Consider the following 57,671-nt stretch of genomic DNA (forward strand, 5'->3'; position numbering starts at 1 on the left):
ATAGCTAATCATCGGAATGTGTGAAAACTTTATTGGTGGCATTTAACCACTTAGCCACCTTGGCTTTACTGTTCAGCTGTGGGTAAAGAGTGAGCCAATCATCCGATTGAAAAATACTCAACGCCCCTTGTGGTTTTTTAAACCAGGCTTCGAGATATCCTTGTACTGTTTTTAGCTCGGTGTTGTGAGCATCATGCAGAAAAATTCGCGTAAAATCGTGCAGACAATACAACCGGAGAAATTTCTCAGCAGGTATATCTGGGATTAGCAACACGGGGATCTTCTGTGCCTGTGGTAGCGAGCTTGTCAGGAGACGCTGAAAGGTCATCACGCCACCGAATACCTCAAACTTTGGTTGGTCTGAGGTTGACGATTTAGCCGGGTGACAGAGCAGGGGGCTTTGCAGCGTTAACACTGAGGTCGCAGACTCCGATAGTTCTGACGGGTTTGATCTGGTTTTGTACAGTGAAACAAGATTAGCCGCCTGGATTAGGGTATTGGCAACCGCTGCTAATTGCAGATTTTGTAGTTCGACCGACACCAGGGTTACATCTGTTGTCAGGTATGATATAAAATCAGCATAGGTTTTTATTCTTATTTTTTTCTGTGTTGTCAAATTTCACCTATGCCTGTCGCCTATCATGAGTCTTATCATGGAGCCTATTGCGATTGTAGCAGTATAATGGTTATTTTGGACACTTCTATATTCCTGCTTTATTGTGACCAATTAAATGCTGAAAGTATTAATAAACACTCTTAAATGCCGATTGATTGTATTGCAAAAATGCCTGAAATTCTTGATTTATATGGGTTTGATGGTGCTTTTGGGTGTTTTATGGTTGTGTGGAAAGGTAATTTATATGTCTTGACATGGTAGGGGTCGGTGGTTCGAGTCCACTAGGACGCACCAAATTCTAAAACACAAACGCTACCTTTTCAGGTGGCGTTTTTGTTTTTACCAACATAAGCCCATGTTTTTCAATTTGAAGGCCCACTTTTTAGAGGGCTTCCTGCCAGTTGCTGCTATTCACTCTGGACTTTCCATCCTGATAGCGGGCGGTTCCTTAGCATGCCGGTAAAGCAGTTGCAAGCTTATCTCGCTTTAAAAGGCCAAATCGCGTACAATGCCCTTCAATGATTAATACCTGTTGTATTAATCAGGCGTCAATTCTGGAGAAACTGATGACAAAACCACTGTGGACTGTGGGTCTTGATGTAATAGTTATTGACTCAACCAGCGAATGTTATGGTCAGGTTGGGCATATAGTCCGGATATCTTCACCGGGTAACAGCTGCCGTCTGTCGGTAGACTTTGATGGAAGTGTTTTTGGCTTTGACCAAGACGACATTGAAGTTGCGTTAATTTAGCTTTTATTCATTTGAAAACAACAGTTTAAAAAGCCACATACTCAGTTACTATGGCCACTCTTTTTATATGGCGTGGCCTTTATTTTTTGTACTCATGTCATTTGTCTGCCGCTACTATTCAGGTTTTGCGGCTGACAGTTCTTCAAATGTCGATGCCGGAAAATGCTTCGTTACCCATATCTCCTGGGTAACGAAGCAATGTGCTCATACCCCTAATGTTATTGCTGGAATTTAGAGACTATCTCGGCAACATGTTTACCCTGAAATTTAGCCAGAGAGAGCTCAAGTGCAGAAGGTGCACGAGATCCATCAGGTCCTGCAATACAGGCCGCTCCCAGCGGAGAACCACCATGAACTTCAGCTATGTTTGTAAGCTCAGGACAGGAATAAGGTAGGCCAACCACTATCATACCGTGGTGAAATAAGGTGGTATGGAAAGACTGGATAGTCGTCTCGTTACCCCCTCCGGTTCCGGTTGATGTAAACACACTGCCCACTTTTCCAATCAGTTTTCCCTGGGCCCACAAGCCTCCTGTTTGGTCCAAAAAGTTACGCATCTGTGCGGGCATATTTCCAAATCGGGTCGGCGCACCGAAGATGATGGCATCATAATTGGCTAATATGGCAGGGTCTGCGATTTCGGCGGCTTGATCCAATTTAAAATGAGCTTTTTCAGCGATTTCTTTAGGGACAATTTCGGCAACACGTTTAAGGTCCACCTGAACACCCGGGATCTGAAGTGCCCCTTCGACCACTGCCTTTGCCATTGTTTCGATATGACCATAGCTCGAATAATAAACAACTAACACCTTTTTCATACAATGCCTCTCCAAATATCTCAATTACTTAAAGAAGGCCAACATATCTAACTGCAGCTGAATCAATTCAAGCTTAGTTACGGCAGCACGGGTTACAGAACTTTGGTTTCTTTGTGTTTTCAAGTCAGGATTTAGTATAGGTTCGGCCAGATTATTAACAGTAGCAGAATAACAAAAAATAATTTTTTAAAAAGGAGGTGATAGTCTAAGTTAACAATGTATAGGAGAAATCGTCATTACAATCGATATAGCTATCAATGGTTTAGTCGTTATTTTTGAACGGGAATGATGTTGAAATCAGTATGTCGGCTCAACGACTGTACCTATAAGGTGGTCGCGTTGCGTTTTCGAAATTGCGTTACTTTATGTTTATTGCCACAGGTAGCCATACTGCACCACCGGCGCTTATGCGCTTTAGTTTTATCTTCAAACCATAAAATACAGTCTTCGTGCTCACACTGGCGAAACAAATGAATATCTATTCTGGTCATCAGCTGAGCTGTTGCCAACACAACCGGATAGAAAAGGGACTTTAGCTCTTTAGCGATGTATTGTTCGACCAGATGTATCTCGCCCTCTGCTGATACTTCAAGGTAGTGGAACAGGGGATACTCACTCAGCAGCTGATTGATGTGCTTCACATCCGGCTTTTGTCCGTTTTTTAGCGTATCAAGTTGTTCACTGATAAATGTTCTGAGCTTTTTTAAGTAGTGCAGCAGGCCTGATTCAGCGCCCAAGGCTGGGGTTAATGAATAATCTGCTGGGATCAGTTTTGCTAATCTCATCCACTGAATAGCATCTATGTCGCTTTGAAGAAAATCAAAACGCTCGCCATTCGTGTAAACGACTGTATTTACTAAATCTAATGCCAGATTGTCTGCAAAAAAAGGGGGTTCTTTATTCAGCAACTTATTCATAACCATGATGCCCCAAAATGCCATTGTAACCCTTAAATTCAACCTACAATGGTTATGTAACTGATTGAATTATTATTGTATAAGGAATTATAGAATTAGAGAATTAACAAAACAGGAATAATGTTCGACAGCGAGGTAATTGGGGCCTCTGTAGTTGTTATTCTGTTGTTTAGTTCACTAAAAAAGTAATGAAAATGGTCTTATTACTCCATATTCAGAAAAAATAAATTGCCCAATACAGATATTCCTAACAGAAAAAATATCCACCAGAATCAAGGTATTCGCACAAGCAGTCGATTGCGATATGTCAAAGAACTCCGTTGATGATTTGTGAGGATGTTATGAGCAGAATAAATTCCGTATCTTTAGAGACCGCAAACCCAGAGCAAAAAGAGCTGCTGGAGGCCATCCAGACTAAATTAGGTATGGTGCCTAACTTCTTAAAAATATTTGCTAATTCCCCTTCAGCGTTAAGAGCATTTCTTGGTTTGCATAGCATTTCAGGTGAAGGAAGCCTGGATTTGAAAACTCGCGAGAGAATTGCTGTTGCGTTGGCGCAAGAAAACTCTTGTGAATATTGCTTGTCTGCGCACTCTGCAATAGGTAAAAAAGCCGGCCTTTCCGCAGCTGAGCTGGATGCCAATCGCGCCGGTACATCTCATGAGGCGAAGGCTGCTGCTGCGATTAAACTGGCAAAAGCTTTACTTGAACATCAGGGCGAAATAACCACAGCTGATTTGATTGAAGCTCGGGATGCTGGGTATACAGATGCCGATATCGTCGAAATAATCACCCATGTTGGGATGAATGTACTGACGCATATGATAGGTAAAGCAAGCCGGGTGGAAATCGATTTTCCAAAGGTCGCGCTTGAATAAAAGTAGTGTCTTTGAATGGTTTGAAAGCGCCGCCTTGTTAGTTCATGGCGGCATTTTTATTGGCTTTGATCTCTATAAATTAATATCAAAATTTTGCCGCCTCTGTGTCTGGAGTTATGGCAGTGGCTCGCGCAACTGTTTTACCATCAAATCAATAAAGGCTCTGATTTTAGTAGAGGCAAGACGTCCTTCCCGATGCACAATATGCACAGGCAAGGGGGCATGTTCAAATTCACTCAGCACAATTTTAAGCTTTCCTGAGACCAGCTCTGGCGCAATTTGGTAAGAAAGCAGTCGGGTAATACCTAATCCTGCTACAGCCGCCTCAATAGCCGCATCGTTGCTAGTGACCGTCAGGCGAGGTTTAACCCGCACCGCTATTTCTTGCCTGTCTGAGTCCATAAATCGCCATTCAATCTTGGGCCCAAGATTAGTGGCCACAATAATTTGATGATGCGCCAGTTGATAAGGCGATTGCGGTATCTTGTACTTTGCAAGATACTCTGGCGATGCACACAGTACTTTACGGACACACCCCACTTTCAACGCCTTGTAGGTTGAATCACATAATTCACCAATTCTTACCGCTACGTCTACCCCTTCTTCCAGCATGTTCAGCACCCTGTCAATAAAGAGTGCAGATACATCGACCTCAGGGTATTTTTGTAAATACTCGACTATCACCGGCATTACATACATACGGCCAAACAGTACCGATGCAGTGACCACCAATTGCCCCCGAGGTGAACCATTGGTGCCTATAGCGGCTTCATCTGCTTCAGCTACTGAAGCCATAATTCGTCGGACATCGTCTAAATAACGTTGTCCGGCTTCGGTCACTCTGACATAGCGGGTTGTTCTATTTAACAATTTTACGCCAAGCCTGGCTTCTAATTCGGCGATTGCTCTTGTTGCAACAGGTGGAGAGATATTAAGCTTTCGTGCACCAGCAGCAAAACCTTCAGCTTCAGCTACCGCGATGAAAATACGCATTTCGGTAAATCGTTCCATTGATTGTTCTCGATTCCAAAATAATCAATTAGGTTCGATAAGTATTCTTCATGATCAAACACTTTGGCAAGATGAAGTATTAATTAGATCGATCTTTGTGTTGATATTCATCGACCGTGATGCACCCGAAGCTCAACACTCGAATGCAACACCAACTGGTTATGGAGGAAAAGCAATGGCTAACGCATTTGCCGATATTACATTTACCCCAAGTGTTAAAGCTGCTCAGAGTTTGTATGGGAGTCGGGAAGCGAATCAAGGGTTTGAACTGTCGGATGATCCGAAAAACGAAATTAGAGAGTCCGAAGCTGGATTTATTGAGCAAAGAGACAGTTTTTATATGGCGAGCATTTCAGAAAATGGCTGGCCCTATGTACAGCACAGAGGAGGTCCAACTGGATTTCTGAAAGTGATCGATAGCCGGACCCTCGGTTTTGCCGACTTTAAAGGCAATAGGCAGTATCTTTCTGTGGGTAATATCAATGCGCTATCCCGTGTTAGTCTGATTTTGATGGACTATCCAAACCGGATACGATTGAAAATCTGGGGAACTGCAAAAGTTGTTCATGAGAGAGACAATCCTGCTTTGATTGAGGCCTTGGAAAATCCGCGTTATAGGGCCCGTATTGAACGAGCCATAGTGATCACAGTCGAAGCTGTTGAGTGGAACTGTCCGCAGCACATCATTCCAAGGTATACAGAAGCAGAGATCCAGAGGCTTGTAGAGCCTTTGCTTGAAGAGAATAAGGCTCTGAAAGCACTTAAAAGCTCAAGCAATATCGTGTCACTTGGTAGTGGAGAGTTGCCACTTGTCGTGTCGGGTATTCATCAGATCACAGCTTCTATCCGTATATTTCGGCTGGAAGCCGCGGACAACGCCGTTACTTCCTTACCTGTGGTGTCAGCTGGAGCTCACCTGAAAGTGCCTTATCTGGATGGCAATAACGAAACAAAATATCGGCATTATTCGATTTGTAATTCAGATGACGCCAGTTTTTATGAAATAGCGGTGTTAAAGCAACCTGATGGTTTAGGTGGTTCAGTCGCTATTCACCAGCAGTACCAGGTTGGAACCCAAATTAAATGCAGTCTGCCCAAAAACAATTTTGCGCTTAGCCAGTTAACAGGCCCTGTGATCCTCATTGCAGGGGGCATAGGCATTACGCCTATCCGGTCTTTTGTTACTAGTTTAGATCTACAAAATAAAGACTTTGAACTGCATTACACAGGTAAATCTATAGAACGAATGGCATTTGCCTCTGAGTTAAAACGCAAGTGCCCCGCCAAAGTGACTCTGTACTCGTCATCTTTAGGAGAACGCTTGTCAGTGGACTCTATTGTCTCCAAGGCTGCAAAAAATGCCGTGTTTTACGTCTGCGGTCCTCAGTCCCTTATTGATGAAGTCCATGACTGCGCGACAAAAAAAGGCTTTTCAAAAGAACAGGTAAATAGCGAGCGCTTTGGCTACAGTCCTCAATTGTCTGGCGTGGCAAACCCAATCAGCGTCATTTTGCAAAAATCAGGCTTGACGTTAGAAGTTCCGCCTGATCAAAGCATACTCGACGCAGTCACTGCAGCGGGTGTGGCCGCCGATTCAGATTGCAGGGTCGGAGACTGTGGTATGTGCAGGGTAAAAGTTTTAGGCGGCGAGGTGCTGCATCGTGATCACGTGTTGACCGATGCGGACAAGAAAAAAGGTCTGATGTGTATTTGTGTCTCTCGTGCCAGTTCAGATGCTCTGATCATTGATTTATAAGAGGGGTCTTATATGCAGTTTATTGGAGAGTTGGTATGACATTCAGTTCTAAAGCCCCGGCAGCACCAAAGCTCAAAGATTCGTTATGGGCTTTGGTGGGGGCGACTATTGCTATCAGTGGCACACTTTTTTTAACGGATATTTCAGGCATGCCCTGGTTAATGGCGCCCTTTGGAGCGACTTGCGTACTTATTTTTGGTTTACCTGACTCGCCACTGGCTCAGCCCCGAAGCGTGGTAGGTGGTCATTTGGTCGCTGCTTTCATAGGCATGCTATTGCTGATACTTCTGGGCAATGAATGGTGGTCACAGGCGTTGGCCGTCGGGCTTTCTATTTTTGGTATGCAACAGACCAGAACTGTTCATGCCCCGGCAGGTGCTACGCCTCTGGTGATCATTGCCAGTGAACCGTCCTGGAGTTTTATCCTGTTTCCTGTCGTATCTGGAGCACTGTTTATGGTACTTGTCGCTGTTTTGTATCACAAAGTAAGGCAAAAAGATGCCTATCCTAAATACTGGTATTAAAACGGATCTGAAGTCTATTTGCTGACTGGCGAATAGTGATAAGTGTTTTATAGAACCAAACTGGTAAGGAGATGCAGCATGTTAGAAGACGGCTATTGCAGGCGTTTTAGTTACCTGCGCTTGTCGATTACAGATGTCTGCAACTTTCGTTGTGTTTATTGCCTGCCGGATGGCTATCAGTGTGAAACCGACAGAGAGTTTTTAACGCTCAAAGAAATTGCCAATACCATTAGTGCGTTTGCCGGGCTTGGCACCACAAAAGTGCGTTTAACCGGAGGGGAGCCTTCGCTTCGTCGCGATCTGCCGGACATTATTGCTTTGGCCGCTACTACCTCTGGAATTAGTCAGGTTGCCATCACAACCAATGGGTTTAAGTTACCGCAGTTGGTTGATCAGTGGTCTGCTGCAGGACTTACGTCATTAAACGTCAGTATCGACAGCCTTGATCCACGACAGTTTCACGCCATCACAGGCCAGGACAAGCTGCACACTATTTTAGATGGTGTGTACAAAGCGCTGGGATTGGGGCTGAAAACCAAAGTCAATGCGGTGCTGCTGAAACCTTGTGGTGAAGGACAGCTCAAAAATTTTCTGCATTGGTTAAAAGATACTCCTGTGACCTTGCGACTGATAGAGCTGATGCAAACCGGTGATAATCTGAGCTTTTTTAAACTAAACCATGTCTCGGCTCTGCCAATAAAAATGCAACTACTGCAACAAGGCTGGGTTCAGGTACTCAGAGACAAAACCTCGGGCCCGGCAGAAGAGTTTTCCCACCCGGATTACGCCGGCAGGATAGGCCTTATCATGCCTTATCATTCTGGTTTTTGTGACAGCTGCAACAGGTTGCGTGTCTCTGCTGTTGGAAAATTGCATTTGTGCTTATTTGCGGAGCAAGGGATGGATCTGAGGCCCGTACTTAGTACCGGCAGCATCGCAGATATTCAGCAGCATTTGATAGGTTTAATGCCACAAAAGAAAATAAGTCATCAATTGGAAAGTGGCCTGACTGGGGCTACTCAGCATTTTTCTATGCTTGGAGGCTAGCGCTGCTTTTGAGTCGGGCCTGTCGAACCGGTTCAACACGCTTTTGGGCCATCAGAATGAAATGCAGTGAGCAGGTATGGTAGACAAAGAACTTAGTTACGATCAAATGCTGCGCTACAGCAGGTACAACGATTATCAAAGACCAGTTAGATTCACGCTATACCCCATGTAACTAAGTGACTTTATAAAAGCACTTTGAATAAACAATAAAGGCGCGATGAATGAATAAGGTCTTCAACATCCAGGACACAACGATGGGATTCACACATATTGACCAATATGGGCAGGCCACCATGGCGGATGTCACAGGCAAAGCCGTCTCAGTACGCGAAGCTAAAGCAGAGGGCATGATCCGCATGTCTGAATCGGCTTATTTGATGCTGGTTGATCAAAAATGTAAAAAAGGAGATGTGTTAGCCACAGCCCGTATTGCCGGTATTCAAGGGGCTAAAAAGTGCGCCGAGCTGATCCCTTTGTGTCATCCGCTGGCACTGACTAAAGTCGCTGTGGATTTTGAATTGTTATCACAGAGCAATCAGGTGCGTGTGACCAGCCTGTGTAAATTACAAGGCCAGACTGGCGTTGAAATGGAAGCACTGACGGCTGTGACTATTGCTCTGCTAACCTTGTTTGATATGTGTAAAGCAGAAGACCCGCTGATGGAAATTCACAGCATCAGAGTGCTGACAAAATCGGGTGGAAAAAGTGGTCAGTGGGAGCGAGGATGATGAAAACAAAAATCCTGTTTTTTTTGCCCCCTCAAAGAGTTTGATAGAAGCCGGTGGTAAAGTGGCGTTTTGCGTAGACTTTTTCTGTAGTGTTGGTCTTATGGTGACCGTTCATAGTTGAATAGAATGGATGTAAAGGGAGCAGGGTATGAAAGTTCTGAGCCTCAGGCTGTTTGCAAATCAGTAGACCATCTCAGTGGTAACCACTCTTCCAGTTCTGCCAGAATCTAAGCTGTTTTGTCCCGGACACGTTTAACTGTATCGCTACCCAGAGGCAACCTGATTGGAGGTTTAGTCGCGAGTGACAGCTGATAAACTGCCTCGGCCAGTTTGACTGGAACACCAGGCTGTCCCCAGCTTTCGCCCTAGTGTCAGGTATTCCTTTAATGAGTGTTTAACCGTCCATTATTCAGGTTCTCGGCTAGATAGTTGTAAGCTCTGGCATATTGCTCGCGATGAATAAGATGCATAAGACCTAATTATTGATTTGTATCCAATGTAAAATACCCTGTAACTTCAAAAATCTCCCCTATAAAGTCAGTTAGTAGTGATAATTGAATTCTAGTTCGGCATATTTTCGGTTCTTATGAAATCAATGAAAGCTCGTAATTTTCCGGGCATCTGTCGCCTGTTAGGAAAGTAAATATGAAACATGCTCCTTGGTCGAGAGAATTTTTCTAATATAGTGATTAACTCGCCTGCTGATATTTCTTTTTCTACAAACTGACGGAAGACATAAGCAACACCAATTCCTTTTACCGCTGCGTTGGCTGCGAGACGCATCTCGTCTACTATTAATGAGCCGTCAACGTTTACCGTAATTAACTTATCTTCAATATTAAAAGCCCACTCAATGACTTTCTTTTGGTTAGAGAAACGCTGACGAATACAGCTATGATGTAGAAGATCGTTAGGATATGCAGGTACTCCTTGTTCATCCAGGTAGCTTGGAGAGGCTACTGCGACAAAGTCCTGCATTGCACCCAGAGGCGCGATAACCATGTCTTTCTCAACGGCATGTCCGAGGCGAATGCCTGCATCAAAACCACCTTCAATGATATCTACTAATGTACTGTCTATAGATATATCCAATATGATTGAAGGAAATTTTCTCAGAAAGTTAGCTAAATGGGGTTCGATTAAGTTCGCGTATGCGACGTACGACGAACTGATACGCAGCAGACCAGCTGGGCGTTCGCTATCATGGGTAATAGTATCTAATGAGTATTTTATTTGCTCAATGGCTGGTTTTAAATTCGTTAACAGTTTCTGTCCCGCCTCAGTTAACGCTGTACTGCGGGTATTTCTGTTAAATAACCTTACTCCCATCTGTAGTTCTAAGTTTTTTATCGACTTGGATATGGCTGTCGGTGTGACCAATAGTTCTTCTGCGGCTCGGGCAAAATTGAGATGCCTTGCCACACATTGAAAAATGATTAGGCTAGGTAACTGTGCCTGTAATTCTCTTAATCCAATATCACTGTGTGAATTTCTATTAGCCATATTCGCTGTCCTTAAATAACTTCATTATCAATATTAAGTTCATAAAGTAAAGATTTTATGTAGGTACACTTAGCAAAGCGTGCGACTTAATATGCTTAGGTCGGGTGCAGTTGGGCACCTTTGAAGCGAGAAAATATTATGTCGGTAGTTACCTTTCCTCAAAAAAACTTAACTAGTCCGTTAGCCTCTATGAGCGCTAACCATGTCGCAGTACGTGTACCTGATTTTGATGAAGCGGTGAAGTGGTATGTTGAAAAGCTGGATTTTCGCATCGTGCATGAATGGCCTTATGCCGATCAAAAGTTAGCGTATTTAGCTCCTGCTTCAGATGATAATTTCACCGTCGAGATTCTGGCAGGTGGTATTCCTAAACCCATTCCAAAGCCTGTTTATTCTGACCTCGGTGATAGTTTGCGTCTTGCCGGTTACCACCATTTTTGTCTTACAGTGGTGAACATGGAAACCATTCTCGAAGAGTTACGCAGCCGAGGCGTCAACATTGTGACCGAGCAATTTTATCTTGCAGATATCAATCGTAAGCTCGCATTTATCAGTGATCCGTTTGGGAATCTGATTGAACTTGCCGAACCTGTCGAATAAAGAGTGGAGAAATAAGATGAAAACTTACTTATGTATTGGAGCGGGTGAGGGGATTAGCCTTGCGACTGCAAAACGATTTGCCGACGAAGGTTATCAAATTGTTCTGGCTTCACGTAGTGCAGCAGAACGTATCCGTCTAGGAGGAGAGCTGTCAGCTTATGGAACTCATGTCAAATACGAATTTGTTGATGCGGCTGATGCTAAACAACTATCTCATTTAGTGGAGAAATACATTAAGGAAGAACTTGACGTTGTGCACTATAACGCTGGAGTTCTTCATTATGATCCTGCTGGAAACCTGGTGATGGCCAGTGTCGACAAGCAAGCGCCACAAGACATCGAGAAGGATATATCAATTAATATAACAGGGGCGCTTTTATTGTTATCCAAAGTCATACCTGTGATGACTCAAAGAGGGAGTGGCACCATTTTGTTAACAGGTGGTGGCTTAGCTGTAGATCCTTATGCAGATTTGCTTACGTTGAGTGTTGGTAAAGCGGGTATTCGAGTCATGACTCAAGCTTTATTTGAACCTTTAAAAGCGCAAGGCGTGCATATCGCGAGCGTTAGAGTGTCTACATTGGTCTCTGCAGACCCTTCGCATCCAGCCAATATCGCAGACGCGTTTTGGGAGTTGCATACACAGGAAAAACAGGCATGGACATGGGAAACCATTTATCCGGCGCAGGCTTAATTTTATAGCTGAGATGCAGAAAATTTTTAGTATCCGTGCATACCAAGTTAAATATTTTTAATAAGAGAACTTATTATGAAAAAGAATTGGTTTATAACCGGAACCTCCAGAGGTTTCGGAAAAATATTAGCGTTGGAACTATTAAAGCAAGGTTGCCGTGTTATGGGGACAACCCGTGATGGAATGACTGATATAGTTGATAAGAACTTTTCAGTTTTTAAACTTGATGTTACAAACGAAATACAGGTCAAATTCGCTCTGCAGGCTGCAAAAGAGTGGCTTGGAACTATTGACGTGATTGTTAATAACGCAGGTTTTGGTATTGTCGGAGCGTTAGAAGAAGTAAGTGATGACGAAGCTAGGCATGTGTTTGATACCAACGTATTCGGTACGCTCAATGTGTTGCGTGGGGCATTACCCATTTTACGTGCTCAGAAATCCGGTCATATTGTGAATTTTTCGTCTGTGGGTGGCTTTGCGGGTAGTGCTGGTTTCGGAATTTACAATGCCACAAAATTTGCTGTAGAGGGCCTGTCTGAAGCATTGTTTCAAGAGGTTAAACCATTTAACGTCGGTGTAACGATAGTAGAGCCAGGCGGGTTTAGAACGGACTTTCTGACAAATCACTCGCTTGTACGGGCTGAGAGTATTATTGATGATTACACTGAAACAAGTGGAAAAATGCGTCAATATGCTGATGAACGTAATGGCTTACAACCGAGTGATCCGGTAGCTGGGATGAAACTACTAATTAAGGCCATTAATGAGGAGAACCCTACACTTCGATTACCCCTGGGTCAAGACTGTATCAATCGTATGTCCATTAAGTTGCAAAGTGTTACTGAAGAGGTCAGCAGGTGGTCTTTCTACACGAAGGATGTTGAGTTTCGCTCAGATTGAGCTTGATACCAAACCCTCGATGATATTGCAGGTTCTGCCACCTGCTGTGCAAACGCATCAGGTGGCAGCTACTTCATCCAGATATGCGAGATCTTTATTGTTGCCATGTAAACTCCACAGCTTAACTTCATACCTCGCTTATTCCGCCCTTCTGTGTCAACACTGGTTCAGGTACTCAACACAGTTCTATCACATGAATACTTCACAAAGTCGTTTTTGATTGGTTTGCCAGAATCAGTCGACAAACCACAGGATTTTGAGCAGAAAAATTATTCTTCTGCATTGCCATTATAAACATTAAGTTCATAGCCTAATGAGTTATCTGTATATATTTATTATTGTTGATTAGATTTAGTCTGATGAAGACTTCTAGCCTAAGCTATTAACTATATTGTGCTATACCAATTATGTTGCAGTGACAGCTAATTGAAGGATTGGTGAAGCGCGGCTATCAATACAACTTTAGTGAGTGATAATCCTGGAGGATACAATGAATGTTGAACTTGATGTGAATGGAGTGATGCATAAAGTAGATGTAGAGCCAGATACACCTTTGTTATGGGTTATCCGCGATGTACTCGGAATGGTTGGCACAAAGTTTGGCTGTGGTATGGCGCTTTGTGGAGCTTGCACTGTTCATCTGAATGGCAATGCTATTCGCTCTTGTGTAACCCCTGTCAGTGCAGCTCAAAATGCAAAAGTAACTACGATAGAAGCGGTAGCGACAGATAAAGTTGGTTCAGCTGTGCAAAGCGCCTGGGTTGCTAAAGAAGTGCCTCAGTGTGGTTATTGCCAGTCAGGTCAAATCATGTCGGCAACCGCTTTGCTGGCGAAAAACCCTAATCCTTCTGATGCTGATATAGACAGTGCAATGTCCGGCAATATCTGCCGGTGTGGGACTTATGTCAGGATCCGCGATGCCATTAAACTTGCGTCCAATCAAATTAAATAATCAGGAGGTGTCTATGCGGTCACATGATACACAGAGTCCCCTTGGTAATGTGAAGTTGAGCAGAAGGCAATTTTTAGTTTCTTCTGCCGCCATAGGTGCTTCTTTAGTTATAGGTTTTTCTTTACCTGGGCAGTTGATCAATAAGGTGAATGCGAGCGGGCAAAATCATTTCTCTCCAAATGCCTATTTGAGCATTGGGAAAGACGGGAGCATAGCCATTGTGGTCGCTCTTGTTGAAATGGGCCAGGGCACTTATACCTCTATTCCGATGATGATTGCGGAAGAACTTGAAGTCGATATGTCTCAAATCAGCGTGGAGCATGCTCCGGCCGACGAGATTAATTTTGGACACCCACTTTTTGGAAAACAAGTGACAGGGGGCTCTGCGTCTATCATGGGCGCTTGGGCTAAGTTACGCCAAGTGGGTGCTACGGCCAGAGAAATGTTAAAGACTGCAGCGGCAAAAGAGTGGGGGGTAGATGTTGGGCTTGTTGTTGCCGAAAAGGGCAGTGTTCGCAATACACAAAACGGAAAAGTATTGAAATATGCCGAACTTGTTGATGCCGCAAATACTATTCCAGTGCCAACTGAGGTGAAGCTTAAAGTTCCTTCTGAGTTTAAACTGATAGGGACCAGTGCAGCCAGGGTTGATACTCCATCCAAAACCAATGGCAGCGCAACATTTGGGATTGATGTCAAACTACCGGGCATGAAAGTGGCCGCCGTGGCTCTTTGTCCCGTGATTGGAGGAACGTTACAATCTGTTGACTCTGTCGCCGCTATGAAAATAGCTGGGGTGCGTCAGGTGCTGCAAACAGATGAAGGCATAGCTGTGGTAGCCGATCATTATGGTGCTGCAAAAAAAGGGTTAGCAGCCGTAAAGGTCACCTGGCAGGAAGGGGCAAATGCAACCTTTTCGAACGACGTGTGGTTAAATCAACTTAAAAAAGCTATTCAGCAAAAAGGCCAGGTGGGCACTAATCAGGGGGACTTTGCTTCGAGTTGGGCCCAGGCCGGCACTAAGCATCAGGCCAGTTATGAAACTCCTCCTATGGCCCACGCAACCATGGAACCTCTGAACGCAACTTTGCATGTCCGTAAAGATGGCTGTGATGTATGGCTGGGGACTCAGGCTCAGGCCAGAGTTCAATCTTTTGTTGCAAAAGAGTTAGGTTTGCCTCCTGAATCAGTAGTGGTTCATAACCATTTGCTCGGCGGAGGATTTGGCAGAAAACTGGATGTAGACTACGTTGTGTCTGCCGCTAAATTTGCCAAACAAGTCAACTATCCGTTGAAGGTGGTATGGAGTCGTGAGGAAGATATACAACATGACGCCTACAGACCTTACTTTCTGAATGAAGTCTCTGCAGTGATAGATAGCAAAGGTTACCCTACAGCATTTGGTCATAAAATAGCGGGTTCAGCTGTGATCACCCGCTATGAACCTGCATGGCTCTCTGGCATAGATTTTGACGCAGTTGGAGAAGCTGAATCTCCCTATGATATTGCAACTAAGCATGTTGAATATGTGCGGGATGAACCACCAGCAGGTTTATTGACAGGAAACTGGCGAGGAGTAGGGACCACCCATAATTCGTATGTGACCGAGTGCTTTTTCGATGAGTTAGCACACAAAGCTGGTATCGATCCTGTGCAGTACAGGGCTCAACTATTGAAGACTAATCCAAGACTATTAGCCACTCTTCATTTAGCAGCAGAAAAATTTGGCTGGGATAAAACAGCTATGCCAAAAGGAACAGGAGCTGGCGTTAGTGTGATTCGTTCCTGGGGTAGTTTTGCAACCCTGATTTCCGAAGTCACAGTGTCAGGTTCAGTGGTCAAAGTAAACCGAATGGTCTGTGCAGTGGATTGCGGTGTCGCAGTTAACCCTGATGGTGTTATTGCTCAAGTCCAGGGCGGACTGATTTTTGGTCTCTCTGCTGCACTTCACGGCACAATCACTTTTCAGAACGGCAGGGTCACTCAGAGCAATTTTCATGACTACCAGATGGTACGGATGAACGAGGCGCCGAAAATTGAGGTTTTTATCATCCCAAGTACCGAGAATCCTGGGGGCATGGGTGAGGTAAGTACTGCGGCTGTAGCTCCTTCTGTGCTGAATGCTGTTTTTGCTGCAACAGGCAAAAGGTTAAGAAGCTATCCTGTGACCGCTGCACTTTTGGTCTGAATCGTAGAGCAAAAGGTACTGCCTTTTGCTCTACATTTACGTCAGTGCCTTTAGCCATACCAAAGGACTTCTCTTGGAGTATGGCTTTTGGTTGTTCTGACAGGCAGTCCCTTGTTTGGTGATGATTATGTCTAATCAACTGATGAACCTGCTATACAGCTGGCAAAAACAAAAAGATGAAATGCAATGGGTGCTTGCGACCATTTTTGAAACGGCTGGCTCGTCCTACCGAAAGTCTGGCGCCATGATGCTGATTAATAGCATGGGGCAATATAAAGGGCTGTTGTCAGGTGGCTGTTTAGAAGCCGATATTATGCGCCGTGCCCGCCAATGTTGGGATTCAGGTAAGAATCGTATTATTCAATATGACATGAGAGAAGAGGATGATTTGTCCTGGACTCTGGGTCTGGGGTGCGGAGGAATGGTAAAAATTTTACTGCAACCCATAGTGGCGCAGCATGGATATTTAGGTCTACCTGAATTGATGATGAAACTCGAAGCTCAGCAACGTTGTGGTTATGTGCAGCAGCTCAATGAAGACATTCCTTCTAATTATCTGGTTCCGGTTGAGGAAGCTGAGCGCAGTTTAGCAGAGGGGGAAAAGGCTGGACAGTTCGAAAAAGATGGTAGTGTATTTTTGCTGCACTGCCTGAAGCCTCCTCCTTTTGTTGCTGTTTTTGGTGGCGGATTGGATGCAAAGCCTTTGGTGTCTATGGCAATTGAATTGGGCTGGCGCGTTAAACTCATTGACCCCCGACCTGCCAATGCCAGAGAAGCATATTTCCGTGGTGCAGAACTATTTAAGAAAGAGATTTTGTCTCTTGAATCTGAACCTTGGTTGCATAATTTAGACGCTGCAATAGTGATGTCACACAATATTGAGCTGGATGCTCAGGCTTTGACTGTGCTGAAAGAGCAAAAACTTAAGTATTTAGGCGTCCTTGGTCCTGAGCATAGGACTGCGCGGGTACTTAAACTGGCAGGGTTATCTGCCGCTGATTTGCCGGTGCGACTGGCGAATCCTATGGGGCTAAGGTTAGGTGGCGATCTTCCTGAGTCTATCGCTTTGTCTGTGCTTGCAGAAGTGCATGCAGTTCTTGAAAACCAAAATGCAGAGTCTATCAGCGGACTTTTCAGCGCTGTTCATCAGAAGGTGAAGGTGGCTAAGTTTAGCTAAAATGAAGTTTATTTCTTTAGAATCAAAGATGTATTAGCTGAGAGGTTAATGCTCTTTCATGAAGGCTTTATTGTATGAACCATACCTACCCTGACAGTCCGGTCAGTTTGGCTTTAACGAATGCGAGGATATTTCGATGATTATAAAACCTACCTTTGTTGGTCTTATTGTTTTAGCTGTGATGGGGGCAAATGCCTTTGCAGCCGGTGATGCTGAAGCCGGTAAAGTAAAATCGGCCGTCTGCTCGGCATGTCACGGTGCTGATGGCAATAGCCTTATGGCCATGTATCCTCATTTGGCGGGTCAACAGGCTCAATATTTGGAAAGCGCTATGAAAGCTTACAGGGACGGCCAAAGAACGGGAGGTACAGCGGCGATGATGGCTCCAATGGCTGCAAGTTTAAGCGATCAGGACATAGCAGACCTGAGCGCCTATTTTAGTCAGCAAAAATTGAAGCAGAACTAAAATTGCCGGACTGTGTTAATCAGTGTGATGCGATAAGCTCAGTCTACTCTGCTCTATAAACCCGGTCACCATCTGGTGATCGTTGTAAGGAGAAACACGATGTTAGAAGACGGCTATGGCAGGCGTTTTAGTTATCTGCGTTTGTCGATTACTGATGTCTGCAACTTTCGTTGTAGTTATTGCCTGCCTGATGGCTATCAGTGCGACTCTGACAGAGAGTTTTTGAGCCTCAAAGAAATTGCGAACACCATCAGTGCCTTTGCCGGACTTGGAACTAAAAAAATTCGCCTGACGGGAGGAGAGCCTTCGTTGCGCCGCGACTTGCCAGATATTATTGCATTGGCGGCAGCTACAGCTGGAATTACTCAGGTTGCCATTACAACCAATGGCTTTAAATTGCCTCATTTTGTGGAAGATTGGTTCAGCGCAGGTCTTACGTCGCTGAATGTCAGCATCGACAGTCTGGACGCCAGATTGTTTCACTCTATTACAGGGCAGGATAAATTACACACCATACTTGATGGTGTACATAAAGCGCTTGCCCTGGGTCTGAAAACAAAAGTGAATGCAGTACTGCTGAAACCATGTGGTGATACTCAGTTAAGTAGCTTTCTTGAATGGCTGAAGGATGTGCCTGTGACACTAAGATTGATTGAGTTGATGCAAACAGGCAGTAATCTGGAGTTTTTTAAACAAAATCATGTATCCGCTCTTCCGGTCAAAACCCAGTTATTACAGCAAGGCTGGGTTCAGGTGCTCAAAGAGGAGACATCTGGGCCAGCAGAAGAGTTTTCCCATCCAGATTACGCAGGCCGAATAGGTCTTATTATGCCTTACAACCCCGGGTTCTGCACCAGTTGCAACAGGCTGAGGATTTCTGCTCTTGGCAAGTTGCATTTGTGCTTATTTGCAGAGCAGGGAATAGATCTTCGGCCCGTGCTCAGCTCAGGTACTATTGAAGAGATCCAGCAACAACTAGTCGATTTAATCACTCAGAAAAAAATAAGCCATCAGCTGGTTAGCGGTTTGACCGGGGCGACCCAGCAATTTTCGATGCTGGGGGGGTAGATTAGCTGTTAGAGGTGGCCGATTGTACATTTTTGGCATACTCTTCTATAAGGTGTTGAATTAAAAGAAATTATAATTTATGACAGATAAAGAACTCAGCTACGGGCAAATGCTGCGATACAGCAGGCATATTATGCTTCCTTCCATAGAACTTGAAGGACAAACCAAGATCCATAACGCGCACGTCCTGATCCTGGGGTTGGGTGGGCTGGGCTGTGCTGCCGCGCAATATCTGGCGGCTTCAGGTATTGGCAAACTGACATTAGTGGATGACGACAGGGTAGAAAAAACCAACCTGCAACGACAGGTTCTGCATTTTGAGTCAGCACTAGGTTGTGCAAAAGTGATCAGCGCAAAAAATACGCTCAGTCAGATCAATTCAGAGGTTCAAATTGATACCTTGGATCGTAGGTTAGCTCAGTCTGAACTGGCAGAGCTGCTGAAACAGGTTGATGTGGTCGCAGACTGCACAGATAACCTGAGCAGCAGGCAGCAAATCAATCAGCTTTGTTTTGAGCAAAAGGTGCCTTTAGTGTCAGGCGCTGCGATACGATTTGAAGGCCAGGTGGCCAGTTTAAGTATGCAAAGCGGAGACCCCTGTTATCTGTGCTTCAGCCGCTTTTTTACTGAGCAACCACAAAGCTGTTCAGAGACTGGTGTTTTTTCACCCACCGTAGGTATTATCGGATCAATACAGGCGGCAGAAGTGTTGAAGTTAATTTGCAAAACGGGTGAACCTCTTACTGGGCGCTTGTTGTGTGTAGATGTTCAACACATGGTTTTTAACAGTTTCAGGATAGTGGCGGACCCGGATTGTCCGGTCTGCGGTTGTCCGGTGACGTGATAAGGCAGGCAGAAAGTTGATTTGTTTACGAATATAAAAAAGAAAAAAAGCCTGTACTTCGCGTTGCGCTTTACTCTGGTTATTTAAATGTGTTTCTTCCTCTGTTTTAATAAAAGGTAAATTGGGTATGACGACTTCTGCTACCGCTCAACTAGTTCCGCTGAATATCGCAATTCTCACCGTTTCTGACACCAGAGATGAGCTGACTGACAGCTCTGGTGCTTACCTGAAAACACAAGTGTTAGCTGAAGGGCATCATTTGGTTGAGAAAAAAATCCTTAAAGATGAGCTTTATCAAATCCGTGCTTTGGTTGCCCACTGGATTGCGTCAGAGGAAATTGAAGTGGTATTGATCACCGGTGGAACTGGTTTTGCTGCCAGAGATTCGACCCCTGAAGCTGTACGGCCGTTATTTGATAAAACGATCGAGGGCTTTGGCGAGGTGTTCAGACAAGTGTCCTATCAGGAGATAGGTAATTCTACTATTCAATCCCGCGCTGTAGCAGGCCTAGCAAACGGAACTCTTATTTTTTGTATGCCTGGATCCAGTGGAGCCTGCAAGACAGCATGGACTCATATTATCAAAGATCAGTTAGATTCAAGGCATAAACCTTGTAACTATGCGGCGCTGTTAAAGGCTCTCTGATCCACAATCTTTTTAATAACTCAGGGTATGGCATGGGATTGACACATATTGACCAACATGGCCGAGCCTCTATGGTGGATGTCACAGGCAAACAACTCTCTGTCAGGGAGGCCAAAGCCGAGGGCTTTATACAGATGTCTGAATCAGCTTTTAGGATGCTGCTTGAACAGAAACATAAGAAAGGCGATGTGTTAGCTACGGCCCGTATTGCTGGCATTCAGGGGGCAAAAAAGTGTGCAGATCTGATCCCTTTGTGCCATCCGTTAGCCTTGACTAAAGTTGCTGTCGATTTTGAGCTGATACCACAAAGTCATCAGGTGCGTGTATACAGTTTGTGCAAACTGCAAGGTCAGACCGGCGTTGAAATGGAAGCACTGACAGCTGTCTCTGTTGCACTGCTGACCTTATTTGATATGTGTAAAGCTGAAGACCCTATGATGGAAATCTATGGCGTCAGGGTTTTGGCTAAATCAGGTGGAAAAAGTGGTGACTGGGAGCGTACTGAATGAGGACAAAAATCTTGTTTTTCGCTCAACTGAGAGAGTTATTAGGTTGTGATCAGATTGAGCTAGACCTGTGCGAATCTTTGGACATCAGAGCCTTAATCAATTTTATCATCCAAACCCACCCCTCATGGCAGGAACATTTACAGTCCTCCCAGCTAATGTGTGCTGTCAATCAACAACTGGTTGGGTCGGATACGCTGGTCAAAGCAGGGGATGAAGTTGCATTTTTCCCGCCTGTCACCGGAGGTTAATGTGGATTATGTTGCCATTCAAACGGCGGATTTTAATCTGACAGTTGAGTACCAGCACATGCTCGATGGAGCAACCTCGTCCGGAGCTGTAGTACTTTTTACTGGTTTAGTCAGAGATTTTAATCAGGGCGATCAGGTGATGGAGCTGGAGTTAGAACATTATCCGGGTATGGCAGAAAAGGCGCTACTGGCTATCATCGAAAAAGCCCGTCGACATTGGTCACTTGACCGGATCAGAGTGATCCACAGAGTTGGAAAACTTTTGGTTTCTCAACAGATTGTGATGGTTGCAGTCAGCAGTGCACATCGCTCAGATGCTTTTTCTGCAGCTGTGTTCATTATGGACTTTCTGAAAACTGAGGTGCCAATTTGGAAAAAAGAAGCCACAGACAAGGGCGGTCGATGGGTTGAATTTAATCAGAAAGAACTGGAGGCGAAAGCGCTCTGGCAGGCTAAAGGTTTATAACCAACTTGAGAAAGGGGAGTCAGTGCATGGACACTAAAACAGTCAGTCAGACTATGCTTTCTGTTGCACAAGCAAAGCAGTTGGTCTGGCAGGGGATTGAGCCAGTTCAAAGTATTGAGCTGGTTGACCTGGACCATGCCCTTGACAGAGTGCTGGCAGAGGCAGTGGTTTCTCCGATAAATGTTCCTCTGCAGAATAATTCAGCTATGGATGGATACGCTCTTGTGACTGAAGAAAGCAGCCTGGGTGCAGTTATCCAACAATCAAAATTTCATTTGGTGGGCACTTCTTACGCTGGAATACCATTTTACGGTCAGCTGAAACCAGGCGATTGTATCCGTATCACCACAGGTGCTGTAGTGCCAAAGGACGCCACTTCTATACTGATCCAGGAAAATGCGCGGATTGAGGAGGAGTTTGTTTACATCAGGCCGGGCGAACTTTGCCGGGTTGGAGAATTTATCAGGCTTGCGGGTGAGGACTTACAAAAAGATAAGCAGGTGTTTGCCGCTGGGAGACGCCTCAATAGCGTAGATTTAGGATTGCTCTCTTCTATAGGCATTACACAAGTCAAAGTTTTTGCTAAACCTCGGGTCGCCGTATTATCAACTGGCGATGAGCTAAAACAGGCTGGCGCAGAGCTTAGCGATGGCGAAATTTATGAAAGTAACAGAATAGTCTTGCTGTCCATGCTGAAAAAAGCACATTGTGATGTGATTGATTTAGGCATTATTCCTGATGATAAACTTAAAATCAGAGACGCATTCTTACAGGGCGATCAACTGGCCGATCTGGTGATTTGCTCTGGAGGTGTATCTGTTGGCGATGCTGATTTTACCCGGGAAGTAGTACAGCAGGTCGGACAGATTGGCTTTTGGAAAGTTGCAGCTAAACCCGGAAAACCTTTTGCTTTTGGAACCTTACCCAACAGCTACTTTTTTGGTTTACCAGGCAATCCTGTTTCCACAGCTGTGACTTTTGATCTGTTGGTGCGGATTGGGCTTAATAAGCTGGCTGGTCAGTCAGAGCATAGCCCTGCTGTGGTTTTTTATGCAGAACTCGAATCACCTATAAAGAAGCAGCCCGGCAGAGCGGAGTTTCAGCGTGCTATTGCTTATAGTGATGAGCAGGGCCTGCTTAAAGTGCGGCCTCTAGGAAACCAAAGTTCAGGTGTTTTATCTTCAATGAGCCAGGCAAACTGTTATCTTTGTTTGAGTGCAGAGCAGGGAGATATGCAGGTTTCTGAGCGGGTAGAAATTCAGTTTTTTAACCAGCGTTTTTAACCAGGCTCTGAAGGTGGTGCTGAATGACCAGATTGGTAACTATTATTTTGGCTGCCGGAAACTCGTCACGTTTTGGCGGTTGTAAATTATTGGCCGACGCTGCTGGGACACCTGTTTTAGGCAGAGTATTGCAACAAGCCATGGTTTGCTTTGATGGGCCTTTGTATCTGATCTCTGGTTATTGGCATCAGGATATCCTGGGGGCTAGAGCCAGAGGAGAAATTGCCGATATTCCGGTGCTTTATCATTCGCATTGGAACCTGGGTATGGGACAAAGCATCAGCTTTGCTGTAAATCAGCTTGCGGATCAATATGATGGTGTTGTTATTGTGTTGGCTGACCAAATCAATATACAGGCAGAGGACTTCCTCCGGCTTAGGGATGCGTTTAAAGACGCAGATGCAGCTTGTGCTCTGTACGATGGAAGAAGAGGGGCACCGGCAATTTTTGCCCCTTCTTTGTTTTCTGAGTTAAAGCAACTTTCCGGTGAGCAAGGCGCTAAAGCCTTGTTGTATAACCCCAGTTATCGTATTACAGAGGTTGCAATGGAGAATGCGAACTGTGACATAGACACCAGGGAAGCGCTGCAGCAGTGGTTAATTGCTTACCAGGATCAGGGAACATCAGCTGTTTCCTCAGATCAGACTCATCAAAGTATCAGGGGGAGTGAATAGCTATGAGAGCGTCTTTGTTGGCTTTGCTTTTACTCTGTTTCTCTTCTTTACTCAGTGCAGAGAGAATCACTATAGCTGCAGCTTCTGATTTACGTTTTGCCTTAGATGAGGTGATAGTTGAGTACAAGCGGTTGCATACAGAGGCTCAGATCGAGGTGATTTATGGGTCTTCAGGCAAAATGACAACTCAGATCATTCATGGTGCGCCTTATGATCTGTTTTTTTCTGCTGATATTGCTTTTACACAACGACTGAAAGCAGCAGGCCTTGCGGCGTCAGAACCTGAAGTTTACGCTCTTGGTCGTATTGTGCTTTGGAGTGCCTCTACTGATGCCAGTCGTCTGACCCTCGCTGATTTGACCAATCAAAAATTCAAACGTATTGCTATAGCACAACCTACTCATGCTCCTTATGGCATGAGAGCCAAAGAAGCAATGCTGGCGGCTGGGGTTTGGCAGCAAGTGCAGTCAAAGTTAGTCTTTGCAGAGAATATAGCGCAGGCGGCTCAAATGGCTCAATCCGGAGCTGCGGATATAGCTGTGATTGCGTTGTCGCTGGTGAAGTTTCCTGACTTTAAAAGTCAGGGTTACTCTCTGATCCCTGCCGAGTTGCATAAACCGCTGACTCAGGGGTATGTAGTGACCCAGAGAGGCAAAGACAAAAAGGAAGTACTCGACTTTGCCCGCTTTATGGCAACGGACAGTGCTCATCTCATCATGAAAAAGTACGGCTTCACGGTGCCGGACTCACAATAACTCAGACAAGGCCCTATGGAATTATCCAGCGCGGACTGGCAAGCTATCTTTGTTACCATACGGTTGTGCACGTATAGCACAATGATTTTACTTCTTATTGCGACGCCTCTGGCCTGGTGGCTGAGTCGTGGCCATGATGTTTTTCGTACCTGTATCCAGACTCTGGTCGCACTGCCTTTGGTTTTACCGCCGACCGTATTGGGTTTTTACTTGCTGCTATTACTGGGGCCGCAGGGCGCTATTGGCCACTATCTGGATAGTGTCGGAATAGGCCATCTGGCGTTTCGTTTTGAAGGTATATTAATAGCGTCGGTGCTTTATTCTTTGCCTTTTGCTGTACAGCCTTTGTATCAGGCTTTTGTTCGCTTGGGGCATACACCGCTTGAGGTAGCGGCAAGCCTGGGAGCTGGTCCTGTCGACCGGTTTTTCAGTGTGATTTTGCCGCTTTGCCGTGGAGGTTTTATTGTCGCTGCGACCTTAAGTTTTGCCCACACTATGGGCGAGTTTGGTGTAATTTTGATGCTCGGTGGCAGTATCCCAGGAGAAACCCGGGTGTTATCTGTACTTATTTACGACCACACCGAAGCCATGAACTATCAGGCGGCACATCAATTATCTTTGCTGCTGCTTGGCTTTTCATTTTTGGTACTGTTTTTGGTCTATGGCATTCAAAAAAGTGTTGAGACCAAATCATGAAGGGCTTAAAAGTACAAGCCAATTGGCGCAGAACCGATTTCAGCTTAACAGTGGATACAGTGTTGCCGGCGCAAGGGATCACCGCGCTGTTTGGCCGCTCTGGCAGCGGAAAAACCAGTCTGCTTCGGCTTATAGCAGGTCTTGATCGAGTTGCTGGTGCTCATGTTCTGTTTAACGGCGAATGCTGGCAGGATGAGCAGCATTTTTTGTCTGTGCCCAAGCGCCGTATTGGTTTGGTATTGCAGGACAGCAGTCTGTTACCACATTTATCTGTTATGGATAATTTACTCTACGGTTACCTTCGTACGCCAAAGGCCATAAGAGCCATAGATCTACCTGCGGTGCTTGAATTACTTGAGTTGCAGCCACTACTGAGTCGTGACGTCAACAAGCTCTCCGGCGGACAAAAACAACGAGTCGCGTTAGGAAGGGCCTTATTGCGCAGCCCGCAAATCTTGCTGCTGGATGAGCCTTTCACCGCGCTGGATCGCCAGAGCAAAGCTGAGATTATTCCTTTTATCAGACGTTTAGTCCGCGAAACGGCTCTGCCCGCCCTTTTGATCAGCCACGATCCGACCGAAGTCGAGCAACTTGCCGACCATGTTGCATTTATGCAGGGTGGTAAGGTGACGTCAATACAAAAACTTACCGAAGTGTTGGCGGATCCTTGCACGCCTTTATTTGAATACTCAGATCCGACTGTGGTAATAGAAGGTGAGTTCATCTCAACTGCCAACTCTGGGTATTTTTGTGCTGCACAGACCCGATTTTTTGTTGCGGCGTCTGCACAATTAAAACAGAAAAAAAGCACTCGCTTAAGAGTGAAAGCCAGCGACGTTGCGTTATCGCTGAGTGCTTTGGAGGATGTTAGTTTTCAGAATCAGCTCCAGGCTAAAGTCATAGCGATAGAGCCTTACAAAAATAACGTGATAGTGACACTGCAACTTGTTGATCAACAAATCCTGCTGTCAATGATAAGTCCGCAAGCCATAACCCGCTTACAGCTGAGTGTTGGTTGCTTTGTGGTGGCGTTAATTAAAGCGACAGCAATTGACGAGTAAATAAGCAACAAGCACTAGGCATAGGAGCAAAGCCGTTTTTGCCGCTTAGGGGACGTTTTGCTAAAGCACTTCCAATGCCAGAGCTTCTTGTTCTGACAAATAACGCGTAAAAATCCGCTGCAAAGTGCCATCTTGTTTCATCTGCTGCATTAAAGCACGCCATTGCTCCATCTGTTGTTCAGTGAAGCTGGATTTTGCTAAGACTAAACCATGCTGAAGGCCTTCTTCTTGCAGCGCCCAATCCAGAATTCGTATCTTCGGGCTGAGTTGCAACTCAGGGATAAAATGACGGTAGGCTGGCACCTGAGCAAAAATGGCGTGAACCCGTTCCTGCTTCAAGGCTTTAAACAAGGTTCTGCTGTCCGGGTAGTATTGCAGTCTGCCCAAGGTTGCCAGCTGTTGTAACAGCTCATCGTTGAGTTGACCATGTTGAAAAGATCGCACTGCACCAAAAATTAAATTTGAGCGCTTTAGAAAATCAGCCGCTTGCACAACGGATAATGGCACTGAAGGGGCTAACACCACCATACTTTTCATTTGCATGTATGGAATAAACCAGGCAAAGCGGCGACGTTTAGTTGAAGCCATACCAGACACACTGATATCAAGCGTTCCCTGTTCCAAATCGTGCCAGATCCTGGCTCTGGGTATCAGACTGCTATAGAGCTTACAGCCTGTACGCTTACGAATTTCATCGACAATATCTTTGTCTATCCCGCTGCGACCATGAAAAAATAACAAGCCATGCTCGTATAGTCCGACCGACCAGGCTTTCGCCGGACAGTCTAATACGTCTACGGCTTTTGCTGAGCTTGAGCTGAGCAGCGCTACGAACCACAAAAGCGCCGCACAGCTGTATTTGAACCTGAGCAATACGGTAGTCATCAGAGTAGGCTGGCTTTTGCAATCAGAGCTGCAACAGCTTCAGATTGAGAGATATAAATTGCATGGCTGCCAGATACTTCGCAAACCAGAGCGCCAGCTCGATTGGCCATCTGCTGCTGAGCCAAAGCAGGGATCATCTTGTCGTCTTTCGCTAGCAGATACCAGCTAGGCTTCGCCTTCCAGGACGGAACTGTTACTGTGCCAGTCAGCGCCGCCAGACCCCATGGGATCTGCGATGCCGCGATAAAATCCGCCAGCGGTGATGGAATATCATCCGCGAATGAGGCCGCAAACTTTTGTTTATCGAGGCGAACGAAGCCATCTTGTGCCGGAATGATAGGGGCATGGGGCGCGTCTGATGGGAAGCTGTCCACTAAAGTTTTGACCGACTCGCCCGCATCCGGCACAAAAGCAGCAATATAAACCAGCCCTTTGACCTTGGGATCATTACCTGCTTCTGTGATCACAGCGCCACCATAAGAATGACCAACCAAAAGGACAGGTCCTTGCATTGCAGCTATCGCATCTTTGGTACGAGCAACATCATCTGCCAGTGACGAGGTAGGATTTTGCATCACAGCAACCTGATACCCTTGCTGTTGCAGCAATTGATACACACTTTGCCAGCCAGAGCCTCCAACAAAGGCACCATGAACTAACAAGATGTTTTTGACGCGACTTGGTGCGTTCAAACCCGACATAGAGCTTTCCTTATGAAGACATAAAGGTCTTAGCCTGCTGGCCTTCAGCACTCATTGCTGAGTGGGGACTTCTGACGAAGCAGGGTATAAAAAGTAGCGAGCCGAATCCGTTTCTTTGGTTGGGCCCGCCGCTATCGTTTAAGGTTTGGTAGTCGCGTTTAAAAACTTCAGCATCTCTGCTGCTATTTCTCTGCCATGAGTTTCTATAGCAAAGTGGCCAGTGTTTAAAAACTTAATTTGCGCTTTTGGATTGTCGCGTTTGAAAGCTTTAGCACCAGCAGGCAAGAAAAATGGGTCCTTTTCACCCCAGATAGCCAGCAGCGGCGGTTGGTGGCTTCGGAAAAATTTATGCAGTTCTTCGTACTGTTTAATATTCTGACCATAGTCAAGTAACAAGTCTATCTGTACCTCAACACCGATACGCTCTATTGCCGCATAAGCCAATTGGTAACTTTCTGGTGCCAGCAGAGTGGTGTCCTGGACGCCTTCAGTGTATTGCCACTTGATCATGTCTAGCGAATTGAACTGGCGCAGAGTTTCGCGGTTTGCAGGAGTAGGTGCAGCCCAGGCTTTGCGAATATCAGTCCAACCTGCGCTTAACCCTTCTTCATAACCATTGCCATTCTGACTGACGATAGCAGTAATTTTTTCAGGATTTTTTACAGCCAGGCGCCAGCCGACCGGAGCGCCGTAATCGAATACATAGATGGCATAACGTTGCAGTCCTTTCGCCACAGTAAAGGCGTCGATGACGGACGCCAGATTGTCGAAGCTATACTTAAATTGAACACCTGGTTTCACAGTAGTTTGTCCAAAACCTGGTAAATCTGGTGCTATCACATGATATTTTTCAGCCAGTTTAGGAATTAACTCGCGGAACATATGTGACGAAGCACCAAAACCGTGTAACAGCAGCACTGCAGGCGCAGCTGCTGACCCAGCCTCGCGGTAGAATACATCGACACCCTGAATATCTATGCTTTGGTGATGAACCTGTACAGAACTGCTCTCAGCCTTTGCTATGAAAGCCGCGAACAGAGTTACGACGGCAAACAGAATGGTTTTGATATTCATGATGTCTCCGTGAAGTTATGGGTTACCTGATTAGTCTTGTAACCTTATTGGTCGCATTACAGGGGTTACTCTAGGCTAGGGTGAGCTGCTATAAGTAACCTGTCAATATTTATATTAGAGGTTAATTGGTGACTGGTGAAAAAATTTAAACGGATTTCGCCCGGAGTAACATGGAATACTGGGCGATTATCTGATGGCGGAGCTTAAAGAAGGTTGCTCTTCCTGCAACAGCGTTTGATTATTAGCGTGATTACGTACACCCTCATCAGAGCTATCAGAGCCACAAGCGAACTGATAAAAAGGATTCAAATAAGCTAAAAAACGCAAATAAGATAGTAAACAACAGTGCCATCAAGCTGCAGTTCAACGTCAGTTTCAGCGCCTTGTAAAGTTGACGCCGTTCAGAGCGAAGTTTCAGGGTGCTTTGACGTAAAGGGGCGATGGCTGCAAATAGGGTGCTGAACAGACCTGTTTTATCTTCAGCAGTATTGGGCACCAAGGTGCCTTTGATCAAAAAGCGATACAGCAAGTTAAACACCCGCCCAAAGCTATTCATCGGTCGTTCTACATCACACATTAAGATCAGCCTCGATGCTTCAGTATTGTTTTTTGCATAGTGAGGGTAGGTCTCATCAAAGACAAAATCCTCGCCGTTCTGCCAGCTACAATGCACCCCATCTACATTGAGATAGCAGTCTTCGGAGTTTGGAGTATCAAGGCCCAGATGGTAGCGCAATGAGCTGGCCATAGGGTCTGCATGCAGGCTGAGTTCTGAACCAGGTGGTAGAATAGAAAACATCGCACCTTGTATGCCAGGCACTTGTTTCAGCAAAGCTACTGTCTGTGGGCACAAGCGCATCGCAGAGTTATGAGTGGTGCCGTACCACATCAGATAAAACTTGCTCCAGCCTCTTTTATAAAAAGTGCGGAACCCCACGTCGTAATAACCGACAGAGCCAGGCGTTTTGATGGCCTCAAAGGCACCGGTTGCCTGCAGGGCTAAGGCTTCTTCTTTGATGATCTTCCAGTTGGCCCTCAGCACAGAAATATTCTTCAGGTAGGCCGCATCTAACACGCTCTTACGTGCTTCGGCTTTTGTTGTCATGTACAGCAGGCAATTCAGTGGCGCAAACACAGGCCAGCTTTTTCGCAGGTATTGGGTCAGAGACTGATAGCGCGCTTGTCCACGCCAGCGATAAACATAAATCACGGAGACGATGGAGTAGAGCGCGACTATGGCGATAATAAAAATGCTGAGACTCATATTAAAATCCTGAACTTATAGTGGTTTTGGATAGCGGGGTTAAAAGGGCTATCCGGATAGTTTTCATAGGGATTGGTTACGCGTAGCTGGTGTTGGAGTGATCTGGTTACGCGAAACTAAACGTTTCAGCCGCTGCACGCCGTCATCGACATAGCTGTACAGCACGGGGATCACTAGTACACTCAGAAAAGTAGAGCTAATAAGGCCACCAATCACCACTATGGCCATAGGAGCGCGAAAGCTCGGGTCACCTCCCATGCCAAGGGCTATAGGCAGCATGCCAGCACCCATGGCAAGGGTGGTCATCACTATAGGACGGACACGCTTGCGGCAGGCATCCACTATGGCGTCTCTTTGGCTGAGCTGATATTCGCTCCGGGCAATAATGATGTAGTCAATCAGCAGAATAGAGTTTTTAGTGGCTATGCCCATCAGCATAATCAAGCCAATCATGGCGGGCAGTGACAAGGTGGAACCTGTGATAAAAAGCGCCAGAAAGGCACCGGGTACAGACAACACCAAAGCAGTTAAAATGGTAAGTGGCTGAAACACATCTTTGAGCAACAATACCAGCACCATATAAATACAAAGCACACCGGTCAGCATCGCAATGGCAAAACCAGTGGCTAATTCGCCCATCATTTCGGCGTCACCCAAGGCATTTTGCGATAGTCCAGTTGGCATGTTCTTTATGCTGGGTAAAGCCAGTATGGCTTGCTCAACATCACCTAAAGGTTGGTTGTTTAGCTCCACTTCGAAGCTGATATTACGCATACGATTGAATCTGGAAATTTGCGAAGGGCCACTGCTGAGCTCCAGCGTCGCCACATTTTCAAGAGCAACAGGTCCGCGTGCACCCGGAACAGGCAGGCGTTTGAGAGTTTCAAAATCGGCGCGGGCTTCATCATTGAGCCGAACTACAATAGGAACCTGACGTTTACTCAGATTCAGTTTGGCCAAATCCTGATCATAATCGCCAGAAGTTGCAATCCGCAGCGTATCGGCAATATCAAAAGAGGTCACTCCCAGATCGGCCGCTTTAGTAAAGTCAGGTCTGATAATGAGTTCTGGCCGCACTAAGCTGGCGCTGGAAATGACAGCACCAATGCCTGGAATAGAGCGAAGGTCACGCTCAACCAGCAATGCATGTTGTTCAAGCTGATGACTATCTTCACTGGCAAGCACCAGCGAATAATTTTCACCAGCACCCAAACCCACTTTAACGCGCGCTCCTGGTACTACTGCCAGCATCTGCCGTAACTCTTGTTCTATCTGCTGTTTGTGCATTCCTGAGCGTTCGCTGCGGTGGGTCAGAGTTAAAGTTAATACCGCTGTGCCTACGCCAGAGGCTGAACTGCCACCTTCATCCTCTTCACCCGAGCTACCGCCGCCTATGGCGGTGTATACCTGTTTCACCTGCTGATGCTTTGCAACAATGCTGCGGGCTTGTTCGGCGAGAGTGATGGTTTCCTGCAGTTTAGTGCCAGGTTGAAGTGTCAAAGTGACCTGAGTTTGTTGGTTATCGTCTGCTGGCATAAAGTCGCCCGGCAGTTGAGTCGCCAAAAATAAACCACCACAAAAAAAGATTAATGTGGCAGTGGCTGTGATGCGTCTATGGGCTAAACACCAGTACATCAGTTGCAGGTAATAGCGGATCCAGCCTGGTTCTGGTTTTACCTGTTGTTGCGGTGCTTTTAACAAATAGGCCGCCATCATTGGCGTCAGCAAGCGGGCGACCAGCAACGAAAACAGCACTGCAACTGCAGCTGTCCAGCCAAACTGCACAAAAAACTTACCAATCACGCCACTCATAAAAGCGGTCGGCAGAAAGACGGCAATGAGCGTAAAGGTGGTGGCAATCACAGCCAGGCCTATTTCATCCGCTGCTTCCATCGCAGCCTGAAAAGGCCGTTTCCCCATCAACAAATGCCGTTCTATATTCTCAATTTCAACAATGGCATCATCCACTAATACCCCAATCACCAAAGACAAAGACAGCAGAGTGACGGTATTGAGGCTAAAGCCCATCAGATGCATCACAGCAAAGGTGGGGATCACAGAAAGTGGTAAGGCTGTAGCTGCAATAAAGGTAGCCCGCCAGTCGCGCAGAAACAGAAAAACAACGATAACAGCCAGCAAAGCCCCTTCGTACAGCAGTTGCATCGACCCATCGTAGTTTTCAGTGACAGGGTCAATCAGGTTAAAAACTTCTGTGATCTGAATATCTGGTCTTTGTTGCTTGAGTTGCTGTAAAGCCGCACGAACACCCTCTGCCACTTCAAGTTCGCCGTAACCCAATGCCCGCACAATTTCAAAACCTACCACGGTTTCGCCATTTAAAAATGCGGCAGAACGTTGTTCAGATACGGTGTCAGAAATGCGGGCGATTTGATCCAGGCGGATACGACGGCCATCGCTTAAGCTGATATCTAAAGAGGCAATTTCTTTTGCTGAGCCGACAGTAGCAATAGTTCGCACCGATTGCTCCATACCACCAAAGTCGGTGCGACCTCCGGATCCTTCTTGCTGGATTTGGCGTAACTGGCGCGAAATATCAGCGGCTGTGGTATTAAAAGCCAACAAGAGGTTCGGGTCGAGATCAACCCGCACTTCGCGGCTTACACCGCCCACTCTGCTGACAGAACCAATACCTCTGACCGCCAGTAGTGTTTTGCTGATGTCATTATCGACAAACCATGACAGAGCTTCTGCATCCAGCTGTGGCGATGTAATGCTATAGGTCAGAATAGGGGAGCCGGAGAGTTCCTCTTTTTTTATCACCGGGTCACGTAAATCAGCAGGCAAGTCGGCTCTTACTCTGGCTACTGCATCACGTACATCATCCAAAGCTTGCTGAATGGGCCGCTCTAGCCTGAATTCAATAGTCAGACGGGCTTCACCTTCCGTCAGGTTGCTGTAGATATGCCTGACTCCTTGCACCGTCGCTAAAGCGTTTTCCAGTTTTCGCGCTACATCGGTTTCCAGTTGTGAAGGAGAGGCGCCTGGTAAAGAGGCCGTGACTGTCACTGTCGGCAGTTCAAGATCGGGCAAATCCTGAACTTTCATCGACTGAAAACCTAACAAACCTACGAAAGTTAATAAAATAAACAATAAAATAGCTGGAGTAGGGTTCCGTATGGCCCAGCTTGATATATTCAAATTCATGCGATAGTCCTGTTACATCATTGGGCCGGAGTCGGCCCCGGGATAAGTGACAGCTGTTTTTTCAGCGGACTTTTGTTCTGCAATCACTCTGACCACATCGCCATCACCGAGGAAGGCGCTTCCTGTTGTGACCACTTTGTCTGAAAGCTTCAGACCTCCGCTGATCTCTATCCGATCTGCAGTGCGACGGCCTGTGTTTACTTTGGTTTGAATGACTTTGCTCTGAATAGCCTTGTTCTGAATTGCAGGGGCGTCCGCATCTATACGCATCACATAACTAAAACCATCCCGTAGCTGCACAGCACTCAATGGCAAGGTCATGACTTCCGTGGCGCCAAGCTCAAACTGGCCGCGGGCGAACATGCCGGAGCGCGCTGTGCCTATGTTTGTGAGGTCGACATAGACCAGTGCATTGCGGCTTTGGGTATCGACAATAGGGGAAAGCATCCGTAAAGAACCCTGAATACTGCTGCCATCCGATAGCGTGATCTGGGCTGTTTGGCCGGGGTGGAGTTTTGAAAGGTCGTCCGAAGACACTTCTGCACGCCATTCCAGCCGGCCCCCTCTAATGAGCCGGAATAATTCTTGACCTGATGGCAATACGGCTCCAACTGTGGCGGTTCGGGCTGAGATAATGCCTTGATCCGGTGCCAGTACCAGGCTTTGAGCCAGACGTAACTCTTGTGTTTTTACTCTGGCTTTGGCGGCTTCCAGCCGCGCTTTGGCAGATTGTGCTGCTGTGGCATAACGCTGAATTTGCTGACTGGATAAAGCGCCGCTGGATTTCAGTTCTGTTGTGCGTTTCAGGTCGGCTTGGGCTTCAGCATACAAAGCTTCTGCTTCGGCTTTATCTGCACGACTTAAGTCCAGTTCAGCCTGTAAGGTGGCGGAGGAAAAAACGGCCAGCACCTGACCTTTATTCACCTGATCGCCTACATTCACTTTCACTTCCGTCAGTCGCAGGCCGTCGGCTTCTGTGCCAATGCTGGCTTCCTGCCAGGCAACAATATTGCCGTGAGCAGAAACCTTTGAACTGACCATCGACATTTGTGGCTGGGTAGCTGTCACTGCAAGCACAGGTTTTGCGTAGGTGTTTTGTCGGTTTTCTTCTGCACTGTCGTTGTGCTGTGTAGTTGCTGATGGGCTTCGGCTAAAAATCAAAGCACCACAAAGCAGCACAGCCAGACAGAGCAAAATAAACAAGGTGCGTGATTTTTTAACAACAAACTGACGAAAAGGCATCTGGTAATCTCATCCAAAATGTGGGGATACAGCACTATCGGATGCAATAGCTTTCAGGAAACTTACGGGGGTCTTTGAACATAAAAATAAAATTTAACTGTTGTTGTAAGTCTTGTGTAAGTCAGAAGGCTGATGATGAAGTGGTTTTATTGACCATTATTCAAAAGGAAGCTTTTTATGTCATCACCCTTGTATAACGCCGAACTCAGCTATGTTAAACGCACCTATATTAAACGTAGCCTGGCTGCAGCTATTGCTTTGCTTTGTTTACCTCTTGCCGCGCAATCGTCTGACGCCGAGCAAGAATCATCCTGGGGGCTTGGCTTAGGTGTGATGTCCAGCCAAAAGGCTTATACCGATATAGACAGCGAAACCAGAGTCATTCCTTTTATTTCTTATGAGAATGAGTATATTGAGGTTCTGGGCCCTAACCTGAAGTACAAATTGCCAAGCTTCGAGCTGAATGACTCCAACAAATTCAACTTCAATCTGCTCGGAGAATACGACTTTTCCGACAATGATCCGGATGAAACCCCTATCCTCAATGGTATGGAAGAGCGTGACGGCGGTTTTTGGGTTGGTGCGCAAGTTGAGTGGCAAAATGAATTTGTGAACGTCAGCCTTGAATTATTAACAGAAGCGGCTGGAGATAGTGATGGCTCCATATTCAATCTTGGATTTGAGAGAACATGGCATATAGCTGAGCGTTATATGTTGACGCCTCGTGTGGTGTTAAGCCGCGTCGATAAAAACTATGTGGATTATTACTATGGTGTTCGCGCTGATGAAGTCAGAATCGACAGAGCTTTTTATCAGGGTGAAGCTGGGCTGAATACTGAAGTTGGGGTACGTGGTATCTATATGATTGATCAAAAACAGATGATTATGCTGGATGTCGCAGTCACCAGCCTCGCGACCGAAATCAAGGACAGCCCGCTGGTCGATAGTTCGACAGAGAGCCGGGTGATGCTTGGTTATATTTATCGTTTCTGAAGCATCCGTTTTTTATGAACCGCATCCTTCTGCTTGAAGATCATAAACGTTTGGCCCTGCTGATCAGCAAGGGCCTGGCGCCTACTGGCATAGTGGTCGATAGCTTCGAACGTATTGATCATGCCTGGCAGGCATTGCAGCACCTACCTTACCAAGCCATGGTGCTGGACAGAGGCGTACCTGATGGTGATGGCCTGAACTTACTGCAACGGCTTCGTGATGCGGGCAACAATATCCCTTGTCTGGTGCTGACGGCGCGTAATGCGCTGCACGACAGAGTCAATGGTTTAGAAGCTGGCGCTGACGACTATCTGTCCAAACCTTTTGCGATGGAGGAAATGGTAGCGAGGGTAAAAGCCTTGCTCAGGCGACCTGTCGAACGCCAGTCTCTGGAGCCGGTTTGTGGTGATTTAGTGCTGCAACCTGCGTCAAACCAGATTTGCTGTGCGGATAAAAGCCAGCTGCTGTCTCAGGCTGAACTGCAGGTACTCTTTGTTTTGATGCGAAAATCCGGTGAAACGGTACGGCACAATCTGTTGGAGGCCGCAGCCTGGGGCTTCAGCGAAGCTGTTACCCCCAACGCCTTAGATGTGGTGCTACACCGTATCCGCAAAAAGCTGGCTGCCATTGGTTCGCACTGCCAGATCGTCAATGTCAGAGGAGTAGGTTATGCGCTTATTGATCCCAAAATGCTTAAGTAACTTCGACATCAGAGGTTGGCTATGATGCGTTTAATAAGACGGCTTCACCGCAATAGTATCAGTGTCAAAATGCAGCTGGCTTATGTGGCCGGCATGTTTTTGAGTGTCAGTCTGATTGCTTTGGTGGTGTTCGCCGCTCTTAGCGTCCAGAACAATATTTTGTCAGAAAACGATATCAACGATTTTTCCGGCGAATTGGCCGAAAATCTGCGATTTAATGCACAAGGTGTTCCTGTTCATGTGGCTGACGAAGAGTACCTTTGGTTATTTGAGAGCCTGTACAACGAAATAGCGTTCAGAGTACTGGATCAAAACGGGCAGGTGGCGCTGGCATCCAAAGCTGCCCCTGATTTTTGGTCTGCTGTGGAGCTGTTGCCATTAAAAGCTGGCCCTTTTGAATTTCAACAAAATGGCATCATGATGGACGCCGCCACTGGCGTCAGAGTGCATGATGGCAAAACCTGGTTTTTTCAGGTCGCCGTCAGCAGACGATTTATGTTTTTTGCTCATGATACCTTTGCCTTACGTTTTATCGAAGATGGCCTGATTTTATTATCTTTAGTGTTGTTTTTTGTTTTTGGTGCCTGTGTACATTTTGCCCTGGGTTATACCTTGAGGCCTTTGCATAAGTTGTCGCAAGCTGCAGCTTTGATCTCACCCCGTTCTTTACAGGAACGTTTGCAGGAAGACCATGTGCCAACCGAAATTGCCCCTTTGGTCCGAAGTTTTAATACAGCTTTGGACCGGCTGGAGCGGGGGTATCGTTTGCAGCAGGAGTTTTTGGCGACAGCTGCGCATGAACTCAAAACACCACTGGCCTTGATCCGAGCCCAGCTTGAATTAATGCCGGAAAATGAAGAACGCGACTGGTTATTAAGTGACGTCAAGTACATGTCACGTCAGGTGCAACAGCTGTTGTTATTAACCGAAGTCAGCGAAGAACAAAACTATAAATTCTGTACTGTAGATCTATCACAGATTGCAGTTGAGGCTTTATCTTACCTGCAGCGTATGGCCGACGCTGCCGCTGTAAATCTGACTCTAAAAGATCAGAGCGACGGGGCAGAGTGGAAAGCGGATAAAGGCGCTTTGTTTACTCTGCTGAAAAACTTAATAGAAAATGCCATTCAGCATGCACCTGCAGGCACAGAAGTGGTGCTGACTTTATCTCCCGAGAGCCTCACAGTCCGGGATTTTGGACCAGGTGTAGCAGAGGATGAATTACCCCAACTGTTTAACCGCTTCTGGCGGGGAGAACATAGACGCGACATTGGTGCAGGCCTGGGCTTAGCTATTTGTCAGGAAATCGCCGTGACACATCACTGGACCTTGGTCGCGCACAGATCAGAGCCAGGGCTGTTATTTATCTTATCCATTGATTCTTAAATGCCCCATTGCTGGATTGTCAACTCGATGATCCAGTATACACCTTGTAAATCATTAGCTTAACTCAAATCCCTTAGGTCTTTTTGAGCCTGTATTGTGCTTATCTTGTTCTGCATTCTGACTATGGATTAACAATTGACACCGGTGTCAATGCTTGGTATATCTTGGTGCAACTACTGTTTTTGTTGCTATTTTGTGCCGGCCACAGTAGCAAAAAAAGAGAAAATCTATGAAATCAAAGTTGCTGTTACATAGTCTGCTGATGGTCGTCAGCGCAGGGTTACTGATGTCCTGCCAGCACCTACCAACCGAGCAGGCTACAGAGCAGAATACAGCACTGACTACAGATCAGGGCAAAAGCTGGCTGGCCGGTGATCACCATGTGCACACCCATTACAGTGTGAAATGGGATAACTCGGTTTTTCCGCCAGCGCCTATTTTAGGTGGCGATGCTAAATATTCGATTCCGCTGAATGCACAAATGGCCTCGCATTATGGTTTAAGCTGGATGGTCATTACCGACCACGGTGGGCCAAATCGCGCCAAACTGGCGTTGGAGCAGGCTTACCCTGAACTTCTGGCTTCACGTAAAGCTTTACCGCAAATTCTGCAATTTTACGGTATGGAGTTTGATGTGCCGGGCAATAGTCCTGGCGGTCGCCATGCCAGTTTTATTATGCCGCACAGGCCAACAGAAGCAGAGCAGTTGTATCAGATAGAAAGCCGCTACAACGGACGTCAGGGTGTACCTCCTGGGCCGGAAAAGGCTGAAGATGGCTTTATGCTGCACGCCTTAAAAGCCATGAATGAATTACCGGATAAACCTTTGCTGCTCGTGAATCATCCGGCGCGTTTAGCCACAGGCTTTCGGCAGTACAACAAAGTGACTCCTGCGCAATTACGCGACTGGCAGGATACAGCACCTGATGTAGTCATTGGTATGACAGGAGCTGAAGGCCATCAGGCTGCGACTTTAAATCCGGATGGCAGCACAGACCCGACCGCCATTCGCGGCGAATACCCTGATTATCCGACTATGGGTGGCTATGACCAGATGACAGCCCGTTTAGGTGGCGTTTGGGATAGTTTACTCAGCGAAGGCCGACACTGGTGGGTCACAGGAGTCTCCGACAGTCATGGTCATTACACTGATGGCTGGGCCGACTTCTGGCCTGGTCAATATGCCAAAACTTATGTCTATGCCGATAAAAACTACGACAGTATTTTTGCTGCACTCAAAGCAGGCCAGGTTTTTGTCACGACCGGCGATTTGATAGATGCTTTGTTTGTTGAAGTGGCAGTAAAAAACTCAGATAACACCGCCACAGCGGGCCAGACCTTGACTATAAAACCTGATGATGAACTGGTGCTGCGAGTGCGTTTTCGTGACCCCACTAGCAACAACGGCGGCGGTTTTAATCCACAAGTACAAAGAGTGGATGTGATTCAGGGGTTGATCAAAGGCCCGGCTTCACAGCGAAATAGCGACGAAGCACCAGATACCAAAGTCGCCAAACGTTTTTATCCAGCAGATTGGAGTATAAAAGACGGCTACAGCCAGTTTGAGCTGCCACTGGGTAAAGTAAGCAAAAGCCAGTATTTACGTTTACGCGGCACTAATAATAAAAACGAGCTGGAACCTGAAGCTGATGCCAAAGGCGAAAACCCATGGTTTGATTTATGGTTTTACAGCAATCCGGTGTTTATTAAGGTGTCCTTATGATTGGGCGCGGCTTACTGCTGGTTGTATTGGCAGCGGCGATGCTGCTGTGCTCATGCACAACAAAAACCGCAACGCATCATATCCATCTGATGTATCCAGCCGGTTCCCACAAAGCGATAGAACTTGCAGCCCAGGACTTACAGGCTGAGCTGGCGATGCTGCCTGGTGCAACCATTACCAAAGGCCCACTTGCCAATGCAAAGGCCAACCTGACTATTCTGATTGGTGTCGCAGGGCAGTTAAAAGGGCATCAACTGCTAAATGCTGAAAGTCTGGCCTTGCTGGCAGAGATAAAAGAACCCCGTTCAGGCCTGATGCATCAGCAAAAAGCTGCCAAAGCTTTGATCCTGCTGGCCGGGGCTGATGTGCAGGGCACCCAATACAGTGTCTACGATTTTAGTCAGCAGTATCTGAATACCGATCCTCTGCGTTACTGGACTGGCAGTAAGCCTGAAGCTGTGTCGATGCAACAGCTGTTACAATTGCAGACCCAGCGGATTGACGCTCCGGTGGTGCCATTGCTGGTGTATTTTGAAAATGATGTGGATGAGCTGGCGAACTTTCGTGGCACTAAGCTGGAGTACGACTGGGAAAGCTTTACTGCATTGATCGATAGTCTGGTGCGGATGCGTTACAACGCTATTGAGCTGTTTGATATGCTCGGGCGTGTTGAGTTTTATCAGCGTCCTGAGTACCAAAGCCGTTATCCGGATTACCAGCTCGACAAAGCTTATCTGGAACGGATGATTGACTATATCCACGACAAAGGCATGCTGCTGCAAGTGGATATGATGATGGGGCGCCAATTGGGCTCGTTGCCTGAAACAGAGTCCAACTGTTGGTCAGAGCATCAGCAGAGCTGGAAAGACCTGTGGTTGTATTACTTAAAAGAAACTCCTATAGGCCGCGCCGATATATTTAGCTTAAGGCCACGGCACCAGGTCTGGGACTGGCCTTATCAAAGCTCATGCAACGAAGATAAAACGCTGGTGTTTAATCAGGTCTATGCCGCTTTAGGCCAGTTGCTGGATCAGCATAAGCCAGGCGCTATTAAAGTATGCACCTGTTACCACGATGGTATGGAGCTGTTTAATGCCGGTTTTAACCCGCCAAAAGACTTTATTGTGGCCTGGTCTGATAACGGCTGGGGTGAATTCGATTATTTACCAGAGTCCGACAAGGGCCATGCCATGGGCACTTATGTGCATGCTGGATTTTGGCTGAATCATGATGTAGCCGACCCTTACCCGGATCGGATTGAGCAGGTAATGGGCTTTATGTATCAGCAGCATAAAGCCGATCAGTACATGATGGTAAATGGCCAGACCTTCCGGCCTTTTTTACTGAATCTGGCCGCTTATGCTGAATCGGCGCGGCTTGGTAGGGCCTTTAATAGCGAAACTTTTACGAACGACTGGTTTAACCGCTACTTTGGCGCAGCAGCCACACCAGCTGCTATCGGGGCTATGCAGCAGTTGCATCAGGCTCATAGCGAAGAGGTGGGTTATGTCGAAATTTTATGGCAGGTGAAAGTGTTACAAGGCTTTTTAGCCGACACTCCGGTGCGACAACCTGGTAAACATGAGTTTAGCGTGACAGCAGAACGGATCCAGCCCTGGTTCAATGCCACAGCTCCCCGTATCGCGGCTTTAGAAAGCGGTTTGCAGCAGGCGAATGCCGGGCTGAATGCTGCAAAAAATCCGGTCTTTTATCATGATTTTGTGATTTTACCTCTGCAACTTTATCTGGATTTACTGAACTACAACCAACTTCTGTTGCAGATGGCGCAGATGAAACTTGATGCAGGTTCGGACTGGTCGGGCGAGCAGGGGGCAGTCTTGCTACAACAGGCAAAAACTCAGTTGCAGTTGCTGCACCAGCGCCGTTTAACGGGGGATCAGAACCCTCGTTGGGCCAATTGGTATCAGCCTGAGAACAGAAGGCCCAACAATGGCTTCCCTGTTTTGGCTGATTTGGAGGCCATAACGCAGGCAAGGTAAGTAGTTCAGGCGAGGTAAGGCTTTAATCCAGATCCTTCTGTCCAATGGGTTTCCAACGGGTGTTAGTGACACAAAGGGAACAAGGCTCAGCGGATCTTTAAAAATATTTTAAAAACAGCTGTCAGGAAATGACGGGTAGCTGCTCTTTAAAATGAGAACTCTGAGTCGATGTCCTGCGTTGTGCTGCATAAAGCGGCTGCCGCCGAGGACCAGTTTTCTGTGCACGACATCACCATAACCCACAAAAATACGGAGAAGGATATGCATTTGAAATCAGTACTGATTGGTCTTGGCATCAGTTTTTGTGTGGCAGCACCTGCTACAGCTCAGCAAACCGGCAGCTTTGATACCTTAAGTTACAATGTGGCCGGTTTACTGGAGTTATTTTCCAGCGCCGAAAGCGACAGGCAAGCTGCTACAGAGCAGATCAGCTGTTATGTGAACGACTTTGATATCGTTAATGTGCAGGAAGATTTTAACTACCACGCCGCTTTATACGACACCTGCAATACCCATACTTACAGGTCCGCCACTACAGGTGGCATGGGCATTGGCAGCGGTTTAAACAGTATGAGCCATTTACCATTCAGTAGTCTCAAAAGAGTGAAATGGAACCACTGCAATGGCGTTGATTGCCTGACGCCTAAAGGTTTTACACTGATGCAGGTGCGGCTGGCTGAAGGGGTTTATGTCGATATTTACAATATGCATACTCAGGCTCAGGTTGAAACTGCTGATTTAACCGCCCGTCGTAATAATATTCTGCAGTTAAAACAATACATCAGCACTCAGTCTGTCGGGAATGCGGTGATAGTGATGGGGGATACCAATACCCGTTATACCCGCACAGGCGACAATATCCGCGAGTTATTGAGTTTAGGTTTTACCGATACCTGGGTGGAATTGTATCGCTCTGGCGATATTCCGGCTTTGGGTGCTGAAGCTTTAGTCTGTGAGCCAAAAATCAGCGCAGCCAACTGTGAAATTGTCGATAAAGTACTGTATCGCGACAATGGCTATCTGAACCTGCAACTGCTGGATTACCAGGTGCGTCAGGACGATGAAACCCCGGAAGGATTGAAGTTGTCGGATCATCCGCCCGTGTCGGCAAACTGGAGTTACAGCACGCCGGCCAACAGGAAGATGAGCGATCAGTTTGGTGGCGATGGTGGTGTGTCCTTTAATGCAGTCAGCCAGTTACCTGCTACACCAAAAGTCAGTCAAATCAGCTTGCGCAGTGGCACCCGGATGGATCAGGTTGGGCTGCAACTGACTAATGGCCAGAGCTTTAGTCATGGGGGCAACGGTGGCACATTTAACAGCTTAACCCTGAATTCGGGTGAATACCTGAAGTCTATGACTTTGTGCCAGGGCAATCGTAATGGCGCTATGCGGATTTTTTACACCAGCTTGCAAACCAGTGCGGGTCGCAGTTTAACCGGCGGCAGTCAAACCTCGAATTGCACCAGCTATCAGGCTCCTGCTGGCTGGCAAATCAGTGGTTTTCATGGCCGTGCTGAAACTGAACTCGATAAGCTCGGCGTAATTTATAGCCCTGTAGCTTTATAATTCCAGATCTTTATTAAAATCGTTAGTAAAGAAAAAGCCCGCTTTATGCTCTTGATAAGCGCAAAGCGGGCTTTTTGTTGTCGGTAAAACCTGGCCTTACTTCATCGTCGGCATAGAAAACTGATTACCCTGGGCCTGACCATTAGGCCAGCGGGCTGTGATGGTTTTCATTCGGGTGTAAAAACGTACACCGTCCGGACCATGCATATTCAGTGGCCCAAACACGCTGCGTTTCCAGCCACCAAAGCTGTGAAAGGCCATAGGCACAGGAATAGGCACGTTGACTCCGACCATACCGACTTGCACCTGGGCAGTAAATTCACGGGCTGCTTCACCGCTGCCGGTAAAAATAGCAGTGCCGTTACCAAACTCGTGCTGGTTAATCAGCGCCAGTCCGTCTGCAAAAGAAGGCACACGAACTACAGCCAGCACAGGGCCGAAAATTTCCTCACGGTAAATGCTCATATCAGGGGAAACTTTATCAAATAGCGTAGGGCCAACAAAATAACCTTGCTGATGCTGACTGACGACAAAATTGCGGCCATCCGCCACCAGAGTTGCGCCTTCAGCTACACCGGCATTGATGTAACTTAATACTTTGTCGGCATGCTGACGGCTGATCAAAGGGCCCATATGAGGTTCTGGGCTGACACCTGTGCCAGGTCCTACTTTTAATGTGCTGATTTCCTGTTGCAGCTGAGCTATTAACGCATCGGCCACTTCATCACCGACACAAAGCGCGACCGATATCGCCATACAACGTTCACCGGCTGAACCATAAGCAGCGCCCATTAAAGCGCTGGTCACTTGCTCCAGATCAGCATCTGGCATCACCAGCATATGGTTTTTCGCACCGCCCAAAGCCTGTACTCTTTTGCCATGCGCGCTGCCTGTGGCATAAACATATTCAGCTATTGGCGTTGAACCGACAAAACTAACAGCCTGTACGCGGGAGTCGGTCAGCAGCACGTCCACAGCTTCTTTATCGCCATTGACCACATTAAACACACCTGCAGGTAAACCCGCTTCGGTTAATAATTCCGCCAGTTTCAAAGGCACAGACGGGTCTTTTTCTGAAGGTTTCATCACAAAACTGTTGCCGCAGGCCAGCGCAATAGGAAACATCCACAAAGGCACCATAGCTGGGAAGTTAAAAGGCGAAATACCGGCACACACACCCAGAGGTTGCATCAGGCTGTAGCTGTCGACACCACGGCCGACGTTCATTGAATGTTCGCCTTTGAGTAAATGCGGAATACCACAGGCAAATTCGACCACTTCAATACCCCGGGTCAATTCACCCTGAGCATCGGAAAATACTTTGCCATGCTCTTTGGTGATCAAAAGCGCCAGCTCATCTCTGTGCTGTTCCAGTAAGGCTTTAAATTTAAACATCACACGGGAGCGGTTTAGCGGAGTCACCTGACTCCAGCTTTGAAAGGCAGTTGCAGCTGCGGCAATAGCATCGCGGGTTTCGTCTGCACTAGCCAGACTAACCTGTGCCTGAGCTTCGCCTGTAGCAGGGTTAAATATGCTCTGGCTGCGGCCGCTTTGGCTGGCTGTGTGCTGGCCGTTAATATAATTACCTAAAATATGGTTACCTAAAGTGTGCATACAAAAAATTCCTGCTCAGTACTTTGCTATTAATAAGGTTGATGCTGTTGTTGCTGCTGATAGTCAGATAAGGCCTGCAGTACGCTGCTTTGGCTGGACACCTGAGGAATAGCCACATCCCACCAGCTGCCGTTGTCTGTACTGATTTGTGGATCAGTTTTAATTTCAATCAGATAACTTTTACTGGCAGCACGGGCCCGGCCTATGGCTTGCTCCAGTTCGCTGATGTTGCCGACAGTTTCACTCAGAGCGCCCAAAGCGCGGGCATGACCGGCAAAATCAATAGCAGGCGCCTGACCTTCGCAGTCTTGCAACAAGTTGTTAAAGGCGGCATTGCCTGTGCCTTTTTGCAGCCTGTTGATGCAGCCATAACCACTGTTATCCAGCAGCACCACAATAATTTTGCGGCCGAGCATCACTGACGTAGCGAGTTCAGAGTTCATCATCAGATAAGAGCCATCACCAACCACCACAAAAACCTCGCGGGCTGGACTGGCGATTTTGACGCCCAAAGCACCTGCTATTTCGTAGCCCATACAGGAAAAACCATATTCCACGTGATAAGTACCAGGGCCTTCAGCGCGCCATAATTTATGCAGCTCGCCCGGTAAACCACCGGCGGCGCAGACCACCACATCGGTTTTTTCTGACTGGCGTTTCACAGCACCTAATACCTGAGCGTCACTGGGCAAAACTCCAGTACCAGGATCAGCAGTTACTGTGTCGTAAAATTGTTGCCATTGCTGATTCAGTTGCTGCGCCTTTTTCAGCCAGCCATCTTCACTTTTCCAGCAGGGCATGGCGTCATGTAACAGCTTCAGCAGCAGTGCTGCATCACCAATCAGCGGTTTAGCGCGGTGTTTTAACGCATCAAAAGGTGCGACGTTGATTTGCAGCAGAGTTTTACCGGCAAAAGCGGTGCGGGACTGAGTGGTAAAATCCTGCAATCGACTGCCAACGGCGATAATCAAATCGGCTTCAGCCGCCAGTTGATTGGCCGCTGCCGTACCCGTTACGCCAATACCTCCTACAGCGCAGGAATGTTGCCATGGCAAAACCCCTTTGCCCGCCTGAGTTTCTGCCACCGGAATACGATGCGCCACGGCAAAATCAGCCAGTTGCTGACAAGCGCCGCTGTAATGCACACCACCACCTGCGATGATCAGTGGCTTACGGGCTGCCAGTATTAATTCCAGCGCATCGGCCAGTTCCTGTTCATCCGGGCCCTGACGACGAATACGGTGAATACGTTGTTCAAATAAATAAGCAGGGTAATCAAAAGCTTCTGCCTGCACATCCTGAGGCAAAGCCAGAGTCACAGGGCCACAGTTGATCGGATCAAGTAAGGTTTCCATCGCTACAGGCAAGGAATGGATCAGTTGCTCTGGTCTAGTAATGCGATCAAAATAACGGCTGACCGGTATAAAACAGTCAGTTGCAGCTGTCATCGGATTCTGGAAGTTTTCGACCTGCTGCAATACAGGGTCGGGTTTGCGGTTGGCAAACTGATCGCCTGGCAGCAGTAACAAAGGTAAGCGATTGACATGCGCCAGCGCCGCTGCTGTCACCATATTGGTTGAACCCGGCCCTATGGATGTGGTGCAAGCCATAATACGGCGGCGGTTATTGGCTTTGGCAAAGGCGATAGCGGCATGGGCCATAGCTTGTTCATTGTGGGCTCGGTAGGTGGGTAAGCTGTTTTTCACCTGATACAAAGCTTCACCTAAAGCCGCCACATTGCCATGACCAAAAATGGCGAATACACCAGCAAAAAGGGGAGACGCTTGCCCATCTTCTTCGATGTACTGGCAGCTTAAAAACTTAACCAGGGCTTGTGCTGCGGTTAAACGTACTGTGCTGTTCATGCCTGCACCTCCTGCTGCTGTTTATTTGCTGTTTTACGATTCAGCCATGCGTTGACCAAAGCACGGTAGTTGTCGCGAATTTGTTGCTGCAACAGGGCATCGGTCAATTCACCAGCCAGCCAGGCCTGACTGGGTTTGGCAAAAATAGTGCGCCCTATAGCAAAACCTTTACACAGCGGGAAAGCGGCGCTGTCGGTAAAAGCCTGCATCAGCTCTGCTGCCGGAGCATCTAAACCCAGCAGGATCACACCACGGCAATGCGGCGCTTCACGCTTCACCAGCTCTGAAATTGCAGCCCATGAGCTTTTGCTTTGCGGTGGCAGTTTCCACCAGTCGGGCCGGATGCCACGCTGATAAATCAGCTCTAGTGCCCGCACTATGGTCTGATCGTCCTGCAGAGAACCGGCTGGTGGTATCACTTCGATCAGCAATTCGTGGCCTGACACACAACAGGCGCGGTACAGCTCTTCCAGCTGTCTGGCCTGTTGCTGCCACAGCTCGGCCTCATCATCCGGGTGCATAAACACCAGACATTTGACGATATGCTGCTTTGGCCAACTGATAAGACGGGAACCAATAGAACGACCGCCTTCCAGTTCCAGCGGTCGTGAGGCTGGTACTTCGACAGGGCGACCTATCCACCAGCCAGTTCCTGTAACATCGTTCAACGCATCCTGACCATAAGTATCATCAATCAATACACCAGCCTGTACTGGCCAGTTGGCTTCTGCCACTTCCTGCTGACAGGCGGCCAGTATCAGTTGTTTAAGTTTAGAGATCCGGCTTAAAGGCGCGCCCACAGCAGTGGCCATATCCACACATTGTTTACGGTGATCAAAAGCCAGAATACAGAGCTCGTTCCAGCTTTGTGGGTTGCGGGTAGTCACTCTGTGCAGGTAATTCAGTTCCGGGTCTAAATCCGGTCTTGGGATCGTGTGCTGATTAGCAAGATAATAATCCAGCTCTTCTGGTGTCGGCACCGCAGGAGCGCAGCCGTGGCGCGACACTACTAAAGCACCGCTGGCATTGGCGTAAGCGCAGCAGCGCTCGTAGCTTTCACCTTTCAGCCAGCCGCGTAAAAAGCCAGACATAAAGGCATCACCGGCGCCTAATACGTTCAGTACTTCTACTCTTACGCCCTGACTGAAAAAGGCTGAATCCAGATCATCCGGAATTTGGGCTTCAAAAATGCTGCAGCCATCTGCACCGCGTTTCAGTACTATCACTGCATCTGTGAGCTTTCGCAATGTGCGCAGACATTCAATGGTGTCCGTGCTGCCGCCTGCAATATGAATTTCTTCTTCAGTGCCAACAATCAAATCACATAAAGGCACAATGGATTGCAAATGGGCGGTGACACTTTGGTTGGAAACAAAACGATTGTCGCCTTCGCCTAAAGCCGTTAAGCCCCAAAGCACAGGTCTGTAGTCGATATCCAAAATCACTTTGGTTTGATTTTTTCGGGCAAAGCTAATGGCATGACGGGCCACTTTATCGACATGAGCGGTAGAGAAGTGGGTGCCTGTGATCAGTAAAGCTTTGCTGGAGGCTATGTAGGCTTCATCAAAATCGCTGCAATCAATCGCCATATCGGCGCAGTCAGTGCGGTAAAACAGCAGTGGGAACTGATCCTTGGTTTTAATAGATAAAATGGCCAGAGCCGTCAGGCGCTTAGGATCGGTCACCACATGGCTGGTATCACAACCGGCTTTTTGCAGCTCCTCACGAATAAACTGACCAAATTGCTCATCACCCACCCTGGTCAGCATGGAGGCTTTCAGGCCCAAACGGGCTGCACCAAAGGCGATATTACAGGACGAGCCGCCCAAAGATTTAGCAAAAGAGCCAACATCCTGCAGCCGGTCGCCAATCTGCTGGCCGTATAAATCGACTGAAGCCCGGCCTAAACAAATCAGATCTAAAGTTTTAGTGAGGGTTTGCATTGCTGCCTTCGCTCCTTTGTTGTACTTGTACGGCGGAGGATGCCGGACTGTTGCAGGCTGGATCCTGTGCGCTGGAAATACGGTTCGATCAGTAAATGACCAGTGCAGAATAGAATGTATTTTCTATTTATACAATAGTTGGAATATTTGTTTTATTCGGATACACTGATTGAGAGCTAAAGCTTAAAGGAATTAAAAGCGCATGACATGCAGCACACAACAGCAGCTGGAACAACTGATTGAGCAGCGTTTTGTCACACTGAGCAACAGGTTGCAGCAGGTTGCCCGCTATTTGCTGGACCATCCGGATACAGTAGCTTTTGGTACCACAGCCACTATTGCCACCGGGGCTGGTGTGCATGCTTCGGCTTTGGTGCGTTTTGCCAATGCCTTTGGCTTTAGTGGTTTTTCCCAGATGCAGCAGTTGTTTAAAGACCGCCTGGTGCAAACTGGCCCTGACTACCAAAGCCGTATAGCTGCAGTAAAACAGGATGATTCAGTGCCGACTGATCAGGCAGGGTTGATGTATCTGCAACAAATCAGCGCGGCCAATGAAAGAGCTATGCAGCAACTGACTGAAGAGCTGGATCCGCAGTTATTAACCCAAGCCTGCGAGCTGTTGGCTCAGGCCCGCATTATCCATTTGCAGGGCGCACGCCGCGCTTATCCTGTGGCAAGTTATGCCAGTTATCTGCTGAGTAATACCGGCCTTGCTGTGCAGTTATTGGATGGTGTGGGTTATATGCAACAGGCGGCCTTGAATTTAGTCACATCAGAGGATGTGATTTTGGCCATTAGTTTTGCACCTTACGCGCCGGAAACTCAGCTGGCGATTAACAGAGCCAATGCCGCAGGTGCCAAAGTGATAGTGATCACCGACAGCAGGTTAAGCCCTTTGGCTGCAGAGGCTGATGTCACTTTGCTGGTGCGTGAAGCCGAAGTGCATTCATTTCGCTCATTAAATGCCAGTATGAATTTAATTCAGGCGCTGGTGCTGGCACTTATTCACGATACTGAAGCTGTAACAGCAATATAGGGAGAGACAGATGTCCTATTTACACCGTAAACCTCAGCTTGCTGACAGCCTGGGCCGTATTCAGCATATAACGCCGGAAAATGCCAACTGGCAGTATGTAGGTTTTGAAGTGGTGGTGTTGGCACCGGGTGAATCACACTGTTATCAGACAGGGCAACAGGAGCTTTGCGCTGTGATTTTATCCGGCCAGGCAGATTTAGTCTCCTCAACCTTAAGTTTGAAAAATATCGGTGACCGGACTTCAGTGTTCGAACAAAAAGCCCCTTATGCTTTGTATTTACCGCCTGGTGACTGGCTGGAAATGACCGCTTTAACCAATCTGGAAGTGGCCTTGTGTAAAGCTCCGGCTAAAGGTGAGTTACAGGCCCGGTTAATTAAGCCATCAGACTGCGTCAGTGAAACCAGAGGGCAGGGCACTAATGAGCGGCAAATTTGCAATATTCTGTTTGGTAACTTACCTGCAGAACGTTTGCTTATTACTGAAGTGATTACGCCAGCCGGCCATTGGTCCAGTTATCCGCCGCATAAACACGACACAGACGCTTTACCCAGCGAAAGTGCGCTGGAAGAAACCTATTACCATAAGCTGAACCCACAACAGGGTTTTGCTTTTCAGCGGGTTTACACAGACGACAGACGTATTGATGAAACTATTTGTGTAGAGCACAACAGCGTGGTGCTGGTGCCTGAAGGATATCACCCGGTAGGTGCGCCTCATGGCTATCAGCTGTATTACTTAAATGTGATGGCAGGACCAAAGCGGCAGTGGGTGTTTCATAACGACCCACAACACGAATGGATTATTAAAAAATGATCTGGCACAGAGCCAGAAATGTAGGGGCGGGGTTTATCCCCGCCCTTTTGTTGCAGCGTCAGCTACGCAGGTTAGATGGTGCGCTGGTGGAATCGCGCACTACTAATTCGCAATCATAAATATTGCTTTGATCTTCGGGTGTCAGCGCCTCCGGCATAGGTTTACCTTTGAGCTTATTAATCAGCATCAAAGCTGCGCGGTAGCCAATGGTGGCTATAGGTTGGCGCATAGTGGTCAGATTTGGCCAGACTTTAGTGGTCAATGAAATGTCATCAATGCCACAAATCGACAACTCGTCCGGCACCTTAATGCCTCTGCTGTGCGCTTCATACAATACACCTGCTGCCATTTCATCATTGGCCGCCAGAATAGCAGTAGGACGTGGATTTTTGCTGAGTAAGGTCGCTGCTGCATCTATACCGGACTGATAAGTGTAATAACCTTGCACTATCAGCGCTTCATTGACTGGTAAACCCTGATCGGCAAAAGCTTTACGAAAACCTGTTTCAACACGGCGGCTGGATTCCTGATCCGGATGGCCTAATACAAAAGCTATGTCTTTATGGCGCAGGCGCAGCAGGTAATTGGTCATTTCGCAGGCGGCTTTTACGCCGTTAAAACCTACACTGTCGCCACAACCCTGATTTTTTGGACCTATACGCATATAACAGACCTTTTTACGGTCCAGCATATCCAGCAAATCCTGCTTATCGCTCAGAGGAGGCACTAAAATCAGGCCGTCAGCCAGGGTGTTATCAATAAACTCTTCAATTTCATTGACCAAGCCAGGTGCACGGTAGCGGCAATCGTATAAAAACAAGCCCATATGCTCTTCGCTGCAGCACTGCAAAATGCCTTTTTGCAGTTTCTGCAAATAGCCAGGACTAGGATTGTCTGCCAGCAGGGCGATAAACAAAGAGCGGTTTTTAGCCAGCGCCATGCCCAGCGGATTGCGCTTAAAACCTAACTGATTAATAACAGCCATCACTTTGTCGCGGGTTTCGACCGAGACATTGATCTCGTTATTGATCACCCTGGACACAGTTTTTTTCGAGACGCCAGCAAAGCGGGCTACATCGTTGATGGTGACTGAAGACATTATTCTGGGATACCCCTTAACAGGAAAATCAACAAGGTTCACAAAAAATCATACTAGCGGACGGCAGTATATCTGAACAGTGTTGCATTTGTTTTCTGGCTTATTGTTTTTGTTACTGAATTTATACCTATAATGCAAATTGACACCGGTGTCAATTTGCATTATAAATTCTGCCAACAGTCGCAGTACTTCATTTTCAGAGCCATGAATGGGGTACTGTTGATTTCCTTTTATTTGTCCAAGCTCAGGGGCCTGCGGATTTATGCCTGCCAAACTTCATTTGCATCCGGATCGTTTGTTTTCGAGTCACAGTGTTGAACGTGATATAGCCAGGCGTTTGTATCAGCAGGTAGCGGATTTGCCTATTGTCAGCCCGCACGGTCACACAGATCCGGCCTGGTTTGCATTAAATCAGCCCTTTGAGAATCCAACCGAACTGCTCATTAAGCCGGACCATTATGTATTTCGCATGCTGTACAGTCAGGGCATCAGCCTGGAACAATTGGGCTTACGTCGTCGTGATGGCTTACCAGTAGAGCAGGACCCGGAAAAAATCTGGCAGATTTTTGCGGAGTATTTCCCGTTATTTCATGGCACACCGTCCAGCTTGTGGCTGAATCACACTTTTGTGAATACTTTTGGGATTGACGTCAAATTAAACAAACAAACGGCCAGCCATTATTATCAGGTGATTAACGATGCACTGCATACAGCGGACTTTTTACCACGCCGCTTATTTGAGCGTTACAACATTGAAGTGATAGCCACTACTGAATGCGCCACAGACGATTTGGCGTATCACCAACAAATCAAAGCATCAGGCTGGCAGGGCAAAGTGATCACTGCCTTCAGGCCAGATGGTGTGATCGACCCTGAACACGAACAGTTTCAAAGCCGGCTGACGAAACTGAGTCAAATCACAGACTTGGATTGCCGTAATTACGATCAGTATATTGCTGCTTTACGTCAGCGCCGCGCGTTCTTTAAAGAGATGGGCGCAACCTCGACAGACCACGGCCACCCAACAGCTCAGACAGCTGATTTAACTGACGCAGAAGCCCGTAGCTTATTCGACCGCATCATTAAAGCTGATGTCAGCGCTGCAGATGCCGAACTATTCCGTGCTCATATGCTGGTGAAAATGGCGGAGATGTCGCTGGACGATGGCCTGGTGATGCAGCTGCACCCGGGATCATTTCGTAATCATAATGATCAGCTATTCCGCTTATTTGGTCGTGACAAAGGCGCTGATATTCCGCTGAGTATCGAATATGTGAAAGCGCTAAAGCCTTTACTGGATAAATTCGGTACTTCGAAAGACTTAAGCCTGATTTTATTTACGCTGGATGAGACCACCTACAGCCGCGAGCTGGCGCCTTTGGCCGGGCATTATCCTTGCCTGAAACTGGGCCCTGCCTGGTGGTTCCATGACAGTCCTGAAGGCATGATCAGATTCCGCCGTCAGACTACTGAAACTGCTGGTTTTTATAATACGGTTGGTTTTAATGACGACACCCGTGCCTTTTTATCTATTCCGGCGCGACATGACGTAGCGCGGCGGATGGATGCTGTTTATCTGGCAGAGTTAGTAGCCCGGCATATGCTGGATGAAGAAGATGCAGCCGTGATTGCCAGAGATCTGGCATACGGCCTGGCGAAAAAAGCTTATCAATTGTAAGGGGTAACAGCGTGACTGAACCTGCAGTAACTTATCCACTTTTATCAGCCGCTACTTGCCCGCAGCAGGTCGCGTCTGAGCGTGACAGCATCATACGTATAGTGCATTTAGGCATAGGGGCTTTTCACCGCGCCCATCAGGCTTTTTACACTGAGCAAGTGATGCAATTGACAGCGCAGCGCGACTGGATGATTGCCGGTGTGTCGTTACGATCAAGCGCTGTGGCAAATCAGCTTAACCCGCAACAAGGGCTTTATACGCTGGTGACGACTTCTGCAGCAGGCACAGAGCAACAACTGATTCAGTCTGTTGCCAAAGTACTGGTTGCGCCACAAAACCCGCAGGCGGTGATTGAACTGATGGCCTCGCCTGAAGTAGCTATCTATTCGCTCACTGTCACGGAAAAAGGCTACTGCCAGAATACGGCGACTGGAGATCTCGATTTAACTTTGGCTGATATTCAGCACGATTTAACCCATTTAGCGACTCCGAAAACGGCCATAGGTTATCTGGTGGCGGCATTGCTGCAGCGTTTTATCCGTAAGCTAAAACCTGTGACTGTTATCAGCTGCGACAATATTTCTCAAAACGGCAAAACTCTGGCGCGGCTGGTTCAGCAGTTTGCGGCGAAGATAGACGCAGAACTTGCACAGTGGATTAAAAGCCAGATCGCTTTTCCGGATTCGATGGTCGACCGTATAGTGCCAGCCACTACAGAGCAGGATATTCTTGCTCTGGCTGCTGACACTGGCTATCTGGATCAGGCCATGGTGAAAACCGAAAGCTACAGCCAGTGGGTGCTTGAAGATCATTTTTCGTCAGAGCGGCCTGCATGGGAAAAAGCCGGAGTGATGCTGGTGAAAGAGGTCGCACCTTTTGAGCAGGCAAAACTGCGCTTACTGAATGGCGCCCATTCAGCTTTGGCTTATTTGGGTGCTGTTGCAGGTTACAGTTATGTGCATCAGGTGGTGGCCGACCCGGTATTTTTGCGTTATCTGCGCCATTTAATGCGCAACGAGCTGATGCCAACTTTACAGGCGCCAGAAGGGCTGGATTTAGCCGCTTATATCGATGCCTTGTTAAAGCGGTTTGCCAATCCGGCTTTAATGCATCGCACTATGCAAATTGTGATGGATGGCTCACAAAAAATTCCACCGCGTTTATTAGCTGCGGCGCAAATCAGGCTGGATAAGGGCCAGAGCCTGGATGCTATTTGCTTTGCTGTGGCGGGCTGGTTGCGCTTTAGCATGGGTTTTGATGCAAAAGGCGATACGCTGGAAGTTTCTGATCCGCTGGCTGAGCTGTTGATGCAAATCCGGCTGGAGCACTGGGATCATATAGATGAGCTTGTGGGCCAATACCTGGCGGTGAGCCAGGTGTTTCCGGCTGCATTAAGCGCATCAGCGCTGTTTCGCAACAGGCTGACCTATTGGTTGAGTTATATTCTCGCCAACGGCGTGCCTACCGCCTTGCAAAGTTTATTATTGGAAGTTCAGGATTATTCAGCGGCGCCGCGCCTTGCTTCAGAGCTGGCTTCAGATCTGGTATCAGCGCGCGTCGGGAGAGCAAAATGATTAAAGTCACAGTCTGGAATGAATGCCGCCACGAAAAAGAAGATGCGGACGTGCAGGAAGTGTATCCGGAAACCATAGGCGGCTGTATCGTCAACCAGTTGAAACCTTTTGGTTTTGATTTGACTTTGGCGACTTTAGACGACCCTGAACAGGGCTGGCCAGTTGAACGTATTGCCGAAACCGAAGTGGCTATCTGGTGGGGACACAGATACCACGACGAGCTGGATGATGCGTTAATCGACAAATTGCAGGCGAGGGTACTGGCTGGTATGGGCCTGATAGTTCTTCACAGTGGTCATCACGCTAAACTCTTTAAACGCCTGATGGGCACCAGCTGTAATTTAAGCTGGCGTGAAGCCGAAGGTGGCGAGCGGGAGCGGGTCTGGTGTTTAAAACCAGCTCATCCTATTGCCTACAACATTCCGCCGCAAATCGAGCTGCCGCAGTCAGAAATGTACGGTGAACCTTTTGATATCCCTGACCCGGACGAGCTGATTTTTAACTCCTGGTATCAGGGCGGTGAAGTACTGCGCAGCGGTTGTACCTTCACCCGTGGCCGTGGCCGGATTTTCTTTTTTGCGCCAGGCCATGAAACCTTTCCTATCTATCGCAACGAACATATCACGCAAATTCTGGCCAATGCCATTCAATGGGCACACCAACCGCACACCAGCGGCTGGATGATGGGCAACTGGGGACGACCAGTGCCGCTGGAAGAGGGTGCACCAAAACAAACCTACTTTAAAAAGCCACGCAAACTGATGTTGGCGGAGAAGGCTGCGAAGAAGGATAAATAAACTATTTTCATTGAACAAAAGGGCCATAAGGCCCTTTTTTGTTGGGCTTCAGAAAACCATCTATGATTAACAGAACTAGTTTGGAGTTATTGGGGTTGTTGATTCTTTCTGTTTGGGGTTACTATAACCCTGTCATCATTAAAGGATGAGCCTGATGAAAAGCAGTGATCTGATTAAAGAGCTGGAGCAGGCAGGTTGGGTGCTGGTAAGAGTGAAAGGAAGTCATCACCAGTTTAAACATCCACTGCACAAATTACCTGTCACAGTGCCACACCCTAAAAAGGACTTGGGCACAGGCCTGGTAAAAGCAATTAGAAAACAAGCAGGGCTTTAATCCTATGGTTTTTCAGCTGAAGCAGGCCAAATTTATAAATAACAGGAGCCACTTATGTTGTATCCGGTAGCCATTGAAAAAGGTTCTGAACATAGTGCATTTGGTGTGGTAGTGCCCGATGTGCCTGGCTGCTTTAGTGCGGGCGATACCTTTGAAGAAGCCTTAATCAATGCCAAAGAGGCATTAGAGCTGCATTTGCAAGGCTTGGCTGAAATGGAAGAATTACCGCCTTTAGCCAGCAGTATTGACCATCATTTTGCTAGTCCAGAGTTTAACGGCTGGGTGTGGGCACTGGTTGATATTGATATTGAGCCATACATGGGCAAAGCCAGCAAAATCAATGTGACGTTGCCGAATCTTCTAACAAAAAAAATTGACGATCTGGTGCAATCAAATCCTATGTATAAAAGCCGTTCGCATTTTTTACAGGTTGCTGCGGCTCATGAGTTTGAACGGGGCATGCAGAGGACTTAGATCTACTGGATTTAACCTGCCAGATTTGTTCGGTTCACGTTAGGAACAGGCAGCCTTAAACTTTGGGGGCGGGCGCAATGCCAGCCCCAGTTCCAGAGCCTGATGTCAGGCGTTTAGATGTTGGCGGAAAAAACTGGTCATTTTGTCAAAAGGGATCACATCTATCTGGTCATACAGATCGACATGGTTAGCACCTTTGATAATCATCAGCTCTTTTGGCTCAGCTGCTGCGGCGTAGGCTGTTTCACTGAAATAGCGTGAATGCGCTTTTTCTCCATGCACCAACAAGAGTGGGCGTGGCGAAATTTCTTTAATATAAGATAGCAGCGGCATATTCATAAAAGACAAAGCGTTCGTCAAAGTCCATGCTGCGTTAGAGTTAATAGCCCTGGGGTGAAAGCCGCGTTGTTTCGATTTGTAGTAGCCGGCATAGTCCACAACAAATTGGGGTTCACCACCTTTTAACTCCAACGAGACCGGCCCTACAGCAGGACTGCCTTTTTCTGCATCGATCCAACGTTGCTGAGCCAGTTGTTCCAGCGTTGCTGTGCGCTGCTCAAGAGTCACGCTGTCGTTATAACCTTTAGACATCACTCTGCTCATATCGTACATAGTGCTGGCCACTACAGCTTTCACTCTCTTGTCTACTGCTGCAGCATTTAATGCCATGCCACCCCAACCACAAATGCCTAAAATGCCAATACGGTCACGATCGACATTAGGTAATAAGCCAATGAAATCCACTGCTGCACTAAAGTCTTCGGTATTAATATCGGGTGAGGCTACATGGCGAGGTTCACCACCACTTTCACCGGTAAAGGATGGATCAAAAGCTAAGGTGATAAAACCGCGCTCAGCCATGGTTTGCGCATACAAACCAGACGATTGCTCTTTAATAGCACCAAAAGGACCACCTACTACAATAGCTGCCAGCTTGCCGCTGGTATTTTTCGGCATATAAAGATCTGCGGCTAGCGTAATACCATAGCGGTTTTTAAAGCTGACTTTTTTATGCTCCACTTTGTCACTTTTGGCGAAGGTTTTATCCCACTCTGTACCAAGTTTCAGTTCTGTCTGAGATGCAGCAGAGACTGGAGCTGCTGCAGCCGCTGAAGTTGTAAAAAGTGGCGCAACACAAGCTGCAGCAATACCTACGCCTGTCATTTTTAATAAATTGCGTCGGCCTGTGTCCGGTTGTCCGGCTTGTTTCATCTGGGATTGATCGTTGTTCATGGTTTCTATCCTCATGGTTTAATTAGAGTGAATAAGGCTGATCGTGGCGTGTTTTTCGCCACTAAAGTTCAGGTGTTCTATACCGCTGCTGATCCGTCCAAGCCTTACAAGCTGTTGGGAATAAGCGAAATCTTTATAAAAAATCGCCAGATTGCCCCAGGGCGCGTAATAGCTGATATCGCCAACAACAGGAGTGCTGCCGGGAGGGGCGTTTTGAGTGCTCAGTTTGTGTGGCAAAAAACCGACTTTTTCGGTCGGTGCGTAATCTTTAAGTTCTACTGTCAGCGGCAAGCGGGCGATAAAATCCCGTACTGTAGGGTTATCATCCAAAGTGGCAGAAATCACTGCGCCATCCAGTTCTATTTGTATGTTGTACACATTTTGTATCTTGGACACTGGGGCCTCCTTCGGCCTGACATCAGCATGGGCAGTTGGCACAAAAGCGCAGGCAACCAGAGTAAGCAGGGCGGCAAAAGCCCAGACACTGAAGCAGTGATCGGATGTTTTAGTCATCTGAACCTGGCTCCGGCGTTGTTATGGCTGCAGTGCGGGCCGCGATGACTGTCAGGCCAGCAGAAATTAGCAGTAGGGCAGCGCTGAGTAAAAAAGTACTTTGGTAGCCGCTGTGATCAAATAGCAGACCGCCAACTGTCGAACCCAGGGCAATAGATAACTGCACCATAGCGACAAAGAGGCCGCCGCCTGCTTCAGCGTCATCCGGAAAAGCCTG

56 protein-coding genes (2 of these 56 cut by a window edge) are annotated in these 57,671 nt (G+C 47.2%); 37 read left to right on the forward strand and 19 right to left on the reverse strand.

Features of this window, described 5'->3' with window-relative positions:
• Both OM978_RS10080 and OM978_RS10085 read right to left on the reverse strand, forming a co-directional pair.
• On the reverse strand, positions 1-2 hold a 2-nt sliver of the coding sequence (locus OM978_RS10080) for a hypothetical protein (RefSeq protein WP_264346756.1). The gene continues 1,909 nt to the left of window position 1, outside the view; just 2 of its 1,911 coding nucleotides fall inside the window; its start codon straddles the left edge of the window (only 2 of its three bases are visible, at positions 1-2); its stop codon lies off the left edge, out of view.
• Positions 3-4: 2 nt separating this feature from the next.
• Positions 5-616 (reverse strand): hypothetical protein, encoded by a 612-nt coding sequence (locus tag OM978_RS10085; protein WP_264346757.1) that lies wholly within the window; start codon positions 614-616, stop codon positions 5-7.
• 566 nt (positions 617-1,182) lie between these two features.
• Here OM978_RS10085 and OM978_RS10090 point away from each other — a divergent pair.
• Positions 1,183-1,368, forward strand: a complete 186-nt coding sequence (locus tag OM978_RS10090; protein WP_008899526.1) for a hypothetical protein — start codon at positions 1,183-1,185, stop codon at positions 1,366-1,368.
• 218 nt (positions 1,369-1,586) lie between these two features.
• Here the strand turns inward: OM978_RS10090 and wrbA are convergent, their stop codons facing one another.
• Together wrbA and OM978_RS10100 are read right to left on the reverse strand one after the other, a co-directional pair.
• Positions 1,587-2,186, reverse strand: coding sequence for an NAD(P)H:quinone oxidoreductase (gene wrbA, locus OM978_RS10095; RefSeq protein ID WP_264346758.1), 600 nt, complete (start codon positions 2,184-2,186; stop codon positions 1,587-1,589).
• 323 nt (positions 2,187-2,509) lie between these two features.
• Complete coding sequence (locus tag OM978_RS10100; RefSeq protein ID WP_264346759.1) at positions 2,510-3,103, reverse strand: CGNR zinc finger domain-containing protein; 594 nt, start codon at positions 3,101-3,103, stop codon at positions 2,510-2,512.
• A 341-nt stretch (positions 3,104-3,444) separates the two neighbouring features.
• Between OM978_RS10100 and OM978_RS10105 the strand changes: the two genes are divergently transcribed.
• Complete coding sequence (locus OM978_RS10105; protein WP_264346760.1) at positions 3,445-3,981, forward strand: carboxymuconolactone decarboxylase family protein; 537 nt, start codon at positions 3,445-3,447, stop codon at positions 3,979-3,981.
• Positions 3,982-4,095: 114 nt separating this feature from the next.
• Here the strand turns inward: OM978_RS10105 and OM978_RS10110 are convergent, their stop codons facing one another.
• The gene (locus OM978_RS10110) at positions 4,096-4,992 is read right to left on the reverse strand and encodes a LysR substrate-binding domain-containing protein (RefSeq protein ID WP_264346761.1); all 897 of its coding nucleotides are present in this window, start codon (positions 4,990-4,992) and stop codon (positions 4,096-4,098) included.
• On the opposite strand from OM978_RS10110, the gene OM978_RS10115 reads away from it, so the two are divergent.
• The 4 genes from OM978_RS10115 (at position 4,961) to moaC (OM978_RS10130) (ending at position 9,047) form a co-directional block, all read left to right on the forward strand.
• Complete coding sequence (locus OM978_RS10115; protein WP_264346762.1) at positions 4,961-6,748, forward strand: 2Fe-2S iron-sulfur cluster-binding protein; 1,788 nt, start codon at positions 4,961-4,963, stop codon at positions 6,746-6,748. The genes OM978_RS10110 and OM978_RS10115 overlap by 32 nt on opposite strands.
• 35 nt (positions 6,749-6,783) lie before the next feature.
• Positions 6,784-7,272 carry an HPP family protein gene (locus OM978_RS10120; protein WP_264346763.1) on the forward strand — a complete coding sequence of 163 codons (489 nt, stop codon included), beginning with the start codon at positions 6,784-6,786 and terminating at the stop codon, positions 7,270-7,272.
• Positions 7,273-7,350: 78 nt separating this feature from the next.
• Positions 7,351-8,319, forward strand: a complete 969-nt coding sequence (gene moaA / locus OM978_RS10125) for a GTP 3',8-cyclase MoaA (protein WP_264346764.1) — start codon at positions 7,351-7,353, stop codon at positions 8,317-8,319.
• A gap of 254 nt (positions 8,320-8,573) precedes the next feature.
• Complete coding sequence (moaC, locus tag OM978_RS10130) at positions 8,574-9,047, forward strand: cyclic pyranopterin monophosphate synthase MoaC (RefSeq protein ID WP_264346765.1); 474 nt, start codon at positions 8,574-8,576, stop codon at positions 9,045-9,047.
• Positions 9,048-9,608: 561 nt separating this feature from the next.
• Here the strand turns inward: moaC (OM978_RS10130) and OM978_RS10135 are convergent.
• Positions 9,609-10,550, reverse strand: a complete 942-nt coding sequence (locus OM978_RS10135) for a LysR family transcriptional regulator (RefSeq protein ID WP_264346766.1) — start codon at positions 10,548-10,550, stop codon at positions 9,609-9,611.
• Positions 10,551-10,688: 138 nt separating this feature from the next.
• On the opposite strand from OM978_RS10135, the gene OM978_RS10140 reads away from it, so the two are divergent.
• The 18 genes from OM978_RS10140 to modC all read left to right on the forward strand — a co-directional run bounded on the left by OM978_RS10140 (position 10,689) and on the right by modC (position 25,777).
• Positions 10,689-11,150: a VOC family protein gene (locus OM978_RS10140; protein ID WP_264346767.1), complete on the forward strand. Its 462-nt coding sequence runs from the start codon at positions 10,689-10,691 to the stop codon at positions 11,148-11,150.
• A 16-nt stretch (positions 11,151-11,166) separates the two neighbouring features.
• A complete protein-coding gene (locus OM978_RS10145) occupies positions 11,167-11,844 on the forward strand; it encodes an SDR family NAD(P)-dependent oxidoreductase (RefSeq protein ID WP_264346768.1) in 678 nt (225 codons plus the stop codon).
• A gap of 75 nt (positions 11,845-11,919) precedes the next feature.
• Entirely contained in the window at positions 11,920-12,744 is an 825-nt protein-coding gene (locus OM978_RS10150) for an SDR family NAD(P)-dependent oxidoreductase (RefSeq protein WP_264346769.1), read from the forward strand.
• A gap of 490 nt (positions 12,745-13,234) precedes the next feature.
• A complete protein-coding gene (locus tag OM978_RS10155; protein WP_264346770.1) occupies positions 13,235-13,696 on the forward strand; it encodes a (2Fe-2S)-binding protein in 462 nt (153 codons plus the stop codon).
• Positions 13,662-15,884, forward strand: coding sequence for a xanthine dehydrogenase family protein molybdopterin-binding subunit (locus OM978_RS10160; protein ID WP_264346771.1), 2,223 nt, complete (start codon positions 13,662-13,664; stop codon positions 15,882-15,884). Before OM978_RS10155 ends, OM978_RS10160 begins: the two co-directional genes overlap by 35 nt.
• A gap of 127 nt (positions 15,885-16,011) precedes the next feature.
• Positions 16,012-17,061, forward strand: a complete 1,050-nt coding sequence (locus OM978_RS10165; protein WP_264346772.1) for an XdhC family protein — start codon at positions 16,012-16,014, stop codon at positions 17,059-17,061.
• Between the two features lie 136 nt (positions 17,062-17,197).
• Positions 17,198-17,527, forward strand: coding sequence for a c-type cytochrome (locus tag OM978_RS10170; protein ID WP_264346773.1), 330 nt, complete (start codon positions 17,198-17,200; stop codon positions 17,525-17,527).
• A gap of 99 nt (positions 17,528-17,626) precedes the next feature.
• Positions 17,627-18,595: a GTP 3',8-cyclase MoaA gene (gene moaA, locus OM978_RS10175; protein ID WP_264346774.1), complete on the forward strand. Its 969-nt coding sequence runs from the start codon at positions 17,627-17,629 to the stop codon at positions 18,593-18,595.
• A gap of 133 nt (positions 18,596-18,728) precedes the next feature.
• Positions 18,729-19,439, forward strand: a complete 711-nt coding sequence (locus tag OM978_RS10180) for a HesA/MoeB/ThiF family protein (RefSeq protein ID WP_413691169.1) — start codon at positions 18,729-18,731, stop codon at positions 19,437-19,439.
• A gap of 127 nt (positions 19,440-19,566) precedes the next feature.
• Positions 19,567-20,085 (forward strand): molybdenum cofactor biosynthesis protein B, encoded by a 519-nt coding sequence (gene moaB / locus OM978_RS10185; protein WP_264346776.1) that lies wholly within the window; start codon positions 19,567-19,569, stop codon positions 20,083-20,085.
• Positions 20,086-20,117: 32 nt separating this feature from the next.
• Positions 20,118-20,594 carry a cyclic pyranopterin monophosphate synthase MoaC gene (moaC, locus tag OM978_RS10190; RefSeq protein WP_264346777.1) on the forward strand — a complete coding sequence of 159 codons (477 nt, stop codon included), beginning with the start codon at positions 20,118-20,120 and terminating at the stop codon, positions 20,592-20,594.
• On the forward strand, positions 20,591-20,842 hold the full coding sequence (moaD, locus tag OM978_RS10195; RefSeq protein WP_264346778.1) for a molybdopterin converting factor subunit 1: 252 nt from the start codon (positions 20,591-20,593) through the stop codon (positions 20,840-20,842). Before moaC (OM978_RS10190) ends, moaD begins: the two co-directional genes overlap by 4 nt.
• 1 nt (position 20,843) lies before the next feature.
• Positions 20,844-21,308 (forward strand): molybdenum cofactor biosynthesis protein MoaE, encoded by a 465-nt coding sequence (locus OM978_RS10200; protein ID WP_264346779.1) that lies wholly within the window; start codon positions 20,844-20,846, stop codon positions 21,306-21,308.
• A gap of 26 nt (positions 21,309-21,334) precedes the next feature.
• Complete coding sequence (glp, locus tag OM978_RS10205; RefSeq protein ID WP_264346780.1) at positions 21,335-22,591, forward strand: gephyrin-like molybdotransferase Glp; 1,257 nt, start codon at positions 21,335-21,337, stop codon at positions 22,589-22,591.
• Between the two features lie 23 nt (positions 22,592-22,614).
• Positions 22,615-23,265 (forward strand): NTP transferase domain-containing protein, encoded by a 651-nt coding sequence (locus tag OM978_RS10210; RefSeq protein WP_264346781.1) that lies wholly within the window; start codon positions 22,615-22,617, stop codon positions 23,263-23,265.
• Positions 23,262-24,020, forward strand: a complete 759-nt coding sequence (gene modA / locus OM978_RS10215; protein WP_264346934.1) for a molybdate ABC transporter substrate-binding protein — start codon at positions 23,262-23,264, stop codon at positions 24,018-24,020. The genes OM978_RS10210 and modA overlap by 4 nt, the downstream gene beginning before the upstream one ends.
• A gap of 15 nt (positions 24,021-24,035) precedes the next feature.
• A complete protein-coding gene (gene modB, locus OM978_RS10220) occupies positions 24,036-24,716 on the forward strand; it encodes a molybdate ABC transporter permease subunit (RefSeq protein ID WP_264346782.1) in 681 nt (226 codons plus the stop codon).
• Positions 24,713-25,777, forward strand: a complete 1,065-nt coding sequence (gene modC / locus OM978_RS10225) for a molybdenum ABC transporter ATP-binding protein (protein WP_264346783.1) — start codon at positions 24,713-24,715, stop codon at positions 25,775-25,777. The genes modB and modC overlap by 4 nt, the downstream gene beginning before the upstream one ends.
• A gap of 60 nt (positions 25,778-25,837) precedes the next feature.
• Here modC and OM978_RS10230 read toward each other — a convergent pair whose 3' ends face one another.
• The 6 genes from OM978_RS10230 to OM978_RS10255 all read right to left on the reverse strand — a co-directional run bounded on the left by OM978_RS10230 (position 25,838) and on the right by OM978_RS10255 (position 34,108).
• Positions 25,838-26,662, reverse strand: a complete 825-nt coding sequence (locus OM978_RS10230) for a substrate-binding periplasmic protein (RefSeq protein ID WP_264346784.1) — start codon at positions 26,660-26,662, stop codon at positions 25,838-25,840.
• Positions 26,662-27,363: an alpha/beta hydrolase gene (locus OM978_RS10235; protein ID WP_264346785.1), complete on the reverse strand. Its 702-nt coding sequence runs from the start codon at positions 27,361-27,363 to the stop codon at positions 26,662-26,664. Before OM978_RS10235 ends, OM978_RS10230 begins: the two co-directional genes overlap by 1 nt.
• 138 nt (positions 27,364-27,501) lie before the next feature.
• A complete protein-coding gene (locus OM978_RS10240) occupies positions 27,502-28,437 on the reverse strand; it encodes an alpha/beta fold hydrolase (protein WP_264346786.1) in 936 nt (311 codons plus the stop codon).
• Positions 28,438-28,711: 274 nt separating this feature from the next.
• Positions 28,712-29,701: an aspartyl/asparaginyl beta-hydroxylase domain-containing protein gene (locus OM978_RS10245; protein ID WP_264346787.1), complete on the reverse strand. Its 990-nt coding sequence runs from the start codon at positions 29,699-29,701 to the stop codon at positions 28,712-28,714.
• Positions 29,702-29,764: 63 nt separating this feature from the next.
• Positions 29,765-32,866, reverse strand: a complete 3,102-nt coding sequence (locus tag OM978_RS10250) for an efflux RND transporter permease subunit (protein WP_264346788.1) — start codon at positions 32,864-32,866, stop codon at positions 29,765-29,767.
• A 12-nt stretch (positions 32,867-32,878) separates the two neighbouring features.
• Positions 32,879-34,108, reverse strand: coding sequence for an efflux RND transporter periplasmic adaptor subunit (locus tag OM978_RS10255; RefSeq protein ID WP_264346789.1), 1,230 nt, complete (start codon positions 34,106-34,108; stop codon positions 32,879-32,881).
• Between the two features lie 177 nt (positions 34,109-34,285).
• Between OM978_RS10255 and OM978_RS10260 the strand changes: the two genes are divergently transcribed.
• The 6 genes from OM978_RS10260 to OM978_RS10285 all read left to right on the forward strand — a co-directional run bounded on the left by OM978_RS10260 (position 34,286) and on the right by OM978_RS10285 (position 42,480).
• On the forward strand, positions 34,286-35,101 hold the full coding sequence (locus OM978_RS10260; protein ID WP_264346790.1) for a MipA/OmpV family protein: 816 nt from the start codon (positions 34,286-34,288) through the stop codon (positions 35,099-35,101).
• 14 nt (positions 35,102-35,115) lie between these two features.
• The gene (locus OM978_RS10265; RefSeq protein WP_264346791.1) at positions 35,116-35,802 is read left to right on the forward strand and encodes a response regulator transcription factor; all 687 of its coding nucleotides are present in this window, start codon (positions 35,116-35,118) and stop codon (positions 35,800-35,802) included.
• Between the two features lie 21 nt (positions 35,803-35,823).
• Positions 35,824-37,188 (forward strand): sensor histidine kinase, encoded by a 1,365-nt coding sequence (locus OM978_RS10270; protein ID WP_264346792.1) that lies wholly within the window; start codon positions 35,824-35,826, stop codon positions 37,186-37,188.
• 229 nt (positions 37,189-37,417) lie between these two features.
• Positions 37,418-38,911, forward strand: coding sequence for a phosphoesterase (locus OM978_RS10275; RefSeq protein WP_264346793.1), 1,494 nt, complete (start codon positions 37,418-37,420; stop codon positions 38,909-38,911).
• Positions 38,908-40,911, forward strand: a complete 2,004-nt coding sequence (locus OM978_RS10280; RefSeq protein WP_264346794.1) for a glycosyl hydrolase 115 family protein — start codon at positions 38,908-38,910, stop codon at positions 40,909-40,911. Before OM978_RS10275 ends, OM978_RS10280 begins: the two co-directional genes overlap by 4 nt.
• 261 nt (positions 40,912-41,172) lie before the next feature.
• Positions 41,173-42,480 (forward strand): jacalin-like lectin, encoded by a 1,308-nt coding sequence (locus tag OM978_RS10285; protein ID WP_264346795.1) that lies wholly within the window; start codon positions 41,173-41,175, stop codon positions 42,478-42,480.
• A gap of 96 nt (positions 42,481-42,576) precedes the next feature.
• Here the strand turns inward: OM978_RS10285 and OM978_RS10290 are convergent, their stop codons facing one another.
• The 3 genes from OM978_RS10290 to OM978_RS10300 are packed head-to-tail and all read right to left on the reverse strand — an operon-like array spanning position 42,577 to position 47,902.
• Entirely contained in the window at positions 42,577-44,094 is a 1,518-nt protein-coding gene (locus tag OM978_RS10290) for a CoA-acylating methylmalonate-semialdehyde dehydrogenase (protein ID WP_264346796.1), read from the reverse strand.
• 29 nt (positions 44,095-44,123) lie between these two features.
• Entirely contained in the window at positions 44,124-45,959 is a 1,836-nt protein-coding gene (gene iolD / locus OM978_RS10295; protein WP_264346797.1) for a 3D-(3,5/4)-trihydroxycyclohexane-1,2-dione acylhydrolase (decyclizing), read from the reverse strand.
• Entirely contained in the window at positions 45,956-47,902 is a 1,947-nt protein-coding gene (locus OM978_RS10300; RefSeq protein ID WP_264346798.1) for a bifunctional 5-dehydro-2-deoxygluconokinase/5-dehydro-2-deoxyphosphogluconate aldolase, read from the reverse strand. Before OM978_RS10300 ends, iolD begins: the two co-directional genes overlap by 4 nt.
• A gap of 202 nt (positions 47,903-48,104) precedes the next feature.
• On the opposite strand from OM978_RS10300, the gene OM978_RS10305 reads away from it, so the two are divergent.
• Together OM978_RS10305 and iolB are read left to right on the forward strand one after the other, a co-directional pair.
• Positions 48,105-48,938 carry a MurR/RpiR family transcriptional regulator gene (locus tag OM978_RS10305; protein WP_264346799.1) on the forward strand — a complete coding sequence of 278 codons (834 nt, stop codon included), beginning with the start codon at positions 48,105-48,107 and terminating at the stop codon, positions 48,936-48,938.
• Between the two features lie 10 nt (positions 48,939-48,948).
• A complete protein-coding gene (gene iolB / locus OM978_RS10310; protein WP_264346800.1) occupies positions 48,949-49,752 on the forward strand; it encodes a 5-deoxy-glucuronate isomerase in 804 nt (267 codons plus the stop codon).
• 58 nt (positions 49,753-49,810) lie between these two features.
• Here iolB and OM978_RS10315 read toward each other — a convergent pair whose 3' ends face one another.
• On the reverse strand, positions 49,811-50,851 hold the full coding sequence (locus OM978_RS10315) for a LacI family DNA-binding transcriptional regulator (protein ID WP_264346801.1): 1,041 nt from the start codon (positions 50,849-50,851) through the stop codon (positions 49,811-49,813).
• Between the two features lie 262 nt (positions 50,852-51,113).
• Here OM978_RS10315 and uxaC point away from each other — a divergent pair, with 262 nt between their 5' ends.
• From uxaC to OM978_RS10340, 5 genes are all read left to right on the forward strand, one after another.
• Positions 51,114-52,529: a glucuronate isomerase gene (uxaC, locus tag OM978_RS10320; RefSeq protein WP_264346802.1), complete on the forward strand. Its 1,416-nt coding sequence runs from the start codon at positions 51,114-51,116 to the stop codon at positions 52,527-52,529.
• 11 nt (positions 52,530-52,540) lie between these two features.
• Complete coding sequence (locus OM978_RS10325) at positions 52,541-54,103, forward strand: mannitol dehydrogenase family protein (RefSeq protein WP_264346803.1); 1,563 nt, start codon at positions 52,541-52,543, stop codon at positions 54,101-54,103.
• Positions 54,100-54,900 carry a ThuA domain-containing protein gene (locus OM978_RS10330; protein ID WP_264346804.1) on the forward strand — a complete coding sequence of 267 codons (801 nt, stop codon included), beginning with the start codon at positions 54,100-54,102 and terminating at the stop codon, positions 54,898-54,900. The genes OM978_RS10325 and OM978_RS10330 overlap by 4 nt, the downstream gene beginning before the upstream one ends.
• A gap of 154 nt (positions 54,901-55,054) precedes the next feature.
• Positions 55,055-55,234, forward strand: a complete 180-nt coding sequence (locus OM978_RS10335; protein WP_264346805.1) for a type II toxin-antitoxin system HicA family toxin — start codon at positions 55,055-55,057, stop codon at positions 55,232-55,234.
• A gap of 54 nt (positions 55,235-55,288) precedes the next feature.
• Positions 55,289-55,708, forward strand: coding sequence for a type II toxin-antitoxin system HicB family antitoxin (locus OM978_RS10340; protein WP_264346806.1), 420 nt, complete (start codon positions 55,289-55,291; stop codon positions 55,706-55,708).
• Between the two features lie 105 nt (positions 55,709-55,813).
• Here the strand turns inward: OM978_RS10340 and OM978_RS10345 are convergent, their stop codons facing one another.
• The 3 genes from OM978_RS10345 to OM978_RS10355 all read right to left on the reverse strand — a co-directional run.
• Positions 55,814-56,941: an alpha/beta hydrolase gene (locus tag OM978_RS10345; RefSeq protein WP_264346807.1), complete on the reverse strand. Its 1,128-nt coding sequence runs from the start codon at positions 56,939-56,941 to the stop codon at positions 55,814-55,816.
• An 18-nt stretch (positions 56,942-56,959) separates the two neighbouring features.
• Positions 56,960-57,337 carry a cyclophilin-like fold protein gene (locus tag OM978_RS10350; RefSeq protein WP_264346808.1) on the reverse strand — a complete coding sequence of 126 codons (378 nt, stop codon included), beginning with the start codon at positions 57,335-57,337 and terminating at the stop codon, positions 56,960-56,962.
• A gap of 109 nt (positions 57,338-57,446) precedes the next feature.
• Positions 57,447-57,671, reverse strand: partial view of an MFS transporter gene (locus tag OM978_RS10355; protein ID WP_264346809.1) — the final stretch only. 999 nt of this gene lie beyond the right edge of the window; only the last 225 of its 1,224 coding nucleotides appear in the window; its start codon lies beyond the right edge, outside the window; it ends in the stop codon at positions 57,447-57,449.

The organism is Rheinheimera sp. MM224 (assembly GCF_947090785.1).
GTDB lineage: Bacteria > Pseudomonadota > Gammaproteobacteria > Enterobacterales > Alteromonadaceae > Pararheinheimera.

Excerpts from the sequence above, each read along its gene's own strand:
- OM978_RS10275 (WP_264346793.1), top strand. The coding sequence starts at position 37,418 with ATGAAATCAAAGTTGCTGTTACATAGTCTGCTGATGGTCGTCAGCGCA.
- OM978_RS10300 (WP_264346798.1), bottom strand. The coding sequence starts at position 47,902 with ATGCAAACCCTCACTAAAACTTTAGATCTGATTTGTTTAGGCCGGGCT.
- OM978_RS10100 (WP_264346759.1), bottom strand. The coding sequence starts at position 3,103 with ATGAATAAGTTGCTGAATAAAGAACCCCCTTTTTTTGCAGACAATCTG.
- OM978_RS10105 (WP_264346760.1), top strand. The coding sequence starts at position 3,445 with ATGAGCAGAATAAATTCCGTATCTTTAGAGACCGCAAACCCAGAGCAA.
- OM978_RS10250 (WP_264346788.1), bottom strand. The coding sequence starts at position 32,866 with ATGAATTTGAATATATCAAGCTGGGCCATACGGAACCCTACTCCAGCT.
- OM978_RS10260 (WP_264346790.1), top strand. The coding sequence starts at position 34,286 with ATGTCATCACCCTTGTATAACGCCGAACTCAGCTATGTTAAACGCACC.
- OM978_RS10120 (WP_264346763.1), top strand. The coding sequence starts at position 6,784 with ATGACATTCAGTTCTAAAGCCCCGGCAGCACCAAAGCTCAAAGATTCG.
- OM978_RS10340 (WP_264346806.1), top strand. The coding sequence starts at position 55,289 with ATGTTGTATCCGGTAGCCATTGAAAAAGGTTCTGAACATAGTGCATTT.
- OM978_RS10135 (WP_264346766.1), bottom strand. The coding sequence starts at position 10,550 with ATGGCTAATAGAAATTCACACAGTGATATTGGATTAAGAGAATTACAG.
- OM978_RS10305 (WP_264346799.1), top strand. The coding sequence starts at position 48,105 with ATGACATGCAGCACACAACAGCAGCTGGAACAACTGATTGAGCAGCGT.
- moaB (WP_264346776.1), top strand. The coding sequence starts at position 19,567 with ATGACGACTTCTGCTACCGCTCAACTAGTTCCGCTGAATATCGCAATT.
- OM978_RS10165 (WP_264346772.1), top strand. The coding sequence starts at position 16,012 with ATGTCTAATCAACTGATGAACCTGCTATACAGCTGGCAAAAACAAAAA.
- modB (WP_264346782.1), top strand. The coding sequence starts at position 24,036 with ATGGAATTATCCAGCGCGGACTGGCAAGCTATCTTTGTTACCATACGG.
- OM978_RS10150 (WP_264346769.1), top strand. The coding sequence starts at position 11,920 with ATGAAAAAGAATTGGTTTATAACCGGAACCTCCAGAGGTTTCGGAAAA.
- OM978_RS10140 (WP_264346767.1), top strand. The coding sequence starts at position 10,689 with ATGTCGGTAGTTACCTTTCCTCAAAAAAACTTAACTAGTCCGTTAGCC.
- OM978_RS10245 (WP_264346787.1), bottom strand. The coding sequence starts at position 29,701 with ATGAGTCTCAGCATTTTTATTATCGCCATAGTCGCGCTCTACTCCATC.
- OM978_RS10210 (WP_264346781.1), top strand. The coding sequence starts at position 22,615 with ATGACCAGATTGGTAACTATTATTTTGGCTGCCGGAAACTCGTCACGT.
- OM978_RS10265 (WP_264346791.1), top strand. The coding sequence starts at position 35,116 with ATGAACCGCATCCTTCTGCTTGAAGATCATAAACGTTTGGCCCTGCTG.
- OM978_RS10090 (WP_008899526.1), top strand. The coding sequence starts at position 1,183 with ATGACAAAACCACTGTGGACTGTGGGTCTTGATGTAATAGTTATTGAC.
- moaD (WP_264346778.1), top strand. The coding sequence starts at position 20,591 with ATGAGGACAAAAATCTTGTTTTTCGCTCAACTGAGAGAGTTATTAGGT.
- iolB (WP_264346800.1), top strand. The coding sequence starts at position 48,949 with ATGTCCTATTTACACCGTAAACCTCAGCTTGCTGACAGCCTGGGCCGT.
- moaA (WP_264346764.1), top strand. The coding sequence starts at position 7,351 with ATGTTAGAAGACGGCTATTGCAGGCGTTTTAGTTACCTGCGCTTGTCG.
- OM978_RS10270 (WP_264346792.1), top strand. The coding sequence starts at position 35,824 with ATGATGCGTTTAATAAGACGGCTTCACCGCAATAGTATCAGTGTCAAA.
- OM978_RS10240 (WP_264346786.1), bottom strand. The coding sequence starts at position 28,437 with ATGAATATCAAAACCATTCTGTTTGCCGTCGTAACTCTGTTCGCGGCT.
- OM978_RS10115 (WP_264346762.1), top strand. The coding sequence starts at position 4,961 with ATGAAAATACGCATTTCGGTAAATCGTTCCATTGATTGTTCTCGATTC.
- OM978_RS10255 (WP_264346789.1), bottom strand. The coding sequence starts at position 34,108 with ATGCCTTTTCGTCAGTTTGTTGTTAAAAAATCACGCACCTTGTTTATT.
- glp (WP_264346780.1), top strand. The coding sequence starts at position 21,335 with ATGGACACTAAAACAGTCAGTCAGACTATGCTTTCTGTTGCACAAGCA.
- uxaC (WP_264346802.1), top strand. The coding sequence starts at position 51,114 with ATGCCTGCCAAACTTCATTTGCATCCGGATCGTTTGTTTTCGAGTCAC.
- OM978_RS10235 (WP_264346785.1), bottom strand. The coding sequence starts at position 27,363 with ATGTCGGGTTTGAACGCACCAAGTCGCGTCAAAAACATCTTGTTAGTT.
- OM978_RS10280 (WP_264346794.1), top strand. The coding sequence starts at position 38,908 with ATGATTGGGCGCGGCTTACTGCTGGTTGTATTGGCAGCGGCGATGCTG.
- iolD (WP_264346797.1), bottom strand. The coding sequence starts at position 45,959 with ATGAACAGCACAGTACGTTTAACCGCAGCACAAGCCCTGGTTAAGTTT.
- moaC (WP_264346777.1), top strand. The coding sequence starts at position 20,118 with ATGGGATTGACACATATTGACCAACATGGCCGAGCCTCTATGGTGGAT.
- moaA (WP_264346774.1), top strand. The coding sequence starts at position 17,627 with ATGTTAGAAGACGGCTATGGCAGGCGTTTTAGTTATCTGCGTTTGTCG.
- OM978_RS10170 (WP_264346773.1), top strand. The coding sequence starts at position 17,198 with ATGATTATAAAACCTACCTTTGTTGGTCTTATTGTTTTAGCTGTGATG.
- OM978_RS10160 (WP_264346771.1), top strand. The coding sequence starts at position 13,662 with ATGCCATTAAACTTGCGTCCAATCAAATTAAATAATCAGGAGGTGTCT.
- OM978_RS10145 (WP_264346768.1), top strand. The coding sequence starts at position 11,167 with ATGAAAACTTACTTATGTATTGGAGCGGGTGAGGGGATTAGCCTTGCG.
- OM978_RS10330 (WP_264346804.1), top strand. The coding sequence starts at position 54,100 with ATGATTAAAGTCACAGTCTGGAATGAATGCCGCCACGAAAAAGAAGAT.
- OM978_RS10180 (WP_413691169.1), top strand. The coding sequence starts at position 18,729 with ATGCTTCCTTCCATAGAACTTGAAGGACAAACCAAGATCCATAACGCG.
- OM978_RS10345 (WP_264346807.1), bottom strand. The coding sequence starts at position 56,941 with ATGAACAACGATCAATCCCAGATGAAACAAGCCGGACAACCGGACACA.
- OM978_RS10315 (WP_264346801.1), bottom strand. The coding sequence starts at position 50,851 with ATGTCTTCAGTCACCATCAACGATGTAGCCCGCTTTGCTGGCGTCTCG.
- moaC (WP_264346765.1), top strand. The coding sequence starts at position 8,574 with ATGGGATTCACACATATTGACCAATATGGGCAGGCCACCATGGCGGAT.
- OM978_RS10290 (WP_264346796.1), bottom strand. The coding sequence starts at position 44,094 with ATGCACACTTTAGGTAACCATATTTTAGGTAATTATATTAACGGCCAG.
- OM978_RS10110 (WP_264346761.1), bottom strand. The coding sequence starts at position 4,992 with ATGGAACGATTTACCGAAATGCGTATTTTCATCGCGGTAGCTGAAGCT.
- OM978_RS10335 (WP_264346805.1), top strand. The coding sequence starts at position 55,055 with ATGAAAAGCAGTGATCTGATTAAAGAGCTGGAGCAGGCAGGTTGGGTG.
- wrbA (WP_264346758.1), bottom strand. The coding sequence starts at position 2,186 with ATGAAAAAGGTGTTAGTTGTTTATTATTCGAGCTATGGTCATATCGAA.
- modC (WP_264346783.1), top strand. The coding sequence starts at position 24,713 with ATGAAGGGCTTAAAAGTACAAGCCAATTGGCGCAGAACCGATTTCAGC.
- OM978_RS10155 (WP_264346770.1), top strand. The coding sequence starts at position 13,235 with ATGAATGTTGAACTTGATGTGAATGGAGTGATGCATAAAGTAGATGTA.
- OM978_RS10230 (WP_264346784.1), bottom strand. The coding sequence starts at position 26,662 with ATGACTACCGTATTGCTCAGGTTCAAATACAGCTGTGCGGCGCTTTTG.
- OM978_RS10285 (WP_264346795.1), top strand. The coding sequence starts at position 41,173 with ATGCATTTGAAATCAGTACTGATTGGTCTTGGCATCAGTTTTTGTGTG.